56 protein-coding genes (2 of these 56 only partly in view) are annotated in these 56950 nt (G+C 55.8%); 26 read left to right on the top strand and 30 right to left on the bottom strand.

What is annotated here, in order from left to right; all coding sequences use genetic code 11:
* From ACXAE6_RS01310 to ACXAE6_RS01345, 8 genes are all read left to right on the top strand, one after another.
* Positions 1–318 carry the 3' portion of an ArsR/SmtB family transcription factor gene (locus tag ACXAE6_RS01310; protein ID WP_475143485.1) on the top strand. Its footprint begins 36 nt before the window's first position, so 318 of the gene's 354 nt are visible here — the last part of the coding sequence; its start codon lies beyond the left edge, outside the window; the stop codon is at positions 316–318.
* Positions 305–775: an SRPBCC family protein gene (locus ACXAE6_RS01315; RefSeq protein ID WP_475143487.1), complete on the top strand. Its 471-nt coding sequence runs from the start codon at positions 305–307 to the stop codon at positions 773–775. Before ACXAE6_RS01310 ends, ACXAE6_RS01315 begins: the two co-directional genes overlap by 14 nt.
* An 85-nt stretch (positions 776–860) precedes the next feature.
* On the top strand, positions 861–1157 hold the full coding sequence (locus ACXAE6_RS01320; RefSeq protein WP_475143491.1) for a DUF4180 domain-containing protein: 297 nt from the start codon (positions 861–863) through the stop codon (positions 1155–1157).
* A gap of 97 nt (positions 1158–1254) precedes the next feature.
* Positions 1255–2136: a helix-turn-helix transcriptional regulator gene (locus ACXAE6_RS01325; RefSeq protein ID WP_475143494.1), complete on the top strand. Its 882-nt coding sequence runs from the start codon at positions 1255–1257 to the stop codon at positions 2134–2136.
* A 140-nt stretch (positions 2137–2276) separates the two neighbouring features.
* Complete coding sequence (locus ACXAE6_RS01330) at positions 2277–3968, top strand: serine hydrolase domain-containing protein (protein ID WP_475143497.1); 1692 nt, start codon at positions 2277–2279, stop codon at positions 3966–3968.
* Positions 3969–4088: 120 nt separating this feature from the next.
* Positions 4089–4352, top strand: a complete 264-nt coding sequence (locus ACXAE6_RS01335) for a YHYH domain-containing protein (RefSeq protein ID WP_475143501.1) — start codon at positions 4089–4091, stop codon at positions 4350–4352.
* 156 nt (positions 4353–4508) lie between these two features.
* Positions 4509–5321 carry an oxidoreductase gene (locus tag ACXAE6_RS01340; protein WP_475143504.1) on the top strand — a complete coding sequence of 271 codons (813 nt, stop codon included), beginning with the start codon at positions 4509–4511 and terminating at the stop codon, positions 5319–5321.
* Between the two features lie 9 nt (positions 5322–5330).
* Complete coding sequence (locus ACXAE6_RS01345; RefSeq protein ID WP_475143507.1) at positions 5331–6146, top strand: helix-turn-helix domain-containing protein; 816 nt, start codon at positions 5331–5333, stop codon at positions 6144–6146.
* On the opposite strand, the gene ACXAE6_RS01350 is transcribed toward ACXAE6_RS01345, so the two are convergent.
* A complete protein-coding gene (locus ACXAE6_RS01350) occupies positions 6143–7423 on the bottom strand; it encodes an MFS transporter (protein WP_475143510.1) in 1281 nt (426 codons plus the stop codon). The two genes, ACXAE6_RS01345 and ACXAE6_RS01350, sit on opposite strands and share 4 nt — an antisense overlap.
* Before the next feature lie 254 nt (positions 7424–7677).
* Between ACXAE6_RS01350 and ACXAE6_RS01355 the strand changes: the two genes are divergently transcribed.
* Entirely contained in the window at positions 7678–7965 is a 288-nt protein-coding gene (locus ACXAE6_RS01355) for a type II toxin-antitoxin system RelE/ParE family toxin (RefSeq protein ID WP_475143513.1), read from the top strand.
* Positions 7966–7975: 10 nt separating this feature from the next.
* Complete coding sequence (locus ACXAE6_RS01360; protein ID WP_475143516.1) at positions 7976–8263, top strand: HigA family addiction module antitoxin; 288 nt, start codon at positions 7976–7978, stop codon at positions 8261–8263.
* A gap of 13 nt (positions 8264–8276) precedes the next feature.
* Here ACXAE6_RS01360 and ACXAE6_RS01365 read toward each other — a convergent pair whose 3' ends face one another.
* From ACXAE6_RS01365 to ACXAE6_RS01380, 4 genes are all read right to left on the bottom strand, one after another.
* Positions 8277–9350 carry a tRNA-queuosine alpha-mannosyltransferase domain-containing protein gene (locus ACXAE6_RS01365; protein WP_475143519.1) on the bottom strand — a complete coding sequence of 358 codons (1074 nt, stop codon included), beginning with the start codon at positions 9348–9350 and terminating at the stop codon, positions 8277–8279.
* A 151-nt stretch (positions 9351–9501) separates the two neighbouring features.
* Entirely contained in the window at positions 9502–10125 is a 624-nt protein-coding gene (locus ACXAE6_RS01370) for a flavin prenyltransferase UbiX (protein WP_475143524.1), read from the bottom strand.
* Positions 10122–10994 carry an acyl-CoA thioesterase domain-containing protein gene (locus tag ACXAE6_RS01375; protein WP_475143525.1) on the bottom strand — a complete coding sequence of 291 codons (873 nt, stop codon included), beginning with the start codon at positions 10992–10994 and terminating at the stop codon, positions 10122–10124. The genes ACXAE6_RS01370 and ACXAE6_RS01375 overlap by 4 nt, the downstream gene beginning before the upstream one ends.
* A 121-nt stretch (positions 10995–11115) precedes the next feature.
* Positions 11116–11706, bottom strand: coding sequence for an alpha-ketoglutarate-dependent dioxygenase AlkB family protein (locus tag ACXAE6_RS01380; protein WP_475143527.1), 591 nt, complete (start codon positions 11704–11706; stop codon positions 11116–11118).
* A 4-nt stretch (positions 11707–11710) separates the two neighbouring features.
* On the opposite strand from ACXAE6_RS01380, the gene ACXAE6_RS01385 reads away from it, so the two are divergent.
* A complete protein-coding gene (locus ACXAE6_RS01385) occupies positions 11711–12034 on the top strand; it encodes a hypothetical protein (RefSeq protein WP_392799846.1) in 324 nt (107 codons plus the stop codon).
* 7 nt (positions 12035–12041) lie between these two features.
* On the opposite strand, the gene ACXAE6_RS01390 is transcribed toward ACXAE6_RS01385, so the two are convergent.
* On the bottom strand, positions 12042–12662 hold the full coding sequence (locus tag ACXAE6_RS01390; RefSeq protein WP_475143532.1) for a DUF305 domain-containing protein: 621 nt from the start codon (positions 12660–12662) through the stop codon (positions 12042–12044).
* Positions 12663–12915: 253 nt separating this feature from the next.
* Here ACXAE6_RS01390 and ugpB point away from each other — a divergent pair, with 253 nt between their 5' ends.
* The 8 genes from ugpB to ACXAE6_RS01430 all read left to right on the top strand — a co-directional run bounded on the left by ugpB (position 12916) and on the right by ACXAE6_RS01430 (position 20992).
* The gene (gene ugpB / locus ACXAE6_RS01395; protein WP_475143534.1) at positions 12916–14214 is read left to right on the top strand and encodes a sn-glycerol-3-phosphate ABC transporter substrate-binding protein UgpB; all 1299 of its coding nucleotides are present in this window, start codon (positions 12916–12918) and stop codon (positions 14212–14214) included.
* Positions 14215–14313: 99 nt separating this feature from the next.
* Complete coding sequence (gene ugpA / locus ACXAE6_RS01400) at positions 14314–15195, top strand: sn-glycerol-3-phosphate ABC transporter permease UgpA (RefSeq protein ID WP_475143536.1); 882 nt, start codon at positions 14314–14316, stop codon at positions 15193–15195.
* Positions 15195–16043, top strand: a complete 849-nt coding sequence (gene ugpE, locus ACXAE6_RS01405; protein WP_475143539.1) for a sn-glycerol-3-phosphate ABC transporter permease UgpE — start codon at positions 15195–15197, stop codon at positions 16041–16043. Before ugpA ends, ugpE begins: the two co-directional genes overlap by 1 nt.
* A 9-nt stretch (positions 16044–16052) precedes the next feature.
* Positions 16053–17123 (top strand): ABC transporter ATP-binding protein, encoded by a 1071-nt coding sequence (locus ACXAE6_RS01410; protein ID WP_475143542.1) that lies wholly within the window; start codon positions 16053–16055, stop codon positions 17121–17123.
* Positions 17120–17845, top strand: coding sequence for a glycerophosphodiester phosphodiesterase family protein (locus ACXAE6_RS01415; RefSeq protein WP_475143546.1), 726 nt, complete (start codon positions 17120–17122; stop codon positions 17843–17845). Before ACXAE6_RS01410 ends, ACXAE6_RS01415 begins: the two co-directional genes overlap by 4 nt.
* Positions 17842–18597: a DeoR/GlpR family DNA-binding transcription regulator gene (locus ACXAE6_RS01420; RefSeq protein ID WP_475143548.1), complete on the top strand. Its 756-nt coding sequence runs from the start codon at positions 17842–17844 to the stop codon at positions 18595–18597. Before ACXAE6_RS01415 ends, ACXAE6_RS01420 begins: the two co-directional genes overlap by 4 nt.
* Positions 18598–18605: 8 nt before the next feature.
* Entirely contained in the window at positions 18606–19388 is a 783-nt protein-coding gene (locus ACXAE6_RS01425; RefSeq protein ID WP_475143551.1) for an HAD-IIB family hydrolase, read from the top strand.
* Positions 19385–20992, top strand: coding sequence for a Na/Pi cotransporter family protein (locus tag ACXAE6_RS01430; RefSeq protein WP_475143555.1), 1608 nt, complete (start codon positions 19385–19387; stop codon positions 20990–20992). The genes ACXAE6_RS01425 and ACXAE6_RS01430 overlap by 4 nt, the downstream gene beginning before the upstream one ends.
* A 7-nt stretch (positions 20993–20999) precedes the next feature.
* On the opposite strand, the gene ACXAE6_RS01435 is transcribed toward ACXAE6_RS01430, so the two are convergent.
* The 7 genes from ACXAE6_RS01435 to ACXAE6_RS01465 form a co-directional block, all read right to left on the bottom strand.
* Entirely contained in the window at positions 21000–22565 is a 1566-nt protein-coding gene (locus ACXAE6_RS01435) for a methyl-accepting chemotaxis protein (protein ID WP_475143557.1), read from the bottom strand.
* A gap of 225 nt (positions 22566–22790) precedes the next feature.
* A complete protein-coding gene (dkgB, locus tag ACXAE6_RS01440; protein WP_475143559.1) occupies positions 22791–23600 on the bottom strand; it encodes a 2,5-didehydrogluconate reductase DkgB in 810 nt (269 codons plus the stop codon).
* A gap of 171 nt (positions 23601–23771) precedes the next feature.
* Positions 23772–24743 (bottom strand): substrate-binding domain-containing protein, encoded by a 972-nt coding sequence (locus tag ACXAE6_RS01445; RefSeq protein ID WP_475143561.1) that lies wholly within the window; start codon positions 24741–24743, stop codon positions 23772–23774.
* 97 nt (positions 24744–24840) lie between these two features.
* Positions 24841–25827 (bottom strand): ABC transporter permease, encoded by a 987-nt coding sequence (locus ACXAE6_RS01450; RefSeq protein WP_475143565.1) that lies wholly within the window; start codon positions 25825–25827, stop codon positions 24841–24843.
* The gene (locus ACXAE6_RS01455) at positions 25824–27335 is read right to left on the bottom strand and encodes a sugar ABC transporter ATP-binding protein (protein ID WP_475143568.1); all 1512 of its coding nucleotides are present in this window, start codon (positions 27333–27335) and stop codon (positions 25824–25826) included. Before ACXAE6_RS01455 ends, ACXAE6_RS01450 begins: the two co-directional genes overlap by 4 nt.
* The gene (locus ACXAE6_RS01460) at positions 27332–28471 is read right to left on the bottom strand and encodes a Gfo/Idh/MocA family protein (RefSeq protein WP_475143571.1); all 1140 of its coding nucleotides are present in this window, start codon (positions 28469–28471) and stop codon (positions 27332–27334) included. The genes ACXAE6_RS01455 and ACXAE6_RS01460 overlap by 4 nt, the downstream gene beginning before the upstream one ends.
* A gap of 40 nt (positions 28472–28511) precedes the next feature.
* Entirely contained in the window at positions 28512–29564 is a 1053-nt protein-coding gene (locus ACXAE6_RS01465; RefSeq protein WP_475143575.1) for a sugar phosphate isomerase/epimerase family protein, read from the bottom strand.
* Positions 29565–29875: 311 nt separating this feature from the next.
* On the opposite strand from ACXAE6_RS01465, the gene ACXAE6_RS01470 reads away from it, so the two are divergent.
* Positions 29876–30886, top strand: coding sequence for a LacI family DNA-binding transcriptional regulator (locus tag ACXAE6_RS01470; RefSeq protein ID WP_475143579.1), 1011 nt, complete (start codon positions 29876–29878; stop codon positions 30884–30886).
* 125 nt (positions 30887–31011) lie between these two features.
* Positions 31012–31863, top strand: coding sequence for a hypothetical protein (locus ACXAE6_RS01475; protein ID WP_475143582.1), 852 nt, complete (start codon positions 31012–31014; stop codon positions 31861–31863).
* Position 31864: 1 nt separating this feature from the next.
* Here the strand turns inward: ACXAE6_RS01475 and ACXAE6_RS01480 are convergent, their stop codons facing one another.
* Positions 31865–32407 (bottom strand): DUF2058 domain-containing protein, encoded by a 543-nt coding sequence (locus ACXAE6_RS01480; RefSeq protein ID WP_475143584.1) that lies wholly within the window; start codon positions 32405–32407, stop codon positions 31865–31867.
* A gap of 246 nt (positions 32408–32653) precedes the next feature.
* Here ACXAE6_RS01480 and ACXAE6_RS01485 point away from each other — a divergent pair, with 246 nt between their 5' ends.
* The gene (locus ACXAE6_RS01485) at positions 32654–34285 is read left to right on the top strand and encodes a methyl-accepting chemotaxis protein (protein WP_475143586.1); all 1632 of its coding nucleotides are present in this window, start codon (positions 32654–32656) and stop codon (positions 34283–34285) included.
* A gap of 15 nt (positions 34286–34300) precedes the next feature.
* Here ACXAE6_RS01485 and ACXAE6_RS01490 read toward each other — a convergent pair whose 3' ends face one another.
* The 10 genes from ACXAE6_RS01490 to ACXAE6_RS01535 all read right to left on the bottom strand — a co-directional run bounded on the left by ACXAE6_RS01490 (position 34301) and on the right by ACXAE6_RS01535 (position 43074).
* Positions 34301–34759 (bottom strand): hypothetical protein, encoded by a 459-nt coding sequence (locus tag ACXAE6_RS01490; RefSeq protein ID WP_475143588.1) that lies wholly within the window; start codon positions 34757–34759, stop codon positions 34301–34303.
* A 211-nt stretch (positions 34760–34970) separates the two neighbouring features.
* Positions 34971–35447 (bottom strand): c-type cytochrome, encoded by a 477-nt coding sequence (locus tag ACXAE6_RS01495; RefSeq protein WP_475143590.1) that lies wholly within the window; start codon positions 35445–35447, stop codon positions 34971–34973.
* Positions 35448–35513: 66 nt separating this feature from the next.
* Complete coding sequence (locus ACXAE6_RS01500; protein WP_475143592.1) at positions 35514–35828, bottom strand: hypothetical protein; 315 nt, start codon at positions 35826–35828, stop codon at positions 35514–35516.
* A gap of 63 nt (positions 35829–35891) precedes the next feature.
* Positions 35892–37304, bottom strand: coding sequence for an FGGY-family carbohydrate kinase (locus ACXAE6_RS01505; RefSeq protein WP_475143594.1), 1413 nt, complete (start codon positions 37302–37304; stop codon positions 35892–35894).
* On the bottom strand, positions 37301–37615 hold the full coding sequence (locus ACXAE6_RS01510; protein ID WP_475143596.1) for an L-rhamnose mutarotase: 315 nt from the start codon (positions 37613–37615) through the stop codon (positions 37301–37303). Before ACXAE6_RS01510 ends, ACXAE6_RS01505 begins: the two co-directional genes overlap by 4 nt.
* Positions 37612–38607 (bottom strand): ABC transporter permease, encoded by a 996-nt coding sequence (locus tag ACXAE6_RS01515; RefSeq protein ID WP_475143598.1) that lies wholly within the window; start codon positions 38605–38607, stop codon positions 37612–37614. The genes ACXAE6_RS01510 and ACXAE6_RS01515 overlap by 4 nt, the downstream gene beginning before the upstream one ends.
* A gap of 14 nt (positions 38608–38621) precedes the next feature.
* Entirely contained in the window at positions 38622–39629 is a 1008-nt protein-coding gene (locus ACXAE6_RS01520) for an ABC transporter permease (protein ID WP_475143600.1), read from the bottom strand.
* A complete protein-coding gene (locus tag ACXAE6_RS01525) occupies positions 39626–41131 on the bottom strand; it encodes a sugar ABC transporter ATP-binding protein (RefSeq protein WP_475143602.1) in 1506 nt (501 codons plus the stop codon). Before ACXAE6_RS01525 ends, ACXAE6_RS01520 begins: the two co-directional genes overlap by 4 nt.
* A gap of 93 nt (positions 41132–41224) precedes the next feature.
* Positions 41225–42220 (bottom strand): rhamnose ABC transporter substrate-binding protein, encoded by a 996-nt coding sequence (gene rhaS / locus ACXAE6_RS01530; RefSeq protein WP_475143604.1) that lies wholly within the window; start codon positions 42218–42220, stop codon positions 41225–41227.
* Positions 42221–42276: 56 nt separating this feature from the next.
* On the bottom strand, positions 42277–43074 hold the full coding sequence (locus ACXAE6_RS01535) for a DeoR/GlpR family DNA-binding transcription regulator (protein ID WP_475143606.1): 798 nt from the start codon (positions 43072–43074) through the stop codon (positions 42277–42279).
* A gap of 243 nt (positions 43075–43317) precedes the next feature.
* Here ACXAE6_RS01535 and ACXAE6_RS01540 point away from each other — a divergent pair, with 243 nt between their 5' ends.
* The 3 genes from ACXAE6_RS01540 to ACXAE6_RS01550 all read left to right on the top strand — a co-directional run bounded on the left by ACXAE6_RS01540 (position 43318) and on the right by ACXAE6_RS01550 (position 47990).
* Complete coding sequence (locus ACXAE6_RS01540) at positions 43318–45417, top strand: bifunctional rhamnulose-1-phosphate aldolase/short-chain dehydrogenase (protein WP_475143607.1); 2100 nt, start codon at positions 43318–43320, stop codon at positions 45415–45417.
* A 63-nt stretch (positions 45418–45480) separates the two neighbouring features.
* Entirely contained in the window at positions 45481–46776 is a 1296-nt protein-coding gene (gene rhaI, locus ACXAE6_RS01545) for an L-rhamnose catabolism isomerase (protein WP_475143608.1), read from the top strand.
* A gap of 65 nt (positions 46777–46841) precedes the next feature.
* Positions 46842–47990, top strand: coding sequence for an alpha-hydroxy acid oxidase (locus tag ACXAE6_RS01550; protein WP_475143610.1), 1149 nt, complete (start codon positions 46842–46844; stop codon positions 47988–47990).
* A 74-nt stretch (positions 47991–48064) separates the two neighbouring features.
* On the opposite strand, the gene ACXAE6_RS01555 is transcribed toward ACXAE6_RS01550, so the two are convergent.
* From ACXAE6_RS01555 to ACXAE6_RS01570, 4 genes are read right to left on the bottom strand one after another with little or no spacing between them, the layout of a single operon-like run.
* Positions 48065–48892: a carbohydrate ABC transporter permease gene (locus tag ACXAE6_RS01555; protein ID WP_475143612.1), complete on the bottom strand. Its 828-nt coding sequence runs from the start codon at positions 48890–48892 to the stop codon at positions 48065–48067.
* 2 nt (positions 48893–48894) lie between these two features.
* The gene (locus ACXAE6_RS01560) at positions 48895–49797 is read right to left on the bottom strand and encodes a carbohydrate ABC transporter permease (protein ID WP_475143614.1); all 903 of its coding nucleotides are present in this window, start codon (positions 49795–49797) and stop codon (positions 48895–48897) included.
* A 59-nt stretch (positions 49798–49856) separates the two neighbouring features.
* Positions 49857–51152: an ABC transporter substrate-binding protein gene (locus ACXAE6_RS01565; protein WP_475143616.1), complete on the bottom strand. Its 1296-nt coding sequence runs from the start codon at positions 51150–51152 to the stop codon at positions 49857–49859.
* 33 nt (positions 51153–51185) lie between these two features.
* The gene (locus ACXAE6_RS01570) at positions 51186–53552 is read right to left on the bottom strand and encodes a family 78 glycoside hydrolase catalytic domain (protein ID WP_475143617.1); all 2367 of its coding nucleotides are present in this window, start codon (positions 53550–53552) and stop codon (positions 51186–51188) included.
* 189 nt (positions 53553–53741) lie between these two features.
* On the opposite strand from ACXAE6_RS01570, the gene ACXAE6_RS01575 reads away from it, so the two are divergent.
* Positions 53742–54776 carry a LacI family DNA-binding transcriptional regulator gene (locus ACXAE6_RS01575; RefSeq protein ID WP_475143619.1) on the top strand — a complete coding sequence of 345 codons (1035 nt, stop codon included), beginning with the start codon at positions 53742–53744 and terminating at the stop codon, positions 54774–54776.
* Positions 54777–54791: 15 nt separating this feature from the next.
* Here ACXAE6_RS01575 and ACXAE6_RS01580 read toward each other — a convergent pair whose 3' ends face one another.
* Positions 54792–55604 carry a LysR family transcriptional regulator gene (locus ACXAE6_RS01580; protein WP_475143621.1) on the bottom strand — a complete coding sequence of 271 codons (813 nt, stop codon included), beginning with the start codon at positions 55602–55604 and terminating at the stop codon, positions 54792–54794.
* A gap of 354 nt (positions 55605–55958) precedes the next feature.
* On the bottom strand, positions 55959–56950 hold the 3' portion of the coding sequence (locus ACXAE6_RS01585) for a hypothetical protein (RefSeq protein ID WP_475143623.1). 661 nt of this gene lie beyond the right edge of the window; only the last 992 of its 1653 coding nucleotides appear in the window; its start codon lies beyond the right edge, outside the window; its stop codon occupies positions 55959–55961.

Raw genomic sequence — 56950 nt, forward strand, 5'->3', positions numbered from 1 at the left:
CATGCCCTGGCCGATCCTACGCGGCGTTCGGTTATCCAGCGGCTGATGCGCGGGCCGGCGACGGTGTCTGAACTGTCCGAGCCCTTTGCCATTGGTCTGCCAACCCTGATGAAACATATCAAGGTGCTGGAAAACACCGGCCTGATCCGTTCGACCAAAAATGGGCGCATCCGAACCTGCCGGATTGAGCCCACTCAGCTTGCGGCAGCCGAACGTTGGCTGTCGGAGCAGCGAGCCCTGTGGGAAAGCCGCACCGACCGGCTTGCCGACTATGTTGAAGCGTTGCACGCCAAGGAGCATTCAGATGACCAACTTTAGTTCCGAACTGTCGATTTCCCGTCTGATCCAGGCGCCACGTGCGCTGGTCTGGTCGGCCTGGGCAAGCCGGGAACATTTCCAAAAATGGTGGATCCCGGAACCCTTGGTTTGCCAGGTGGTAAAAATGGACCTGAAGCCGGGTGGTGGTTTCGAAACCCGGATGAGCGAGGACGGCAACGAGTTCAAACCGCATGTCGAAGGCTGTTTTCTCGACATCGTGCCGCAATCACGCCTAGTCTTCACCACCGTGCTGACCGAGAACTGGAAACCCCATGATCCCTGGCTGGCGCTGACCGCCATCATCAGGATGGAAGATGAGGGCAACGCCACTCGTTACACTGCCCAGGTGCTGCACAAGAATGCAGAAGACAGTCGCAAACACCAGGAGATGGGCTTCGAGGAAGGCTGGGGAACCACCATTGACCAACTTGCCAAGGTGGCCGCTGGGCTGGTTTGAATCGACCACTGAGAACTCAGTCGGTTTCGGTTTTACTCAGTGGAAAAGCCCATTTATTTCGCTGGAATTATTCACGGGATTGATGATGAACAACGCCGCTTTTGATGCATCCGACATCGTTTCACGTGCCATGGAAAACAATGGCCTGCTGCTCAATGAAACGGAATTGCCAGCGGCGTTTTTCACCCTCGGCAGTGGCATCGCTGGCGATCTGCTGCAGAAGTTCGTCAACTACCAACTGCCGCTGGCGATCGTGGTACAGGACGCCGCCATTTACGGCGATCGCTTCAACGAACTGGTACACGAACACCGCGGCCATTCCAGGGTACGTTTCTTTGCCGACCAGGAGTCCGCCGCAAGCTGGTTGTCGGCACAACGCTAGGGAGCCTCTGAACAATTCCCTGAGGCTTCCCGGTCAAATTGCCCCGGCCGCCAATCCCTGCTACAAAAGCGCCTCTCCTTTTTAATCAGCCCAAACCATGCCAGTACCCTTCGATTTCCTGCTGCAGTTCTTCGCCTTCTCGGCCGGCGCCGGCATTGTGCTGGTGTACGCCTATTGGCATCGAGTTGCACCCGATGCGCGCTTGCGCTGGGCGTTACTGGTACTGGTCTGTGCGGTCGTCAATTATCTGCTCGGGCTCTATGCCTTCGTGCTCGACGATGACCTGACCGTCAATGCCGCCAGCTATGTGCATTTTGCCTTGCAGAGCCTCACGCTGATGGGGCTACTGCTGGGCACGCAGCAGCTGTTGCGTCTGCTCGGCGCGCAGCCTGCGGTATGGCTGAGCAGTGCGATCTGGCTCAGCCTGGTGGCGATGGCCGTGCTCAGTATGGTGGCGCGGGCGCTGAACAGTCTGGCGCTGCAGGCCCTGGCCAGCGCCTGTTTCGTACTGACCGGTGTGCTGTTGCTGGTGCAGTTCTGGCGGTTTGCGCCGCAGCAGCCGTCGGGAAAGCGCATTCGTCGTCTGGCGCTGTTTGGTCTGGCACTCTTATTACCCGCCTTTGTCTTGCAATTGATCTTGCCCGAGCGCTGGCTGGTGGTGCATCCGGTGGATGCGATGGCTTATCTCTACGTTATGGGTTGCGCGCTGTGGATAGCGCTTGATGGCTTGGGTGCCAACAAACACCGGGTCGATAGCCAGGGCGAACGGCTTGCCCTGAGTACGGTCCAACAGCACTTCGACCTCACCGAACGCGAGTTCCAGGTGCTGCGTTTGCTGGTGCAGGCCAAGCCCTACAAGACCATTGCCGATGAACTGTCGATCTCTGCGCACACCGTGAAAACCCACGCCTCGAACGTGTACCGCAAAACCGGCACCCAGCGAAAATCGGAACTCAAACACCGCTTCAGCGACGATTGAGCGGCCGCCTCACCCGAATCTCACCCTTTTATCACCGCTATATCGCCCGTTTACACCCTGCTTTTTAGACAAGGTCCGAGCTTCAATAGTTATCGCCTGAGCCAAGACTCAGCTTCGACTCATTGATCAAGGACATTGCTATGAAACTCTGGTTAACACTCATTATTACCCTGGCGATGGCCGTCGCTGCGGGTCTGATCAGCGGCTGCCAGCCCGATGCTGAAAAAGCCCGGGCGGTGGAAGCGCTGATCGAAGCGCGCCTGGAAGAAACCCAGATAACCGGCCTTGCCGCCGCTGTTGTCTATCAAGGGCAAACGCTCAGTGCGCGCGGTTATGGTCTTGCCGATAAGGCCAATGATACCGCTGTTAGCGCCGACACCCGTTTCCAGATCGGCTCGACCACCAAGCTGTTTACTGCCCTGGCGGTCATGCAGTTGGTCGAAAACGGGCAGATACAACTTGATGACGACATCCGCACCTATCTGCCGCAGTTCAATCCCAAGGCACTCAACAGCGATGCGCTAACGGTTACGGTTCGCGATCTGTTAACCCACCACTCCGGCATTCCCAGCGCCTACCTGCGTTCGTTCATCATGGACGAACCTGACGCTGAATTGTTTATGCAAACCTCAAGCTGGCTGTCGGACACCTACCTCGTCTGGGAACATCAGCAAGTGTTCGCCTACTGCAATGTCTGTTTCAGTCTGATGGGCGAGCTGGTGGCCACGGTGAGCCAACAAAGTTATGCCGACTATATTGAGCAGCGTATTTTTGCACCGCTGGAACTGGATGAAAGCCTCGTCTTTGGTGTGCCCGGCGTGACTGAAAACACCTCCCTGGGTTACCAGGCGGGCGAGCCGACCGATCCGTTGCTGATCAAAGACGTGCCGGCCGGCAGTTTCTTAATGTCCGCCAACGATATGGCCAAGTTTGCGCTGGCACTGGTGCGCACCCAGCACGGCTATCCAACCAATGACTGGCTGAAAACCGACACCCTCGACGCCATGCTCGAACAGCAATTCCTCGGCTTGCCGATGAATGCGGACTTTAAAATCGGCCTGGGTTTCTGGCTGAATGATCATCGGGGTCGCACTCAGGTCGGTCATGGTGGCACCGTGCCGCCGTTTTATTCCGAGTTGAAAATTCTGCCCGAATCCGGCACCGCGGTTTTTATTGCCGCCAACGACACGCTGGGCAATAACGCTGTGCTGGATGAACTGGCGGCAGACATTTTTGATCTGCTGTTACCGCCAACCCAGAACCCGGAAACTCCCACCATCAACACCGCCACCCTGAACGATGGCGACTACAACCTCGGTGGTTTTGGACTGGTATCGATTAGCCACGACGGCGCTTCGCGCCAACTGGAATTACCCGGCATGGGTCGCTTTAATCTGACTCAGATTGACAGCGGTTGGTATGCGGCGGATCTGGATATCGAACTGCGTCCCTATAGCGGTTCAGCAACCGAGACTCTCTTGCCGATTGCTTTTCACGGTTACCTCAACGGCTACCTGTTAGGACCAGCGACGGCGCTTGAAACCCACAATGCCAGCGAGCAATACCAAGCCTGGCTGGGGCAGTATGAGTCGGACGATCTGGTTGAGAGTGTGCAACTGTATTACGACGACGAACGCCGCAGCTATCGACTGGATGCCAGCCTGGGCGCGCTCGGTGATGGTCTGGCGGTCACCCTGAAGCCGATCAACGACCAGTTGATGCAGGTGCAGGGTTATGGCCGTAACGTCGGCAACGTGATTCAGCTGGATCGGGAAAATGGCGAGCCCATTCTCCGCTATTCCGGTATTACATTCCGACACAAAACCGACTGAGTAAAACGCTCAGTTTCCAACTCTGCCCGCCGCTAACCTGATGTTGTACTGACATCGGCGGCGGGTTTTCTTCTGATCCGGCTATGTCAGCACAGACAGCCGGATCAGGAGATCAAGCGGATGAAATACATTCAGCAATTGATGGCGCTGTGTTTCGCGCTGGCCATCACCAGCTTCGCCTTGGGTCATTCCGGCGGCACCAATGCTCAGGGTTGCCACACCAACCACCGCACCGGCGATTACCACTGCCACACCCCCAAAACGCCACCCGCAAACAGCGTGCTTTATTGTCACCAGATCAACGGCGAATCACGCTGCGGTTATGCGTTGAGCACCTGTAATAATCTGGTGGCTCAATATGGTGGGCACTGTGTCAGACAGTAATCCAGCTTAGACAGATCGCGCCCAAACTAAGGTGGAAACCATCATTGATCCAACCGGCATGACTTTCTGAGCAAACACCTTTGACGCTGTCACCAAACCATAAATGTTAAACCGCGCTTATGCTGTTGCCTGCAGTTAACCCAAGCGAGGCAAATGATGGAAAAAGTGGTTTTGGTTACCGGAGCATCCTCCGGCATGGGCAAGGCAACCGCTCAGTTACTTATCCAGCACGGCTACCGAGTTTATTGTGCCGCCCGACGAGTCGAGAAAATGAATGACCTCCAATCATTGGGTGGCCGCGTTGTCGCTTTGGATGTTACCGACGACGCCAGCATAAAGGAATGCATCCGGACCATTGCTGACCGGGAAGGACGACTGGATATATTGATCAATAGCGCAGGTTTTGGCAGTCATGGCGCCATTGAGGAAGTTCCAATCGAAGAAGCTCGTTATCAACTGGAGGTCAATGTCTTTGGCACCATGCGTCTGATTCAGCTGGCGCTGCCCCTTATGCGCAAAAACAGCTTTGGCAAAATCATCAACCTGTCTTCTGTTGGCGGTAAATTAGCGGGTCCATTGGGTGGCTGGTATCACGCCAGCAAGTTCGCTATCGAGGGGCTCAGCGACAGCTTACGCCTTGAAGTAAAGGCTTTTGGCATCGATGTTATTGTTATCGAGCCTGGCGCCATCCAGTCCGAATGGGGCGCCATTGCAAAAGCCAACCTACTCAAAACGTCCGGTCAGGGGCCTTACCGCCGAGTAGCGGAAAAATTCGCTGGGGTCATAGACAATAGCGAAACTAAAGCAACCCCACCGCAGACCATTGCTAAACTGATTAAAAAAGCAATCGAAACCCCGCACCCAAAAGCACGATATGCTAAAGGATACCTGGCCAGACCAATCCTTTTGGTTAAGTATCTGGCATCGGACAAACTAATGGATAAAATTCTTACCAGCCAATTAAAGTAACGAGCAACGATGACCGATTTCGATATTCAACGTCAAAATGTGTTGTTATCCGTTGCCAGCAAGCAACAGCTCAGTCATCAGCAATTCTGGGAGGAGCACTCGCTCTACATCGTTCTCTCGGGTTCTGGAAAAATTTTCAACCACAATGAGACCCATCATTATTTTCCCGGAGCCCTTGGGTTCTTAAAAAAGAATCAGATTGCCCGGGCAGAAAAAATTCCCGGGCCTGATGGCGCACCTTTTAAATCCATTGGTCTGCTTTTGGACCAGCAAACACTGCAAGCCTATGCCACTGAACACGATCATATAGTCGTGGCTCCCCATACAGGTAACGGCCTTATTAAACTGGCCCCCGACCCGTTATTGACGGGATTTTTCTCATCACTGGTTCCTTATTTTGATTATCCGGAAAAACTAACAACTGCGTTGGTTAAACTAAAAACCATCGAAGCGATTGAGTTGCTACTGGAACATGATAAAAAATTCGCCAATATCCTGTTCGATTTTCATGAACCATTTAAGATCGACTTGGAAAATTTCATGCTCAGGAACTTCAGATACAACCTACCTATGTCGACCTTTGCTAAGTTGGCTGGACGAAGCCTATCGACGTTCCGAAGAGATTTTAAGAAAACTTTTGGCCAAACACCCGAACGTTGGCTAAAAAAAATTCGCTTGGAAAAGGCGCACTTTTTAATTACTGAGAAACACCAGAAACCTTCCGACATCTATCTCAATCTGGGTTTCGAAAATCTCTCGCACTTTTCAGCATCCTTCCGTAACCACTTTGGCTACAACGCATCAGTAGCTGACAAAGATCGCTAAGATTTCCGCTGGCTATCATCTTCAGGAGGATCCGCTTCTGCTTCCCGCTCAGCTTCGGCGTGTTCCGCCGCCCAGACACCAGCTGCCTCCACCGCCACTGGCGATGCCGTTGGCACCACGCCCAGATAATGTTCGCTGTCATCGACACTGACCACTTCGCGCAACGTCATGTGGTAGAGGGCGTAAAGCATGATCAGGATGAAGGTCAGTGCCAGCGTCGGCCAAAAACCGGTCGGCCCTATCCATTGCATGGCCGAGCCGGTTAACGGCGGCCCAGCGATCGCGCCCAGACCAAAGGTAAACACCAAACCACCCGAGGCACCTGGCATATCTTCGGTCGACAGCGAATCGTTGGTATAGGCCAAAAACAGTGAATAGAGCGGCGTGGTAACACCGCCGCCAAAGAACGCCGCCAGCACCCACAGCCAGAAATAACCACTGGCCAGCCAGCCAAGCAAACAGGACACCGCCCCAAGAGCAGCGGCACCGAAAATCACCTTGCGGCGATCAATCCGATCCGACAACCAGCCGATGGGATATTGCAGCACCACCGAGCCGGCAAAGAGGCTGGCCACGAACAGCGCAATCTGACTCGTGCTGAGCCCGACCTGAGTCCCAAAGACCGCGCCCATACCCGCCTGGGTGGCGTAGACACCGCCCAATAAAAAGATACCCACGGTGCTTAACGGCGAACTGGTCAACAAATCCCACAAGCGCATCGGTCGCGACACCGTCATCGATGGCGCCTGGGTAGCCGACAGCAAAATAGGTGCAAAGGAAATGGAGACCAGAATCGAGGCCCCGATAAACAACACCGAGGTGGCCGCGTCGCCGAGCGTCAACAAACCCTGAGCGCCAATGATGCCCAGCGTCTGGGCGATCATATAGGCCGATAACACCTTGCCCCGGGTCTCATTAGTGGAGGCATCGTTCAGCCAGCTCTCAGCGGTGACATAAATGCCCGACATACAGAAGCCGACCATAATTCGCAGCGGCGACCAGGACCACGGCTCGGCCAGCAAAGGAAAGGCAATCAACCCCGCCGACATAAAACTGCCCAGCGCAGCAAACACCCGCACATGGCCGACCCGCCGAATCAGCACAGGCGTAAAGCGCGCGCCGGATAAAAAGCCCACGTAATAGCAGGAGGTCACCACCGCCAATTCAACGGCAGAGAAACCTTCGATATCACCGCGCAGACCAATCAGCGTGAAGTGCATGCCGTTGCCGAGCATGATCAGCAGGATCCCCAGCAACAATGGCCAAACACGAGTCACAACGCTGATCACCACACACCTCCGCAGCAACAGGGAACTGTCACGCAGCATGGCACAGAAAACTCAGCAATAAAGCGATGACGACGCCGGTTTTATGATGTTTTGCGACATCTTCAATGCTCTGCCGTTGTGCAGTAAGGCCAGACTGTAGCCACTAACATCAACAACAGAGGTTGGCACTTTAGCGAGGTTTGCCACCCGGGATACATTTCTTCACATCACCCCAATTGTAACCCGAGGCGTTACAGGTTACGTTGATAGCCATAATAAGAAGCTTCAAGCACAAAGGATTGGCGCGCTTCTTCAAGCATGGCAATACAGCCGGAATTCAAGCCAGCCATGCCAAGCGTTTGCGATTAATACTGGGACGCCTGCACGCGGCCAGCCATATCCAGGACATGGACTTACCCGGTCTGCGCTTACATGAACTGAGCGGAAAACGACGTGGCGATTGGGCTGTCGAGGTCAGCGGCAATTGGCGGCTAACCTTTCGTTTCGACCAGGGCGATGCTCTGGTGGTGAACTACGAAGACTATCATTGAGGTACCCAGGATGTTGATGCATAACCCACCGCACCCCGGAGAAATCATCCGCGAGCTGTGCTTAGAACCCTTAGATCTGTCGGTAACAGCGGCGGCCAAGGCGCTGGGCATCAGCCGGAAAACCTTAAGTGCGGTGATCAATGGCAGAGCCGGTATCAGCCCGGAGATGGCGGTACGCTTATCCATCGCCTTTAACACCTCCGCAGAGAGCTGGTTGATACAACAAGCGCAATATGATCTTTGGCACGCCGAACAACGCCGCAACGACTTAAACGTTAAGCCGCTGGCCGCTGCTTGAGAGACGGTTGAGTTTAACCGCCCAATTGCAGTTTTTTTCGATACAGCGTCTGTAAGTCCGACCATTGCTGGGGCCGATAATGTTGCGGCTTTGGTTGCTTAAGTTGCAACGCCAGTGTCGCCGCTAACTCCGCTGTTTCAGCGTCTGCATGTGGTTCATCGCCTTCATAAAACACCGCCTCAGGCAAACACTCCGGGTAAGCCTGACGCCTGGGCACAATGCAGGTCGCACCGGCTTGCGCCAGCTCGAGCATCGCCAGCCCCTGAAAATCGTGCAGGGCGGTCGAGACGCCAATACCAGCCCGGCCCAGCCAGTATTCGTAGTCCGACTCGCTGGCCTCACCCCAGTGCACAATTCGATCCTGCAAAAGCTGTCGTTCTTTGGCAAAAGCATCGTCGCGGCCGCCGCCACTGCCGAGCATCGCTAAGCGAAAATCAACGTTGCTCTGTTTCAGTTTTATCAGCGCATTCAAAAAACGTTGCGGCTGTTTATCCCACTCCCAACGGTGGTTCCATACAACCAAACGGGAATCTTTTTCCTGTTCGCGTAGCGCACTAAAACGTTCACTAAGCGGCACCGCTAAAACATCACAACGCCGCTTCAACTTTACTAACGGATCACCCGGAATTATTTCAGGGAATTTCTTCAACAACGTTTCAGCACCGGCAAAAAACGTATCGCGATTAAAGTGCGTATTAAAGCTGATCCAGTCGGCACAAAACGCATTTTCCAGACTCTTGAATTGCCAGGCGGTTTGATGAGCCGCTTGTTGCTGATTCGACAATGGATGGGCAAATTGATTCTCGTGAAAATACAACCACAAAGGCACATCACGCAGCGCCGGGCATTGTGCTTTTAAGGTCACGACTTGCGTTAGGCTGGTGGCAATTATGAGGTCGTAGGATTGTTGAAAAGCAGCGTCATCGCCGAGCGCCCACAACCAGCCGGAGGCTTCAATGCGCCAGCTGAAATGGCGCGCCGGCTGGCTGCGCAGAGTCCAGTTGTGCTCCGGGAAGGCTGCCATCAGGCCTTCACACCAGTAACGGTGGCTGGCCGAATGATAGGCGCTGAGCAGCAGGATGTTCATAAGGCGGTGGGCTTTTGGGTTGGTGGTTTTAGTTGATGGTTGGGTGAGATCCCGGATAGCACCTATGGCACTTCCGGGATGACAATTTTTAAAGTTGCAACACTTCTGGGATGACGTTGTTTTAGTGGCGGATTGGCCAGGATTAGTGCAGTTAGTCGGTTCCACCCTTGGCATCATCCACGCCCCAGGGCGCTAGTAAATCCTGTTTGAAACCGGCGCATTTCAGAATGCGGGCGACGACAAAATCGATCATATCGTCGAGCGTTTTCGGTTGATGATAAAAGCCCGGACTGGCCGGTAAAATGACCGCGCCGGCGCGTTTCAGGGTGAGCATATTTTGCAGGTGAATTTCGTTGTAGGGCGTTTCGCGCGGTACCAGAATCAGGGTGCCGCTTTCTTTCATGATGACATCGGCGCCACGCTCGATCAGGTTATCGCACTGACCGGTAGCAATGGCCGCCAGCGTACCGGTCGAGCAAGGGCAGACGATCATCGTATCCGGTGCGCCCGAGCCGCTGGCAACCGGGCTCATCCAGTCTTCACGACCGGCGATGATCAGCTTGCCGCCTTCGCCCAAACGCGCGCGCAAATGGTCGTGTAATTTGTCGTGATTGGCCGGCCAGGGTTCGCCAGTTTCCACCGCCGCCACCATCAGCGCGGCCTTGGACACCAACAGATGCACTTCGCAATCGGCGGCCAATAAAAACTGCAATAAGCGTTCGGCGTAAGGCGCACCCGAGGCGCCGGTAATGGCCAGCGTAATACGACGACTCATGCATCCTCTCCGTGATAGCGGATCATGCCTTCCTGGGCGGTGCTGGCGACCAGCCGACCATTGCTGTCGAAAATCTGGCCGCGCACATAACCGCGCGCGCCGCTGGCGCTGGGGCTGTCGGCGACGTACAGCAACCAGTCGTCGAGTTTGAACGGACGATGAAACCAGATGGCGTGATCGAGCGAGGCAATGGTTAACCCCGGTTTCATTAATGAAATGCCGTGCGGCATCAGCGCGGTTTCCAAAAAGCCGTAGTCGCTGGTGTAGGCGAGCATCGATTGATGCACCAGCGGGTCGTCCGGCAGCGGCCCGTTGGAGCGGATCCACATATGGCGTTTGGCAATACCCAGGCGCGGCCGGAACGGATTTTGTGCTTCAACGATGCGGCATTCAATGGGCCGCTCGGCGGTAAACAGATCGCGCACCCGCACCGGAATTTCCTCGGCATGATCGCGATAGAGTTTGGCTTCCGGTTCCAGCCCTTCCGGGCCAGGCACATTGGGCATGGCGCCCTGATGTTCCAGGCCCTCTTCTTCTTTTTGGAAAGAGGCGGTCATCGCCAGAATGGGTTTATCGAACTGGCTGGCAATCACCCGGCGCACACTGAATGAACGACCATCACGCACCGCTTCGACGGCGTATTCGATAGGCGTATTAACATCACCCGGACGCAAAAAATAGGAATGCAGGGAGTGCGGCATGCGCGCGCTGTCGAGCGTCTGAATGGCGGCCGATAATCCCTGGCCGATAACCTGACCACCAAACACCTTGGGGTAACCCAAATCCTGCGATAAGCCGCGATAGCGCTGTTCGCCAATCTGCTCCAGCTTCAACAACTCAATCAAGCCTTCAACGACCGCTTTGGCCATCTGTGGTTCTCCTCTTACTTCTGCCAGTGCTTCCGCTCGTCGGGGCGGATCGATTCTTTCAGTGGCTGAGTATATCAACTGAGCGGCCCGGGCGTGGCAACCGGGACGAAACCTCGGCTATTCATAACTTTGCAGCAAAGATAACGCGCCGGAAGGTCAAACTCAGCCTTGCCTCGGCATGGGCACGCTTGGGAACGCAGTGCTGCCAGTGATGTTGCAAGGCGCCATCCATTAACAATAAATCGCCTTCGCCGAGTGCAACGCTGAGCGTCTGGCGGTGGTCGCTGTTGCGACGCAGACGAAAATCGCGCCGGGCGCCAAGCGACAGACTGGCCACCGGCGGGTTCAGACCTAACTCCGCTTCGTTATCGGCGTGCCAGCCCATGCGGTCGTCACCGTTGCGATACCAGTTGGCGAGGACGGCGTTGAAGGCCACTTCGGTTGTGTCGCAGACCGCTGCTATCAAGGGTTTAACAACCTCCGGCCAACCCTCGGCGACCAACGTCTGGCCGCTGTAGCGGTAGCGCACGCCGGGTGCACCAAACCAGCTTTCCAACCGAGGCGTGGCGTGCTCACGGCCATAAACCCGCACCTGGCCCTGGCGCCAGCTTAATTGCTGTTGCAATCGTTGCTGCCAGGACTCGGCGTCGGCGCACCAATTCCGGTACACTTGCAGCCGTCCGCTGTCATCATCGAATAAGGTTTCACCCATCACTATGGCTACCTCCGCTGCAAGCGCTCAACAATGGCTGAACGAACAAAAACCCGATCGCGCGGCGATTGAAGACGTGGTCGGGAAACTGGAAAAACGCATCGAACAACTGTCTGAAGAAGACCCGGCGCTGGCTGGCTCGGTCGATGCGCTGGTGTTGTTGCAAGATCATCTGGAACAACTGGACGCGCCAGCGGCCGACAGCGATGCGCCAGCGGCCAATCTGGACACCTCCGAACTGATCCCCGACGCCGATCCGATACAGCTGGAAGAGGATGTGAAACGCCGCACCTTCGACGAGCTGAAAAATCGCTTCAAGGATTTATAAGCCAGCCTTACTGGCTGTTTTCCAGCTCACGCGTCTGCATCCAGTTGCGCAGCTCGGCGATGTCACGGTTGGCTTCACGCACCACATCGCCGGCCAAAATTCGCAGTTGCGCATCGACGCTGTGGTTGAGCATCACCTGGCCCAGATTCACCACCAGTTCGTGGTGCCAAACCATGGCGTGGGCGAAGACGGTTTCGGCATCGCCATCCACCTGAAATTCACCACGGTCCTCGGCGAATTCATCGAGTACCGTCTGGTAGGTTTGGCGAATAAGTTGCGCATCATCATCCGGGTCGGGTTCGTCGTAGCGCTCCAGCCAGGTGTTAAAAGCTTCGATGTCATCGCGGTGTTTTTTGACAATCAACTCCGCTACACGACCGAGTCGTTCATTGTCGGTTTTATCCAGAACCAATTCAGCCATCTGCACGCCGGCACTTTGGTGGGCCACCATCAACTGAGAGAAATCGAAATCGACATCGCCGCTTAACGACACCTCAAATACCGCACTCATCAACTCAGTGCGCGCCTGCTGCAACGACACCTCAGCTGATTCTTCTGCCCCGACGGGTGCCATCATCAAAACACAGCCCATCAGCAGCGATACCAAAGACCCCATAACTGATTTCATGCTTCTCTCCTGAACCCTTACCGCTTAAGCCGGACATTGTACCGGATGAACCACGGGGTTCCGATGCGCCACTGGTCGCAAAAATGTTCGATCGAACACATAAAAGCGCAATGGAACTGTCAACGCCCTGCAATAGAAGCCACCTAAGGTGGGCTGCGAATTCAATGAGCGACGTCCCGGCATTGCTGGCACCTCAGGCATTACCGGGATTCGTTCGAACAATAAGCAGCCAACTTAAAGGATGTAACACCTCATGAAGAAGACGCTTCTTGCACTGACTGTCGCGGCGGGCATCAGCCAGGTTCAGGCCGCCACCGAAATCAATTTCTGGCACGCCATGGGCGGCGCCCTGGGTGAAAAAGTTGACGCCATGGTTGCCGACTTTAACGCCTCCCAAGACGATGTTGTGGTCAACGCCAGCTATCGCGGCAACTACAGCGAAACCATGACCGGCGCCATCGCCGCATTCCGTTCGGGCGAACAGCCGGACATCGTTCAGGTTTACGAAGTCGGCACCGCCACCATGATGGCCGCCGAAGGCGCGGTTTATCCGGTGTACCAGTTGATGGAAGAGTACAGTGATGGTTTCGATCAAAGCGCCTATCTGAGCACCGTGACCGGCTACTACGCCGATGAAAACGGCAACATGCTGTCGATGCCGTTTAACTCTTCGACGCCAGTGCTGTACTACAACAAAGCCGCCTTCGAAGCGGCGGGTCTGCCCGACCGTGGTCCGCAAACCTGGGAAGAGATGGATGAATTTGGTCAGGCCATCCTCGATGCCGGTTACGACTGTGGTTTCACCACCGCCTGGCAATCCTGGATTCATCTGGAAAACCTGTCGGCGCGCCATAACGTACCCTTCGCCACCAACGACAATGGCTTTGGCGGCCTGGATACCGAGGTGGTGTTCAACAGCGAATTGCAGATCGCCCACATTGAGCAGATGGCGCAATGGCACGACAGCGGCATCTTCAGTTATTCCGGTCGTACCAGCGAAGGCGCTTCGCGCTTCTACAGCGGCGAGTGTGCCATGTACACCGAATCATCCGCCGGCTACGCCGGGGTACGCGCCAACACCGATTTCGAATTCGGCGTCAGCCAGTTGCCCTACTGGGAAAGCCAGATCGACCAACCGCAAAACACCATCATCGGTGGCGCCACCCTGTGGACCTTGCGCGGTCAGGACGAAAACCACTACCCGGCCGTTGCCCGCTTCTTCGAATACCTGTCACAGCCGGAAGTTCAGGCCGACTGGCACCAGTTCTCCGGTTACCTGCCCATTACTTATGCGGCGGTTGAGCTGACCAAAGAACAGGGTTTCTACGCCAACAACCCCGGCACCGATGTGGCCATCAACCAGATGACTTCGGTGGCACCGACCGCCAACTCCCGCGGTTTGCGGCTGGGCAACTTCCCGCAGATTCGCGGCATCATCGACGAAGCGCTGGAATCCGTATGGAACGGTGACGCCAGTGCCGTGCGTGCGCTGAATCGTGCCGCCCGTCGCAGCAACGAACAACTGCGTCGTTTCGAACGCGCCAACCGCTAAAAAGTGGGCTCATCAGGCGATGCCATCATCGCCTGATTTCACACACGGCCGGGCGTCCGGTCGTGTCTTTTTGATTGGGTTTCAAGCCGGGTTTTACCCATGCATGACAAGACCGTTTTCCAGCATCAGCTGCTGCCTTATTTGTTGGTCGCGCCGCAATTGATCATCACCCTGGTGTTTTTTATCTGGCCGGCTGGCCAGGCCTTGTATCAATCGTTTTTAGTCGAAGACGCCTTTGGTTTCAGTACCGAATTCGTCTGGTTCGAAAACTTTATTTATCTGCTCACCGACCCCGAATACTGGACCTCGATTCGCGTCACCGCCCTGTTCAGTTTCTGGGTGGCCTCTATCGCTATGGCAGTGGCGTTATTGCTGGCAACGATGGCCGATAAAGTCATCCGTGGCTCGCGCTTTTACCAGACTCTGCTGATCTGGCCGTACGCCGTCGCACCCGTGGTTGCCGCCGTTTTATGGTTGATGTTGTTCAGCCCCAGCATTGGCGTGTTGCCATTCTGGTTGAGCAAAATCGGTTACCACTGGAATCATCTGGCGAACTCCGTTGAGGCTAATATTCTGGTTATTGTTGCCTCGGTCTGGAAGCAGATCAGCTACAACTTTATTTTCTTTGTTGCCGGCCTGCAGGCCATTCCACGTTCCCTTATTGAAGCGGCGGCCATCGATGGAGCACGTCCGTTCCGACGCTTCTGGCAAATCGTTTTCCCGCTGTTGTCACCGACCGCTTTTTTTCTGCTGGTGGTGAATGTGGTCTACGCCTTTTTTGAAACCTTCGGGGTTATTCATGCCACCACGCAAGGTGGTCCGGGTAACTCGACTAAGACGCTGGTTTACAAAGTTTTCGAGGACGGTTTTATCGGTCTGGATCTGGGTTCCTCATCGGCGCAGTCGGTGTTGCTGATGTTGATTGTCATCACCCTGACCGTGGTGCAGTTCCGTTACGTCGAGAAGAAGGTGCAATACTGATGGTTGAAAACAGACCCTGGCTGACGCTGACGCGTCATCTGCTCCTGCTGCTCGGCATCGGTGTCATCAGTCTGCCTATCTGGGTGGCACTGGTGGCGGCCACCCATCCGAGCAGCGCCTTTGTGTCCGGTATTTTGCCGTTGTGGTTTGGTGATCAGGCCGTTACCAATTTAATGACGGTGCTGAGTAACGACGGCGGTTTGGGCGTCTCGGTATCGGCCACGCGTATGCTGTGGAACAGCTTTGTGATGGCCATGGTCATCGCCGTCGGCAAGATTGTGATTTCCATGATGTCGGCCTACGCCATCGTCTATTTCCGCTTTCCCGGTCGTCAGCTGTGTTTCTGGCTGATCTTTATTACGTTGATGTTGCCGGTCGAGGTGCGCATTCTGCCGACCTACGAAGTGGTCGCGAATTTAGGCCTGCTTAACAGCTACGCCGGCCTGACCATTCCGTTAATTGCCAGCGCCACCGCGACCTTTTTATTCCGGCAGTTTTTTATGTCGGTGCCCGACTCTTTGCTCGAAGCCGCACGCATCGATGGCGCCGGGCCGATCCGTTTTTTCAAAGACATCTTGCTGCCATTGTCGGCCAATAATATTGCTGCTTTGTTCGTGATTTTATTTATCTACGGCTGGAACCAGTATCTGTGGCCGTTGCTGATTACTACCGACGATCAGTACTACACCATCGTCATGGCCATTAAACGCCTGATGACATCCGACAACGGTTTGATTCCGTGGAACCTCATTATGACCACCACCATTCTGGCCATGCTGCCACCGGTCATCGTCGTACTGGCGATGCAAAAACTATTTGTGAAAGGCCTGATTGAACAGGAAAAGTAAGGGGATACTGTGGCCAGTTTAACGTTGACGCATTTGCATAAAACATACCCGAACGGTTTTACCGCGGTGCACGATTTGAACCTCGATATTCACGACGGTGAATTTCTGGTGTTGGTCGGGCCATCAGGCTGCGGCAAGTCGACCACCTTACGCATGGTCGCCGGACTGGAAGCCATCAGCACGGGTGATCTGCACATTGGTGAGAGCCGGGTAAACGACCTGGAACCGGCCGACCGCGACATCGCCATGGTGTTTCAGAATTACGCCCTTTATCCGCATATGACGGTGTTTAACAATATGGCGTACGGTCTGAAAAACCGCGGTGAATCGCGCGCTGACATCGACCACAAAGTGCGCACTGCAGCCCAGACGCTGGACATTGAACATCTACTCGACGCCAAGCCCGCGCGTTTATCTGGCGGCCAGCGTCAACGCGTTGCCATGGGTCGCGCCATTGTGCGTAATCCACAGGTGTTTTTATTCGACGAGCCGCTGTCGAACCTCGATGCCAAGTTGCGCGTGCAGATGCGCATCGAAATCAAACGGCTGCAACAGCGCTTTGGTACCACCGCCATCTATGTCACTCACGATCAGGTGGAAGCCATGACGCTGGCCGATCGCCTGGTGGTGATGAACGGCGGCAAGGTGGAACAGGTCGGCCCGCCGATTGAGCTTTACGAGCAACCGGCCAGCCGTTTTGTGGCGGGTTTTATCGGTTCGCCGGCAATGAATTTTTTGACCGTCAGCCTGGAAAATCCGACCACGCTGGTGCTGCCCAATGGTCAACGCTTGCAGCTGCCGCAGGCGGTTGATCACAGCGGTGAGGTTATTCTCGGGTTTCGTCCCGAACATCTGGAGAGCTGTTCGCCGGAGCAATCCGACTTTACACTGAGTGTTGAAATCATTGAGCCACTGGGCGCCGATACGCTGCTGTACGGCAGCTTTCCCGACACCGATACGTTGGTGCTGGCAGAGCAATCCGGCAAAGCGCGTTTTCACAGCGGCGAACGCATCCCCTTGCGTTTTGACCGCCAGCGGCTACACCTGTTCGACCCACAAACGGAGCTCAGAATTGCATGATTGCCAGCCCCATTATCGGCCATCGCGGTTGCGCCCGACGCGCGCCTGAAAACACTCTCGGTGCCATGACCTTCAGTCGCGATGCGGGTCTGGACTGGGTAGAGATCGACGCCAATTTGCTCGGTGACGGCACTGCTGTGATGTTTCACGACAGCACACTCGACCGCCTGACACCGGCGCAAGGTAAGCTGGCCGATCAAAATTGGGCGGCGGTAAAAGATCTCGATGTTGGCAGCCACTTCAGCTCAGATTACCGCAGTGAGCGCTTACCCAGCCTGGAAGCGGCGCTGATTCATATTCGCGATCTGGGTCTGGGGCTGAACCTGGAAATCAAGCACTATCCGGACTTCAGCATCGACGCCATTACCGAGCGCTGCATCGAACTGCTCGACGCTCATTGGCAGGATTTTAACCGCCTGCTGATCACCAGTTTTAACGGCGAAATTTTGGAGCGTCTGCATCGCGCCCGACCGCAATGGCTGCGCGGTCATTTGTGGGTAACGCTGCCGGATAACTGGCAGGAAGTGGCGCGTATTCTCGAGTTGAGCAGCATTAATCTGGACCATCATCAGCTGACCGAAGTTCAGGCTAAGGCCATCAAAGCCGCGGGTTATGATCTGTATTGTTACACCGTCAATGACGCCGCAGCCGCCGAGCGCCTGCTGCGCTGGGGCGTCGATGGCTTGATCACCGACGACCCGGCGCTGATCCAGCCGGCATGAAACTGAACCAACGGCAGAAGCGCATTCTCGATTGGGTTCGCCGTGAAGAACACGTCCAGGTTGAAGCGCTGGCCGCCAACTTTAAGCTGACACCTCAGACCATCCGCCGCGACCTGACTCCGCTGTGCGAAGCGGGATTGTTAAGGCGGCGCTATGGGGGTGTGAGCGTGCCCTCATCGAGCGTGAACCTGTCGTTCAGTTCACGCCAGGTGATGAACGCCCCGGCCAAGCGCGCCATTGCCAAAGCGCTGGCAGAGCGGCTGCCCGACGACGCCTCGCTGCATCTGGGCATCGGTACGACGATGGAGTTCGTCGCTCGCGCCTTGATGGGTCGGCCCTGTAAAGTCTTGACCAACAACCTGAAGGTGGCTTCGGTGTTGTGCGCCAGCGATAACACCGAGGTGATCGTTTCCGGCGGCCATTTACGGCACAATGATGACGACGTCGTGGGCGCGGCCACTACCGCCTTCTTTGCCGACTTTTGCGCCGACTATGGCATCATTGGCTGTGGCAGCCTGGACCCGAACCGCGGTGCCATGGATTTTGATCTACGCGAAGCCGAAGTCAGTCGCGCTATCATTGCCAATGCCAGACGCCGCGTCTTAATTGCCGATCACTCCAAGTGGCAACGCCAGGCACTGGCTCGAGTGGTCGACTTCGATCAGCTTGACCTGTTTATCACCGACCAACTCAGCAACGATTTGCGGCACCGACTGCCATCCACGCTGGATATTATCGAAACCGAGGCTTAACCGACGGCATGACCAATCTGGATTACTCGCCGCTGACACTGCTGCTGACCGATGTCGATGACACCCTGACCACCCAGGGTCGTCTGTCCGCTGAAACCTACCACGCCCTGTGCCAACTGGCCGACGCCGGTGTCTCGGTGATTCCTATTACCGGTGGCTGCGCCGGTTGGTGCGACATGATGCTGCGCACCTGGCCGGTCGCCGCTGTGATCGGTGAAGGCGGTGCCTTCTATGGCTTGCGCAGCGCCACTGGTTCGGTTGAATGGCAATTCTGGGACAGCGCGGAGCAGCATCGTGCCGATCAGGCCGCCATCTTACAAACCTTGCAAGACATGCCGCTTTCCTTCGAAGTAGCGCTGGCCAAAGACCAGTCGCTGCGCTGGGTCGATGTTGCCATTGATTACCGCCAGGACGCACACCTGACCAAAGCCCAGGCCGATCAACTGTGCACCGCCTTTATCGACGCGGGTTTCCAGGCCAAATGCAGCTCCATTCATATCAATGTCTGGCGCGGCAACTTTAATAAAGCCGCCATGGCGAAACGGCTGTTGCGCGATGTGTTTAAACTCGATGAAGCTAGTGCCCAACAACAGGTGCTGTTTATCGGCGACGCGCCCAACGACGAACCCATGTTCGAAGCCTTTCCCAACAGTGTCGGTGTTGCCAACATCGTGCCGTATCTGGAAACCATGACTCACCAACCCAAGCAGTTAACCCAGGGCAAAGCCGGGACGGGCTTTGTGGAAATGGCAACGGCCTGGCTGAGCAACCTGAGGGATCGTCAAGGATGATGGTATTAATCGAACTGGCCGGCGCGGTGGCGTTACTGCTGTGGGGCATTCGCATGGTGCAGACCGGCTTTGCCCGGCTGCTCGGCAACCGCCTGGAGCGGCTGCTGCGTCGTACCACCAGCAACCGCGGCAAGGCATTTATCACCGGCGCCCTGACCGCTTTTATGCTGCAATCCTCCACCGCCGTGGTGTTGATGGTCGCCTCCTTCAGCGCCACCGGCATGCTCACCTTGATGGCCGCCTTGGGCACGGTGCTGGGCGCGGAATTCGGTGCCAGCCTGGCGGCGGTGCTGCTGAACATGGAGCTGAACAAGCTCGCCCTGCCGATCATTCTGCTTGGCGTCATCAGTTTTAAACTCGATTATTCGCGCGCCTGGAAACACAGCGGGCGCATTCTGATCGGCCTGGGTCTGGTGTTGCTGTCGCTCAATCTGATCGGCGATGTCACCTACTTATTGCGTTCCAGTGATGTGTTTTTGCTGATCAGCAACAAGGTGGAAAGCGATGTGGCGCTGGCCATCACGCTGATGGGATTGTTCACCTGGATGATCCATTCCACCCTGGCCGCGGTGCTGATCATCGCTCAGTTTGTGCAGGACGGTACCATCACCATGGACGCCGGTTTTTACCTCCTGCTCGGGGCCAACCTTGGCGGCGCCCTGCCCGCTCTGGTCAGTGGCTGGTCGTTGCAGGACTCCGGCCGTCAGGTGGTTCTGGGTAATCTGATTTTCCGCTTTGTTGCCGTGGCCCTGGGTTTACTGGCGATAATTTCCAGCGGCGATTTAATCCAGCAACTGTTACCCGAACGCGCCCTGGGCATCGTTATTGCGCACTCCGGATTAAACCTGCTCAACGGTTTGCTGCTGGTCGCCATTCTGCCCTTGCTGCTGCCGCTGTTTATGCCCGCACGCAACTCCAATGCCACAGACAATGACTTGTCGCAGCAGCAGGATCGGCCGATTTATTTGTCCATTGATGACATCCGCAATCCCGGTCGGGCGTTGGCAAACGCGCGTAACGAAGCACTGCACATTGCCGAGCTGGTGTATCGCATGCTGAACAATGCGCTCGATGCCTTTGATGATCGCGATCTGGTGAAACAGATTTCCGACCTGGACGACGACATCGATGCGCTGCACCGCGAAGCGCTGAATTATGTGTTGTCGATTGAAGACAGCGGCCAGCAGCAACAGCACCGGGAACTGATCAGTTTTATGACCAACCTGGAGCACATCGGCGACATCATTGATGAAAGTCTGATGCATCTGGCGCGCAATAAAATCCGAGAAGGTGTGCGCTTTGATGAAGACCAGACCAAGGTGGTCAATCATCTGCACGATCAGCTGGTGGATGCGTTCCGTTTGTCACAGGCGGTATTCACCAGCGACAGCGCTGAGCTCGCGCAGGAGCTGTTGGATGTGAAGCGTCAGTATCGCAGCGACATTCTGCAGGCCCGACAAAGTCATCTGGATGAACTGGGTGGCCACCATTCGGAAAACCTCTTGTCCACCCAGATATTTATTGATGTGCTGCGTGACTTGCAGCGTATTTGCTCACACCTGACCGCGGTGGCCTATCCGGTGCTGCAACGGCGTCGTGACTGACGCCGTCTCAGATCGCGAAACGCTCCACCAACTCGTGCAGTTTGTCGGCCAACTCGCTCATGCGTACCGCGCCTTTATTCGACTGCTGACCTTTTTCCTGACTGTCACCGGCCAGCTCGGTCACCCGGGAAAGCTGTTCATTAATGTGCTCAGCGACCTGGGACTGTTCCTCGACCGAAGCGGCCATCTGGTGCGTCATGCTGTTGATGTCCTTGACCACCTCGGAAATCTTACTGAGCGATTCAGCGGCATTTTCAATACGCGTCACCGCCTCTGCGGAAGCCTGCCGACCTTCTTCTGAAACCTGCTCTGCGCGACTGGTGCGTTCGCTTAATTGCGTCATGATGTCGCGGATATCTTCGGTGGTTTGTGCCGTGCGTGACGCCAGCGCGCGCACTTCATCGGCCACCACCGAAAAGCCACGACCATGCTCACCGGCACGCGCAGCCTCAATGGCCGCGTTCAACGCCAACAAGTTAGTCTGTTCGGTAATGTTCTGAATTAAAACGGTGGCGTTGGTAATGGCCTCGGTCTGCGACACCACCTCTTTAATGGTTGAGTCCAGAGTGTCCATTGTCTTGGCCAGAGTACGAATACCGTCACGTGACAACTGTACTTCACGCGCGCCTTCTTCGGCGATCTGACGTGAACCATCGGCTTGATTAGCCGTGTCCTGAACATTGCCGGACACTTCATGAATATTGGTGCTCATCTGGTTCATGGCCGCGGCAATATTGCTGGTCTCTGCCTGCAAACCATCAATGGACACCGATGACGACTCGGCCAGCCGCAGCGCTTCTTCCGACTGCTTGCGGACCTCCTTTGCCGAATCATCGATACGCGTCAGCACCGTGCGCAGACGCGCCATCATGGCGGTAATGGCCACCTCCAATTGACTGAGTGATCCCATGGAATCGGAATAGGTCAAGGCGACTGTCGCATCCTGAAAGTTATCTTCCATGCGGTTCAATACCCGCTGCACCAAACGACTGTTACGCATCCGGCCGTCGACTTGCAAAGCGACCATAGCGGCTATCGCTACAAAGATGGCCAGATCCTCGCCAGCCAACAGCCAAGAGGCCAGCACCGCCACCATAGCCAAGACACCAAAGCCATATTGAGCCATGGCAAAACGCGCACGACGCATTAATGAGACCGGTTTTTTGCCGGTGCGCATGCGTTTGTACAAGGCTTCAGCACGCTTAACATCATCTTCTTGCGGTCGGGTCCGCACCGATTCAAAACCGACGACGGTATTGCCATCGCGAATCGGTGTGACGTAGGCGTTGACCCAGTAATGATCACCGTTTTTACGACGGTTCTTGACGACACCCATCCAGGGCTCGCCGGCTTTCAGGTAGGACCACATATTGGCGTAGATTGCCGGTGGCATATCCGGATGGCGAACAATGTTGTGCGGCTGATCAATCAACTCATCGCGCGAAAAACCACTGACTTCAACAAAGGCGTTGTTGCAGTGCTTAATGTTTCCGGAGGTATCGGTCGACGAAATCAGCCGCTGATCGTCGGGAAATTCATAACGTTCCTGGGTTACAGGCTGGTTGTCGCGCATGGATGCCTCCTAAGCTGCACTTCACCGTTCTACAAAAAACGACACATCGGTTGTTAGCGAAGTACAGCCACACCTCTTCGCACCCTAAACCTAGTCGGCCATCGATTTTTTTCAAGCTCCTGGCAAGCAGGGAAAGACTGTATCGACTGGCCTGCAGATTGTTTGAACGATGTTCATGCGAACGCTATGTTCGCACTGCTGGAGCTCTTGTCCGGCAAACAACTATCAGTCCCATCTGGGCGCAAAACTGGGGTTGGCAAGGCGCTGTTGGCGATCAAGTTGCGCAATGCGTTGCATCTGGGCATCCGTCAACACCACGGAGATGGCATCCAGATTGGCTTGCAGATGCTCGGCTTTACGCGATGCCGGGATCGGTACGATGTTGCGCTGATGCAACCAGGCAAGCGCAACCTGGGCGGGCGTCAACTGATGCGCATTGGCGATATCAATCAGTATCGGATCATCCACAACCCGACCTTCCGCCAGCGGCATATAGCCGGTTACGGTAATGCCTTGTTGCTGACAATGGTCGACTATTGAATGGTTTTGCAAAAACGGATGCACCTCAATCTGATTGGTCAGCAATTCACCTTCACCGAGGAGTTCGATGGCCTGATCAATTTGCGCAATGGTGAAATTGGAGACCCCGATATGGCGCGTTTTCCCGGTGTCGCGCGCGGCTTTCAGGGCGTTCAATGTCTCCGCCATCGGCACGCTTTGCTGCGGTGACGGCCAGTGGATCAGCAACAGATCGACATGGTTGGTGCCCAGCCGTTGCAGGCTGCCATCCAGGCTGGCGTGCAGCGCTTCAGGCTCCAGGTCGGTATGCCAAACCTTGGTGGTCAAAAACAGATCCTCCCGCACCAGACCACTGTCAGCGATGGCTTCGCCCACAGCGGTTTCGTTGTCGTACATGGTGGCGGTATCGATATGACGGTAACCCAGCTGCAAAGCGGTGCTGATGGCTTTGCGGGCTTCATCACCCTTGAGTCGGAAAGTCCCCATACCGGGTATGGGCAAGGTTGAATAGGACATCGATTGGCTCCTCGTTAATGCCTCAGTAACTGTTAATACCTCAGTAACTACACCCAATCAGATGGGGCCGACAATGACCCTAACAACCAGTGCGTCACTTTGCATTGGTTGCGCCCATAAAAAAGCCCCGACCAGGTCGGGGCTTGTGCACGAAAAGTCAGTTAACAGAACTCAGTAAGCCGCATCGGGCTCGTAGAATTCATCGGCGTTATCAACGGTAATCAGATCAGCTGCGAGGATCAGACGCGACGGCACACCGTGATACATTTCACCCAGATGTTCGCCCATCAGACCATGCAGCGCGACCGCCATACCGGAAGCGATCATGTTCGGCGGATAGGTAACCGTGCCGGAAACAATGTAGTCGCCTTCACGAATCATACCGATCACATCTTTGGAACCGCCGCCGCCAACCAGCACGCGAATGTCGTCGCGGCCGGCTTCACGGATAGCCTGATAAACACCTTTCAGAGCATCGTCATCACCGGCCCAGACACCATCGATGTGCGGGTAACGCGCCAGCATATCTTCCATCACATTCAAGGAAGTTTGCGGGTTCCACTCACCGGATTGTGAATCGAGAATCTCCATATCCGGATGGCGTGCCAATTCGTCACGGAAGGCGTTAACGCGCTGAGCGTTAATGGGAATGGACGGACCTTCGATGATCACGATCTGACCTTCTTCATCCAAGGCGTCGGCCATGTATTTGGCGGCTTCTTCGCCCATGCCCGGGTTATCACCGGCGAGGAAAACATCCTGCGTCGGCTCTTCCAGTTCACGGTCAACAACAACGGTGTAGATGCCATCGTGATAAGCCTCGGCAATGACCTGCTGCAGGGTTGCCGGGTTGGTCGGCAGAATGACCAGCGCATCGATCTGGCGCACCATCAAGTCTTCCACGTCACCGACCTGAGCCGTGCCGGAATTGGCCGCCAGCACAGTGAATGTCACGTTGGGATATTTGTCACTCAGTTCGTCGGCAGCCTTGTTTGCCCACCACAGCAGACCGGCGGTCCAGCCGTGGTCAGCTGAAGGTACGCTGACACCGATGTGATAATCGTCTTCGCCGAGCGCGAGGAACGGCACGGTAGAAAAAGCGGCTAACACCGCCAGCTGCTTGAGCCATTTTTGTAGTTTCATGGTTGTTTCCTGTCGTTCGCTTGTTGTTGTTATTCGCCTCACTTGCGCGAGGCGCCGGTCCGATGTCGGAACTGGCCGACATCCTGTTACTTAAAAATTACTGACTGCGTTTGTATTGCATTAATACAGCGATCAGGATGACCGCCCCTTTCACCAAACCCTGCAAATAGGGAGACACACCCAACAGATTGAGCATGTTGTTGATGATGCCGAGAATCAGCGCACCGATAACGGTGCCCCAGATGCTGCCACGTCCACCGGCCAGGCTGGTGCCGCCGATCACCACAGCGGCGATGGCGTCCAATTCATAAAGCACACCGGCATCGGACGGACTGATCGAATTCAAGCGCGAGCTGAGCATGATGGCAGCCAGGCCAACACAGGCACCGGCGATGACAAAGCTCAGCAACACCACGGTGCGCACCCGGATACCGGAATAACGCGCCACCTGTTCGTTAGAACCCACGGCACACAGATGGCGGCCATAAGGCGTATGAAACAGCAACACATGACCGATCAGCGCCAGCGCAAAAAATGCCCAGACCGGAATCGGAATACCGAGCCAATAACCACCACCGATATCAGGGAAAATCGCATTGTTCGACACCACTTCACCGGCGTCGGTTAAATAGAGCGCCAGAGAGCGATAAATCGACATGGTTGCCAGGGTGGCAATAAAGGCAGCGATGCGTCCGCGCGTGACCAACAAACCATTGACCAGACCAAAGAGCGCGCCGACGACCAAAGCCGCACTCATGCCGACCATCACCGCCAACACCGGATCGCCCACCGCGTTTAAGACGAACAGCAGCAACACCCCGACCAACGCGACCATGGAGCCGACCGATAGATCGATACCACCGCCAATAATCACAAAGGTGACGCCGATGGCGATGATGCCGGTGTAGGAAACCTGGCGCAGAATGTTGGTCAGGTTGCGGGTGTTAAGAAAATATTCACTGGCCAGCGACGACGCGACCAACAGAACAATCAACGCCAACAAAGGCGCGACAATGGTCAGGTCCAACGGCAGTCGTCGCAGCGCTGAAACCAGACGTTGGCTGAGAGTTTGAGTGGCAGTCATGATTGTACTCCGGCTGGTGTACGCGCGCGGGCACCGGCGGCGTACAGCATGATGTCTTCTTCGTTAATTTTTTCATCAGCAAGTTCGGCGGCAATGCGACCTTCACGCACTACCAACACGCGATCACACAGACCGATGATTTCTTCGAGTTCGGAGGAGATCACCAAAATGGCGCGACCTTCGTCAGCCAGTTGGCGAATCAGTCGATAAATTTCGCGCTTGGTACCCACATCGATACCGCGCGTGGGTTCATCGAGCAGCAGAATTTTCGGTTCGATATCGAGCAACTTGGCCAGATACACTTTCTGCTGATTACCACCGCTCAATTGGCCAACCGGCGAGTTCAAACTGGCCGCACGAATATTAAACGTCTGCTGATAATGTTCAGCGCGTTCGCGTTCACGACGATGCGAAATCAACCCTTTCACATAACGTTTCAAACTGAGCAAAGTCATGTTTTCGATCAGATTGAAATTCATCACCAGACCACGGCCCTGTCGATCTTCGGACAGATAAGCCAGACCTTGCTGATGCGCATCGCTGGGTGAGCGAATATCGCAAGCGCTACCATCGATGCGAATGTCTCCGGCCGAGCGGTTGCGCAAACCCATAATGGCTTCGGCAATTTCCGTACGCCCGGAACCAACCAGACCAGACAAACCCAGAATTTCGCCGCGATGCAATTCGAAGCTGACCTCATCGACCTGGCCGGCAACACTGAGCCCGGCAACGCTTAATGCCACTTCATTCTGAGGCTGGCCTTTATCCGGATAGACCTGCGATAACTCGCGACCAACCATCTTGCGCGCCATGGCTTCTTCATCCAGATCGGCGGTGTCGCACAATTCAACCGGTGAGCCGTCACGTAAAATCAGCAAGCGCTGACAGAGGTTTTTAACTTCTTTCAATTTGTGCGAAATAAACAACACCGCGACGCCGCGTTTTTGCAATGCGCGGACGACGTTAAACAGCACCTCGACTTCACGATCGGTCAGTACTGTTGTTGGTTCGTCGAGAATCACCAGACGGGCATCGTTTACCAGCACGCGCGCCACCTCGACCATCTGCTTTTCGGCCACACTCAAGGCGGAAATCGGCGCGCGCGGATCCAGGTCACAATCGAGTGATGCCAGCACGCGAGCTGTTTCGGCACGCATCTGTTTGTGATCCAGCCAACCTTTGCGACGCAATTCCTGACCGAGGTAGACGTTTTCGTAAACGCTCAGCGTCGGCACCAGATTGAATTCCTGCGGAATCATGGCAATACCCAGCTGGCGCGCACGAATCGGATCGAGTCGGTCGTAACGACGACCATCGATTTCCAGCTGTCCTCTGGTTGGCTGATAAACGCCACTGATCAGTTTCAGCAGTGTACTTTTACCGGCGCCGTTTTCACCGAGAATGCCGAGCACTTCACCCGGATAAATATCGAGGTTGATATCGCGCAAAACCGTAACCGCACCGAAGCGTTTGCTCAGACCGTGCAGGCGAATGGGAGCGTCTTTCATGACTTACCTCCGACCGCCGTCCAGGCGCCATCGGCCTGGCTCGATTGCAAAGTGGCAGTGATAAAACGCAAACCATCGACGCCGGTTTGAACATCGGGCAACCAGCCACCGTCGGACTGGCCGGGAACACCATCGGCCAGCGCCTGATACAGATTGGCAAACCCTTCCAGATAACCTTCCGGATGACCCGGCGGAATGCGGATGCCACGAGCCGGTTCTGTGCCTATCCAATCGGCGCGACGGGTTAAACGTTGCTGCGGTTTATTGAGTGGCGCGAACCAGAGTTCGTTAGGGTTTTCCTGGGCCCAGGCGAGCGACGCCTTTGCTCCGATGACTCGAATGCGTAACGCATTTTCAAAACCGGGCGAGGTCTGGCTGGCCCACAACATGCCTTTGGCGCCACCTTCAAAACGCAGCAGCGCATGAACGTTATCGTCCAATACCCGACCTTCGACCATGGCCGACAAGTCGGCGCTGACCGCGGCTAATTTCAAACCAGAAATAAAACCCGCCAGTTGAAAAGCGTGAGTGCCGATATCGCCCAAAGCGCCAGCGGCACCGGCACGTTTTGGATCGAGACGCCAGGCCGCCTGTTTGTTGTCGGCGTCGGGTACCTCGCTGAGCCAATCCTGAACGTACTCAACCTGGACGCTGCGAATGCGTCCCAGCTCGCCGTTTTGCACCAGTTCGCGAGCGTGCTGTACCAGCGGATAACCGCAATAGTTATGCATCAATACCAAACGCGTATTAGCGTTGCGCAAACGCTGTTGCAAATCTTCTGCTTCGGCCAGCGTTACCGTCATGGGTTTTTCACAAACCACATCCAGACCGGCATCAATGCAGGCGCTGGCAATGGCGTAATGCGAATGATTGGGTGTAGTGATGGCGACGACCCGAGCGCCGTCATCGCGCCCGGCTTCGGCTTTAATCAAACTTTGGTAATCGTCGTAGCAACGCTCACCGGCCAGCTGCAATTGCGCGGCCGTTGCCCGGTTGGAGTCGGCCTTGGTGCTGAATACGCCGGCCACCAGTTCATAGCGATCATCAAGCCGGGTGGCGAAACGGTGCACCGCACCGATCATCGACCCCGGCCCACCGCCAATCATGGCCAGGCGCAGGCGTGGTGAAATGGACATTTTGTTATCCCCTTAATTGTCGTTGTTTGGGGTTATTCTTTTATAGGCCGAGCAATTTTCGGTTAGTGGCCTCATCGGTTCCGGCTGCGGCGAAATCATCGAACGCCTTGTCGGTCACCTGAATAATGTGATCGTTAACAAAGCGCGCACCTTCGGCCGCACCTTGCTCGGGATGTTTAAGGGCGCACTCCCATTCGATAACTGCCCAACCGGCAAAGTCATACTGCGCCAGGCGCGAGAAAATCCCTTTGAAATCGACCTGACCATCGCCGAGCGAACGGAACCGGCCGGCACGTCCAACCCAACCTTCGTAGCCGCCATAAACGCCCTGCAAAGCGGTTGGATTAAATTCAGCATCTTTAACGTGAAACATCTTCACGCGATCTTTGAAGTGATCAAGAAACGCCAGATAGTCGAGTTGTTGCAGCACAAAGTGAGACGGATCGAACAAAATGCAGCAGCGCGGATGATGATCGACCGCCGCCAAAAAGCGCTCAAAAGTTGCGCCATCGTGCAGATCTTCACCGGGATGGATTTCATAACACAGATCGACACCGGCGGCGTCGAAGGCATCGAGAATCGGCTTCCAGCGCTCAGCCAGTTCGGCAAAACCGGTTTCCACCAAACCCGCCGGCCGTTGTGGCCACGGATACAAAAACGGCCACAGCAACGCACCCGAGAAGGTGGCGTGAGCCTTGAGTCCGAGGTTTTTACTGGCTTTGGCCGCCAGCATTAATTGCTCAACGGCCCAGGCCTGACGCTCAGCCGGCTTGCCGCGCAAATGTTCCGGTGCGAAACCATCAAAAAGGTCGTCGTATACCGGATGCACCGCAACCAACTGACCTTGCAGGTGCGTTGATAGCTCGGTAATGACCAGGCCGTATTTGGCCAGGCGCTTCTGGATGTCGCGGCAGTAATCAAGATCGGTCGCGGCGCGTTCCAGATCGAAAAAGCGGCTGTCGCCGGTCGGCATTTGCACGCCTTTAAAGCCCAGACTGGCCGCCCATTCGGCAATGCTGTCGAGGCCGTTAAAGGGCGCTTGGTCACTGATGTATTGAGCAAGAAAGAGGGCTGGACCCTGGATGGTCTTCATCGTACTTCGCCTTCATTTTTGTTTTTATGTAATGGATTACATTACAGCAAAGGCGAATCGGGGCGTCAATGCTTGCGATGCAAAATTAAAAATACCGCTTTATATCAATGATATAGCGCAATTTACCGTTATTCCTGGCAAGTAGAACCCGGTTTGACCGCTGCTTCCTGCTCTTCGAATTTGTAAAATGTAACGGTTTACATTAAGTTGCAAAACGTCATCGTCGGGCTCGCTGTCGGTATAAAGCGGCCGGATCTTTCGATTCATGTCATCGTGGTATCATTCGCGCGATCCAATTTGCAGACCCAACCATGCCAACCATCAAAGACGTTGCCCTCGCCGCCGGCTGTTCCACCGCCACCGTTTCAAGAGCGCTGGCGGCTCCGGAAAAAGTCACCGAAGCCACCCGTCAACGTGTTGCTGCGGCCATTGCACAGGTCGGTTATTCACCCAATGTGGCGGCGCGTAATCTGCGGCGCAGTGAATCCAAAACCATAGTGGTATTGCTGCCCGACATCGCCAATCCGTTCTTTTCGGAAATTATTGCCGGGCTGGAAGAAGTCGCGCATCGGGCGGGTTATCAGGTTTTGTTGGGGGATTGCGAAAACGACGCCAGTCGCGCCCGGGGTTATTTCGATCTGCTGCCGACCAACCAGGCCGACGGCATTATTTTGATGACCACCGAAGTGCCACGCTCACTGGTGCAGGATCGCCAGGCCAGTAATAATTTTCCGCTGGTTATGGCCTGTGAGTACTTTGACGGCCTGGCGCTGCCAACGGTGTGCATCGATAACCGTCTGGCGGCTGAAAAAGCCGTCGAATATTTACTATCCCTCGGCCACGAACGCATCGCCACCATTACCGGACCGGGCAACAATCCCATCTGCCGTGATCGTATTCTGGGTTATCGGTCCGAACTGGAACGCGCCGGTCTCAGCGCGCCTGCCGATTGGATTGCCGAAGGCGACTTCAGTTTCCTGGCGGGCTATCAACAAGGCCGCTCCCTGCTGGACCGCCCTGCGGCGACAAGGCCCACAGCAGTTTTCTGCCACAGCGATGAAATGGCCATCGGTCTGCTCAAGGCAGCGCGCGATCTGCAGGTAAAAGTACCGGCCGAACTGTCGGTCATCGGCTTCGACAACATCGGCTTCAGCGAATATTGCGAACCGGAACTGACCACCATCAGCCAGCCGCGCGATGACATCGGCCGCAGCGCCATGCGTCTGCTGTTGGATATCCTGGCTAAAAAGCAGGTGCCGTTGCAGCAGACACTGACCACCCAACTGATCGTCCGCGACAGCACCGCCCGCTGCGCCGGCTAATGGCATACCCGCCCAGCGCTCGAACGCCAACAGCCTGGTTTTGCCTATAGAACAAGCTTGCTTTCCTCGCCTTAGATCGCCCGGCTGTTAAACTGTCGCACCCAGCTTGCTGATCAGGAAAGCGGATGAAGGCGTTGTTTCTCGCTGGTTTTATGGGCCTGGTTCTGTTGTCGCCGCCGAGCCACGCAGACGGGAGTAAGACCATTATCTGGGCAGCGACTGAATTGCCTGGTGTATTCGGACTGAGCGCTCAACAGGAAAACCCTCAATTGGAGGGGCTGGTGGGCGCTGTGCAGAATTATTTGTTAGATGGGCTGCCTGACGACTTTACCCTGCAGCCGGTTTCGATGCTGATTCCACGTATTGAACGAGAGATGCAAACAGGCGATAACGTCTGCACCGGCATCCTGCTGCGCACCGCTGCACGCGAGCGTTATCTGAACTTCTCACGGCCTTATATGGTGATCCCCACGCCACAGGTTGCTATGACCGCGAACGGCTGGGAAACACTGGGTCGCCCGCAGCAGATTGAGCTGAGCGAGTTGCTGAACCATCCGGAACTGCGCGGCATGCGCGTTAACCACCGCTCCTACGGTGGTTTTATCGACCAGCAGTTGGATGCCGCCACCAACCTGAATACGACGGTCACCGGTTCCACCAATGCCATGCGCATGCTCGCCGGCGGACGCGCAGACTTCCTGATCGAATACCCTGTGGTCATTGCTCAGTTACTGGCAGATCGCGCCGATCAACTTCACTTCGTAACCATCAGCGGCACCGCTCCCTTTTTGAACCTGGCGATCAGCTGTTCGCAATCCGAACTGGGTTCTGCCTTTATTGCGGCGGTGGATGCTCGCTTGCCAAGCCTGGTGCAGGATCCGGTTTATCTGCAACTCAACCTGGAGCTTGCCCCCAGACAACTGAGGGCAGAGCTGTCTGAGGTCTATCACCGCCAGGTGATGTCTGCTGAGCCCTGAGTCACCACATCAGGTCGTCAGGGATTGGGAAGTCTTTGTAGGGATCGTCTTCATCCGGCTCGCCAGCCTGATTGTCGGCGATAAAGATCACCGCATCGGCAAAGCGCTCGGCCACTTTGTCTGCCACATTGCGTGGCACCAGATAGTAACGTTCATCGTCTGCACAGATCGCCAGACGACCTTTCGCCAACTGCGCCTGGGCCGTTTCATCGACATACAGCTGCTTGATCTTGTTCACCCTGGGGTCGGTAAAGCTGAAACGCACTTCGCCCTTGGCTGCCACTTCACTTTGCCTGAGCATCTGCCAGGCTTGAGCGCGCAACGCCTTCGCTTGCTCGGCTTGTTGCCGTTGGCGGTTCAATTCCCGGTCACGCTCGGCTTTTTCTGCCCGCTCACGCGCTAACCGTTGCTGGGTTTCATCCGGTTCCGCCTTGCCCTTTTTTTGCTGGCGCGATGCTTTGCGTTTTTGCTGCTCGGCCTTTTTGGCCTTTTGCTTATCGACCAGGCCGGCATTGAGCAACTGGTCGGCGAGGGATTTTGCCATGCTAGATTCCTGTCAAACGGACCGGCCCGTCAGGACCGGTAAATCGGGCCTGATATTCTAACCTCGACCGCCTGTCGAGCGAACCTCAAACCTGCCGATCAGGGCGATCACTGCGTCATAAATTTGACATTTTTGCCCTGACAATTTCCTACAATTTCGAACTGGCGGACGGTCAAAGTCATTCTAGTCTTGCCGTGATTAATTTGTGATCTATCTCACACTTACTTTCTCTGCGGAGCCCCTGCCATGAATAAGATTCTGCGCGCTGTTGCTATCGGAACCCGGCTGGCAATCGTGCTCGGACTGATAGTTGCGCTGATGATTGCTCTGGGCGTGGTCAGTCTGATTCGACTGATGGACATCGACCACGACCTGACGGTTATTGACGAGCAACGTATTCCCGCCCTCCATGCGGCCAACCGATTGAACAGTCAGTTTCTGATCATGCGGGTCAACACAGCCAACCTGTTGTCGGCGCAAAACGCGACCGATCAACAGCGTTTTAACACAGCCTACAACGAAGCCCTGGCCCGCTTGACGGAAGCCCAGCAGCACTATCAGCAACATATCTTGACGTCCGCTGCGCAGGCCAGTTTCGACGCCTCGCTGGCTGAATTGCAGCGTTATCAACAGCTAAGGACAGAGCTCAACCGCCTGGTGGCCAACGACGATCAGGCAGCAGCAACGCTGTTCTCGCGCAACCAACTAGCCCCCGAAGCGCAAAAACTTTCCGCACACTTCACTCAGTTGATGGAACATCAGGAAATGCGCATCCACGAGGCGGCCGAGCACGCTCACGCCACCTACCGCAGCACTCAACTGAGTATTATCGAGATCATGGCGCTGGCCACTGGCTTGGCGATCATCATTGCCTGGCTGCTGACCCGCTCCATCACCACGCCGCTGCGCTCAGCAGTCCAGATAGCGCGCAGCATTGCCGACCGGGACCTGAGCCGTGAAATCCAGGTGCAGGGCCGGGACGAGGCGACCGAACTACTCGACGCGCTGAATGATATGCAGCAGGGGCTGCGCGCAACCCTGAGTGAAATCAGCGAATCGGCCGAGCAATTGGCCGCCTCCTCGGAAGAGTTGTCTCAGGTCACCAACGACACCACCCAGGGCCTGCAGCGGCAAAGCGAAGAACTGGAATCAGCGGCCTCGGCGGTGACCGAAATGAGTGCCGCCATTGATGAGGTTGCGGCCAATGCGACCAACAATTCACAGGCCGCCAAAGATGCCGAAGCTCACAGTCAGGACGGACTGGAACAGGTACGCACAACGCTGGCGGCGATTCAGAGCCTGGCCAGCAGCATTGAGCAAAACGCCAGCAACACCGAACAACTGGCCAACCGGGTCAGCGATGTGGCGGGCATGCTGGAGGTTATTCAGGGCATCGCCGAGCAAACCAATCTGCTGGCGTTGAACGCGGCCATCGAAGCGGCCCGCGCCGGTGATCAGGGTCGCGGTTTTGCCGTGGTGGCCGATGAAGTCCGCGCCCTGGCGCAACGCACCAGTCAGTCAACAACCGAGATAGAAAGTATCATCACGGCGGTCAACGATGGCAGTATGACGGTGATGTCGTCGCTGGCGGTCAGCCAGGACAATGCCCGGAAAACCCTGACCGCGGGCAGCGCCGCTGGCGAATCCCTGGAACGCATTGCACAACTGGTGGGCGATATTTCACAACGCACCCTGTCGTCTGCCAGCGCTTCGGAGCAGCAGGCCAGCGTCGCCAAGGAAGTGGACCGCAACCTGATCAATATCAAAGATCTGGCCGCTCAGTCTGCGGTGGGTGCAGAAGAAACTCAGGCTTCCAGCGTGGCACTGGCTCAGTTAGCAACCGGGCTGAACGATATGGTGGCGCGCTTCCGTTTTTAATGGCCAGCAAACAGCTCAGATAAAGATGTCGGCCAGGCGGTGGTCGCCGTCTTTATCTGGCGTATTCATTTGCATCAGTTGATATTGCGCGACGCCATTAGTTTGAGTTCTATCCAGCTCGCGCGCTTCACGGTATTCGCGCAGGCGCTCAGTCACCAGCTCATCAATTTTAGCTTTTTCTTCGGCGGGAAGTTCGTTGTATTCCTCGATCGTCATGCCTTTTTCAGCCAGCACGCCGTAAAGCATTTTCTCGGCTGGCGACATTTCCATGTACTGCTTGAACTCTTCGATCGGGTTGCGCGCCGGCAATGCTTCCTGCAGCTGTTCAGCGGGCTGCTTTTCGGCAATCCGTTTGTCTTCAATGGCAGCGACTTCGGCAAAAGTAGTGCCTGTCGACACGGACTTATTATCGGCCGCAGCCGGTATGAGTGGTACCGGGTTTAAATTGAGAATGGCGCTACTCAGCAGGTTCATCGGTTCAGCCTCGCTCCTTAATGGCAATCAATCCATAGCACGGAACGGACCAGATTTTTCCTGCCAAAAAACGTCAAAAACCGGCAAGCCCTGACCGAAGCGGAATTGCCAGCGGTCAAAACTTGCCGGTTTTTTATCCTTGCTGATTTTCAGAAGACCACATTATTAACTGCGGGCCGGATAACGGCTGCCGTTACTGACGGCCCGTAGCTCAACGACTTTGTCGTTCTCGTTCGACCCATATCTGATAAGTCTGATCCGGCCAATAAGATTGAACACCGGCGATCAGCTGGCGAATTTCTTCTGCGCTTAACCGACCGCGCCAGGCCGGCATGGTGCCACCCATGGGCGCACCACCTTCCAAGATCACCCGCTGCAACACCTCATAGGAATGATGCCAGGCGTGGGCACTGCCATTCAGCGGCGGCGGGTATTGGCCATTGCTGTTGGGCGTGCGCCATTCCGCCGTGCCAACCGCATTGCGGCCATGACAGCTGGCGCAATTGGTGGCGAACAACTGCCGTCCAGCCGCGGCTTCGTCCTGGCTATACCAGCGGCCGGTTTGCGGTTGAGCGGTTAAATCAGGAGGGTTGGCAGCCGCCTCAGCGGTAGCCGTTTGCGGCTCGGAATTGCAACCAGTCAAGATGACCAAACCCATCAGGGCGGCCAGAATTGGGAAGACTTTCATCGATAGCTCCGTCATTGCGCCCCGGTACAGACCGGGGCAATTCATGCTGTTAATTAAGCGATGCAATCAGACGGAAAAGGATGGCGGTCGTTCGAGTAACCGCTTATAGCCAGCATCGGGCGCAATCACCTGAGCTTGTGCCAGAACAGTGTGCAAAGCAGCCGGCCAGGGTTGAACCGCTAGAGCCAGCGGTACAGTCGCTGCCAGGCACCCGGCCAGACAATCGAGATCAACGCCATCCGGACAAGGGTGCTGCATAGCCATATCCGGGCAAGGCGCTGCGGTAATTGCCGGGGTTGCCATGGAATGGCTGGAAGCGGGCACGGCCAGGCCGAGCACTAACAGGCTCAGCAACACACTTTGGCACAGGCGGCGCAACATTCCGGCTCCACTCCCAGGGGCAAGAGCCCGCATATTAACGGAGCCGCCTCAGTTACACCACGCTCAGGCGGCGGCGCGCTGCTTTACCCAACGCTGCCAGTCTGCGGCATAGGCCAGAATGGCAGCGCTCAATTCGGATGGTGCAGTGGCCCGCGCCGGTGCGCTAAACGGCCAGTGGTTCACATCCTGGCCAAGCATGGCCGTGCCCTGAGTAGTGCCGGTGCTGTCAGTGCTGCCGTAAACCGCCTGATCGCGCTGCGCACAGAGGCTGGCGAGCACCGTCATATAGACGTCGTTAGCGGCGAAAGCGCCTTCGATAACCACATCGCCGCCGTTGTTCAACAGGCGCAGGCAGTGGTCGGTCATCAGCGCGCAGTATACCGAGGCGAGCGTGGTTTTGCCGGCGCCGCTTAAGCGCTCAACCGGACCGATCAGCCGGCCGCGCAGGTGCCGGAAAGGCCCACCCTGGTCGCTGAACGACGGCAGCGCAAACACGCCAGACTGCATCAGGTTGGGCAGTTCATCCAAGTGCGCCTGACCATCGCCGCGTAAGGTTTCCCATTCACGCCCGCCCATAAAACGAATGGTCGGCACCGCCGCTCCATAGGCGCTGACATTAAGCAGCATGTCCTGTTGTTCATGCAGGTTTTCCAGCGGTGCGCCGACGCCACAAATTACCGTCCAGGTGCCGCTGGAGACCACCGAAAAGGGTTCGGCACGGCTCAATAGATGCGGCACCAGAGAGGCGTTGCTGTCGTGGATGCCGTTCAGCACCAGGCAGTCTTCGGGCAGGCCAAGCTCTGCGGCAAGCTCGGCTTTCACCGGGCCGAGTGGCGCGCCGGTCGGTTGTACCTCGGGCAATAACGAACGCCAGCCGAGCCGGTCGACCAGCGACGAAAAATCGCCCGCCGCCGGATTCCACAAATCGGTGTGGCAACCCAGAGAAGTCACTTCTCCGGCTTTGATGCCAGTCAATCGCCAGCCCCAGTATTGTGGGTAAAGCAGAATGTCAGTGACCCGGGCGAAGTCTTCTTGCTGCGTTTGTGCCAACCAATACAGCTGCCGCCCCAGGTTCAGACCCGAGGTCAAAGCGGGGCTGCCGGTTTCAGAAAACGCAGGGCGCAGCGCATCGTATGGTTCACTGACGGCGGTATAGAGATCGCTCTCATAATCGGCAATCGGCAACGCCAGTTTATCGCCAGCCAGACAGGCCGCGGTGGCACCGTGGGTGGTCATGCCGATGGACAGCACATAATAATCGCGCGCCAGCTCAGCCAACGCCTGTTTGAACCATTGCCAGATGCCGTCGGTATCGACGTGCGGATAAGGCCCATCCATCACCACCGAATTCGGCCGGCGTTTTTCCACCAGCACATCGCCGCCGTGATGACCGGCGCGCACCGCGCAGACTTTAACGTTGGTCTTGCCGATATCCAGCACCGCCAGCACCGGCTCGCGCATTTCCAGTTGGCTCATGGCAGGTAAAACACCTCGGTCAGCGGCGTGGCCTTGGGTTCGGGCGAATCGCTTTGGGTTTGCATAATGTCAGCCATGGCGTGCCACCAGCGCTGCATTACCGGATGGTTTTTCAGGGCGTCGTCGTCGAGCGGCTCGTCGGTTTCAAAACTGGCAAACAGCTGCAACGTCTCCGGGTGCAGAAAGATATGGTAGTTGCGAATACCGCAGTCTTTCAGATGCGCTTCCAGCTCCGGCCAGAGCGCATCGTGGCGTTTGCGATATTCCTCTTCGTAACCCGGATACAACTGCATCACCGAGGCATACATCATGACTTGCGCTCCTGCCTCGCACGCCAGCGGCCGAGCAATATCGGAATGCTGATCACGCTGATCAGCATGGCGCCGATGATGATGCTCATGACAATGCCGGGCACGTTCAAAAGCCCCAGACCGAAGGTCACCAGGCCCATCAGAAAGACGGCAATCACCACACCCGCAATACTGCCGGCACCGCCGAGAATGCTGACGCCACCGAGCACCACCATGGTGACGATATTCAGTTCCCAGCCGAAAGCGATGGACGGCCGGGTGGAGCCCAAGCGCGACGTCAGCAACACCGACGCCAGGCCAGATAACGCACCGACCAGCACAAACAAAATCAACTTGTGCTTGTTCACTTTAATGCCGGAATAGAGCGCCGCTGTTGGGTTATTACCGATGGCATAAGTGCGCCGGCCAAAGTTGGTGTGGTGCAGCAGAAAATAGAACACCAGCGCCAGCGCCAGGAAGAGCACAAACTCGAAGGAGAACACCCAGTAGACATAACCCTGGCCGAAATAGGCGAACTCGGACGGGTAATCGGTATAGGCACCATCGCCGAGAATCACGTAAGTAATACCGCGATACAAACTCATGGTACCGATGGTGACGACAATGGACGGAATGCCAAAACCGGTCACCACCAAACCATTAAATAAACCGCAGGCGATACCGACAGCAATTGCAATACCGACCAGCGCACCAGTACCTAAACCGGCTTCGGCGGCCAGGCCCATCGACACCGACGCCAGTGCAATAATGGATGCCACCGACAAATCAATTTCACGACAGATAATCAGCATCGCCATCGGCAAGGCGATGATGGCTTTTTCGGTAAAATTAAAAGTCGCGTCCGACAGGTTCCAGGGGTCTAGAAAATACGGCGAAGCGAAGCTGTTAAACAGAAACACCAGCGCCGCGACCAGCAGCAAAAAGGTTTCCCAGCGCAGCAAATAATGGCGCCAGTTAGCGGACAAACGATTGGGAACAGCGGATTGAGTCATGGTATTTTCCATGGTCAGGCGGCCTCTACTTTTTGCGCACCGCGTGCGGTCACTGCACTGCGCAGAATGATGCGACCTTCGCGGCGTTCAGCGCTGGAATTGGCGATCACTGCGATGATGATCACCGCCCCGGAAATGGCCATCTGCCAGAACGGCGACACACCAATCACCGGCAGCGCATTGTTGATCACACCCAAAAAGAGCGCACCTAGGGCACAGCCGATCACCGTGCCGATGCCACCCATAATGCTGATGCCACCGATCACACAAGCAGCGACCACCTGTAATTCAAAGCCATTGGCGACATCAACATAGGCGACGGCAAAACGCGACACCCATAAATAGCCACACAAACCAGCCAAAGTGCCGGACACAACAAAGGCCTTGAACTGCACCTTGCCGACGTTGACGCCGGTGTAAAAAGCCGCGGTTGGGTCACCACCGGCGGTAAAGAAATCACGCCCGCTGCGCCAGTGGCGCGTGGCAAAAAACAGCAGCGCGACAATGGCGATGGCAATCCAGCTCATCATCGGCAGGCCGAGCACAATCTGACGCGGCAAGTCGATAAAGGATTCACTCATCTGGTGAGCATTGACCCAGGCGCCGTCGGACAGCAAAAACACACTGCCGCGATAAATGCTCATAGTGCCAAGCGTCACTACGATGGCCGGCACGCCAACGATCCAGACAAAGAAGCCGTTGATGGCACCGAGCAGCGCGCCCATCGCCAACGCAAACAACATCAGCAACGGAATCGGCACGCCGGGAAAGGCGGCGTTGATCATGCCCACGGCCATGCCGGTCAAAGCAACGTTGGCGGCGACCGACAGATCGATGCAGCGCGTTAAAATAACCAGCATCTGACCCATGGCCAGAATCATCAGAATGGACGTGTCATTAAAGGTACCGACCAGGCTTTCGGCCGACAGAAAGTCCGGTGTAATCAACCCCACGGCTAACACCAGAACGACGATCACCAACGCCAAAAAGCGCTCACGGTTTTTCAAAATAACGGACATCATGCGGCCAGTCCTCCGGTTGCAGCAGCGACCACAGCTTCGGCCGTGGCGTCTTCGCGGCTGAATTCACGCACCATCAACCCTTCGTGCATCACCATGATGCGATCGGCCATGCCCAGCACTTCCGGCAACTCGGAACTGACCATGATCACCGCCAGACCGTCTTCGACGAGTTCAGACATAAAGCGATGCACCGCGGCCTTGGAACCGATGTCGATGCCCTTGGTCGGTTCATCGAGAATGATCACCTTGGGCTGCGTCGCCAGCCATTTACCGATAACGACTTTCTGTTGGTTACCACCGGAAAGATTGGCGACTTTCTGATCCCAGCTTGAGGTTTTTACTTTCAGGCGTTCGCCATAAGCGCGCGCCAGTTCGTATTCACGCCGCTCATTAAGCACGCCCTTGGGGTTCAACTTGCTTAATTGCGGCAGAGAGATGTTCTGAAAAATCGGCAGATCGAGAATGGCGCCCTGTTGTTGGCGTTCTTCCGGCACATAGACCAGGCCGTCGGCGATGGCATCGGCCGGTGAACGAATCTGAGTGGTCTTGCCGTCGATACGCACTTCGCCGGTGGCGGCTTTCGACAGGCCGTAAAGCGCCTGCATGATTTCTGTACGGCCGGAACCGACCAGGCCATAGAAACCCAATATCTCACCGGCACGCACTTCGAAATTAATATCGGCGAATTCGGTGGGATGATTCAGGTTGCTTACCGTAATTACCGGTTCACCGATGTCGACCGTCTGCTTCGGAAAGGTCTCGCTGACACTGCGCGCCACCATCATTTCCACCAGCTCCGCTTCATTGACGTTGCTGATCAACCCTTCGCCGACAAAGTTGCCGTCGCGGTAGACAACATATCGATCGGCGATGGTAAAAATTTCATCGAATTTATGACTGATAAACAGAATCGCCTTGCCGGCTTTTTTCAGCCGTTCGACGATGCCGTACAACTCTTCAATTTCGTGATGCGACAATGCCGCCGTCGGTTCATCGAGAATCACCACCTGCGCATCGACCGACAGCGCACGGGCAATGGCGACCATATGTTTCTGGCCAATGCTCAAACCTTTTAACTGGGTTTTCGGGTCCAACGGCGCATCGATATCGGCGAGAATCTCGCGGCTTCGCTGGTACATGGCCGGCCAATCGAGCCTGTGCAGCGGGCCGCGCGTTAAGTAGTTACCGGCAAAAATATTTTCCGCTACCGAGAGTTCATCGAACAACACGGTTTCCTGGTGGATGGCGGTAATACCCAGTTGCAGCGCCACTTCCGGATCGCTGATAGCAATGGGTTCTCCTTGCCAAAACAGTTCACCACCGTCCGGCTGATAGATGCCGGTCAGGGTTTTTACCAGAGTGGATTTGCCGGCGCCGTTTTCGCCCACCAGGGCGGTCACTTCGCCCGGATAGAGATCGAGCTTGACGTTGTCGAGCGCCTTGACGCCAGGAAATACCTTGCTGACATCGCGCAGCGACAATACTGCTGAGTTCGTTGTCATAGTCGTTATCTTTATTGTTGAACCGACTGTATTCGGGTGCCCGTTTAGACACCCGTTGCTTCTTTTTCCGCAGGAAAAACTTCAGCTATTCGCTTAGAAAATGTCTGCGAAATCCGCCACATTGGAGGCGTCGTAGACGAACGGATCGGACATGGCAGCGTTGCCATCTTCATCCAATTCAGCCAGGCCCATGCGACCCATCTCGACGTAGTTCTCGTTGACGTCACCTTGCACCAGATTGTAGGCAATCATGGTCGCGGCATAGCCCAAATCGATCGGGTTCCAGATGGCGAAGTTATGGATGGCGCCGCTTTCAACGTGGCCCGCCAGTTCAGACGGCAGACCCAGGCCAGTCACATAGACTTCACCGATGCGGTCTTCATCGCTTACCGCCTGAGCGGCTGCAAGAATACCCACGGTGGTCGGCGCAACGATGACATCCAGGTCCGGGTGGTTGCGCATCAAAGCCACTGCTTCGCGATAACTCTTGTCGGCCAGGTCGTCACCGTAGACGGTATCGACCAATTCCAGCTGGGAAAATTCCGGCAGCGCCTTTTCCATTTCCTCGATCCAGATGTTCTGGTTGGTTGAGGTCGGCGTTGCACTCAGAATTGCCATCTCGCCAGAACTGACGCCCTTGGCTTCCAGTGCATCAGCAGCCAGTTTCACGTTCATGCGGCCGATCAATTCATTACTGGACGGGTTCAGGTGAATGGAGCGACCTTCCGGGGCAACACCAGAATCCCAGGAAATCACTTTAATGCCGCGCTGCTGGGCGCGTCTGAGAATCGGCACCAGAGCGTCCTGATCGTTGGCAGAAACGGCAATGGCGTCGACGCGCTGGGCGATCAGCGAACTGATCACTTCGATCTGGCCTTCGGCGGTAGTAGTGGTCGGACCGGTGTAGATGATTTCCACATTACCGAGTTCTTCGGCAGCTTCCTGAGCACCTTCGTTGGCGGCCTCGAAGAAACCAATACCCAGGGCTTTTACCACCAGGGCAATGCGAACATCGTCTTCGGCGTGAGCGGGTGAAATCAGGGCAATAGACAAGACCGCAGCGGCGACTGCGAAAAGGTTCTTACACATCTTGTTCTCCAATTATTGTTGTTTTACCCCGCCCGCCTTTGCTTGGAATTCAGCGGTTAATCGGGGTCGGCCGTATCGGCATTTTTATGGACGATCGTCAGCTGGCAACCAGCGTCTTCAATCATCTTGCGACTTTTGGGGTCGATGCCGTCATCGGTGATAACGATATCCACACGTGACAGCGGGCAGACAATCAGATTGCTGCGGTTCTCAAACTTGCTGGAGTCAACCAACAAAACTCGCTTGTCGGCCTGATCCATCAATTTCATCACCGCCTGTACAATCTGAGGGTCTGCTTCCATCACCCCCTGAGGACCCACGCCCTGAGCGCCGATAAACAGCATCGAAGCGTAGAAGCGACTCGACACATCATTCGGAAACGGACTCAGAATGATGTTTTGCTCGCGGTAGACACTGCCACCGGGCAAGGTCACTACACACTTGCTGCGTTTTACCAGCTGCTCGGCCATCACGAACGAATTGGTCAGCACCTGCAATTTGCGCGAACGCATGAACTCCGCCATAAAGTTGGTCGTCGTGCCGCCACTGATGGTGACCGACGTGCCGTCTTCGAGCAGATCCACCGCTGCGCGCGCTATGGCACGCTTGGCCTTGGCGTTAATCATCTGATTAACGGAGTAAGGCCGGCCGACCAAGGCTGTGTTGGCAGGCGGATGTAATGCCTCCGCCCCGCCACGGACCTTTTTCAGCTTGTGTTGCCGGTGCAGTTCATTGATGTCCCGCCTGACGGTCGCTTCCGAAGCGCCCAGCAACTCCACCAGATAACCCAGGGTGGCGATGGGCTTTTCTTCAACTTCCGCCAGAATGATCCGGTGGCGTTCAACTTCGTGCATCGGCTGTCCTCACTCGTCACTATATTTCACAATCGCTCACGTGCAAGCTATTTTTGATGTTTTATGATCGGTATTGACAGGTTGACGGTCCGGATTGATACTTTCTGTCAAATTCGATCAGCTGTACGCGCAGTCTGAGCTATTTTAACCAAAGATGACAGCCCGAACGGGCCTGCAAGCCGCGTCACAAGCGGCTATACCCAGATAAAACAATGCTGTCGCTATAACAACAGAGGTGCCTCGATGCCCACGCAGCCTGCCAATCAGATTCCCAATAACTGGGATGATGCCAAGGCCAAAACCCTGTCAGAAGCCGAATGTTTGCAATATCGCTCAAACCTGCTCGGCGCTGACATGCGCGTTACCAATTACGGGGGTGGCAACACCTCCGCCAAGATCGTTCAGCCCGACCCGCTGACCGGCGAAGATGTCCGGGTACTCTGGGTCAAAGGCTCCGGTGGCGACATCGGCAGCATGGGTCTGGACGGTTTCTCCACGCTGTATCTGGACAAGCTGGAAACACTGAAGCAGTTCTATAAAGGTGAAGAGTTTGAAGATGAAATGGTCGGCTACCTGCCGCACTGCACCTTTAACCTGAACAGCCGCGCCGCCAGTATCGACACTCCGCTGCATGCGTATCTGCCACACGCTCATGTCGACCACCTGCACCCGGATGCGGTCATCGCTATCGCCGCCTCCAAAAACAGCCGCGAGCTGACCGAGGTGATTTACGGCCAGGACATCGGCTGGCTGCCGTGGCGCCGCCCGGGTTTTCAGCTCGGTCTGGAACTGGAAAAAATCGCCCGCGAACAGCCGCATCTGAAAGGCGTATTACTGGAAGCGCACGGCCTGTTCACCTGGGGCGACAGCGCTAAAGAATGCTATGAAACCTCGTTGGAAATGATCAACAAGGCGCAGGCCTGGCTGGATAAGAAACTGGCCGGCAAAGCGGCGTTTTCCGGTGCACGTTTTGACAGCCTGGACGAAAGTAAACGTCGTGACGTCGCCGCCAAACTGATGCCGGTGATTCGCGGTAAAACCAGCGCCAAGCAACGTCAGATCGGTCACTTCAACGACGCCCCCGAAGTGCTGGAATTCGTCAACTCCAATGACCTGGAAGCGCTGGCCGAACTGGGCACCTCCTGCCCGGACCACTTCCTGCGCACCAAGATCAAACCCTTAGTCGTCAACTTCGACCCGGCCAACGACAACCTCGATGCCGTTATCGCCGGCCTCGACGATCAACTGGCCGACTACAACCGCGACTACGCCGCCTATTACGAACGCTGCAAACGCGATAACAGCCCGGCCATGCGCGACTCCAACCCGGTGGTTTATCTGGTTCCCGGCGTCGGCATGCTGACTTTCGCCAAAGACAAAGCCACCGCACGCATCGCCGGCGAGTTCTATATCAACGCCATCAATGTCATGCGCGGCGCCTCAGGTGTCAGCGAATATATGGGTCTGCCCGAGCAGGAAGCCTTCGACATCGAATACTGGTTGCTCGAAGAAGCCAAGCTGCAACGTATGCCCAAACCGAAAGCTTTGGCCGGCCGCATTGCCATTGTCACCGGCGGTGCCGGCGGCATCGGTCAGGCCACAGCGGCCCGGTTAATGAATGAAGGCGCCTGCACGGTGTTGCTCGACATCGACGCCGAAAGTCTGCAAACCGCTCAAGCGGAACTGGCCAAACAATTTGGCAAAGACAATGTTTCCATCTGCCGTATGGACGTCACCGATGAAAGCCAGGTTGAAGCGGCGCTCGCCCACGCCTGTGTCGCCTTCGGCGGTGCCGATATACTGGTGTCGAACGCCGGCATTGCGTCCTCAGCACCGCTGGATGAAACCAGTCTGGAGCTGTGGAACCGCAACCAGGCGATTCTGTCGACCGGTTATTTTCTGGTCACCCGTGAAACCTTCAAGGTACTCAAGCAGCAAAACATGGGCGGCAATATCGTTTTCGTCGCCAGTAAAAATGGTTTGGTTGCTTCGGCCAATGCCGCGGCTTATTGCACGGCGAAAGCCGCCGAAATTCAGCTCGCGCGCAGTGTCGCATTGGAAGGCGCGCCGCTGGGCATTCGCGCCAACGTGGTCAACCCGGACGCGGTATTGCGCGGTTCGAAAATCTGGACCGGCAAGTGGAAAGAAGAACGCGCCAGCGCTTACGATCTGAGTACCGATGAACTCGAAGATCACTATCGCCAGCGCAGCTTACTGAAGCTGAATGTTCTGCCCGAAGACATCGCCGAAGCGATCTACTTCTTCGTCAGCGATGCCTCGGCCAAATCGACCGGCAATATTTTGAATGTCGATGCCGGCCACGCACCGTCCTTTACGCGCTAACGCCGTCCTTTAAGGCGTTAAAACATAGCTATAAAAGCCACAACAAAATCACAGGTAAGCAGCATGACAACAACAATGATCTCCGCTGACCAAATCCAGACCGACAACGACCAACGTTCGGCCGACCTGAACAGCGACTACCAGGCACTGGGCGAAAAACTCGCCCGCCGTGGTGTACAAATCGACGCCATCACCCAACAGGCACAGCAACTGGAAGTGGCCCTGCCCTCCTGGGGCGTGGGTACCGGCGGCACTCGTTTCGCGCGCTTCCCCGGCCTGGGCGAGCCGCGCAACATCTTCGAAAAACTCGACGACTGCGCCGTTATCCAGCAACTGGGCACGCTGACGCCGCGCGTCTCGCTGCACATTCCATGGGACAAACCCAGCGACGCCAGCGAGCTGCGCGACTACGCCATCGAGCGTGGCCTGGGTTTCGATGCGATGAACTCCAATACCTTTCAGGATCAGGCCGGCCAGCAACACTCCTACAAATACGGCAGCCTGACGCACAGCGATGACGCCACTCGCCAGCAGGCGATTGAACACAACATCGAAGTGATCGAACTGGGCAAACAGCTCGGTTCGAAAGCGCTGACGGTGTGGATCGGTGACGGCTCCAACTTCCCCGGCCAGCAGCATTTTTCCGACAGCTTTGCGCGCTACCTCGACAGCGCTAAAAAAATCTACGGCGCCCTGCCGAATGACTGGAACATGCTGATCGAACACAAGATGTTCGAGCCGGCGTTCTACTCCACCGTCATCCAAGACTGGGGTTCGAACTATTTAGCAGCCAAAGAAACCGGCGAACGTTGCCTGTGCCTGGTCGATCTCGGCCACCACGCACCCAACGTCAATATCGAAATGATCGTCGCCCGCCTGGCGCAGTTCGGCAAACTCGGCGGCTTCCATTTCAACGACAGCAAATACGGCGATGACGACCTGGATTCCGGTTCTATCGATCCGTATCAACTGTTCCTGGTGTTCAACGAATTGGTCGATATTCAACGCCAGGATAAAACCTTCGCGCCCTTCTACATGCTCGATCAGTCGCACAACGTCACCGACCCAATCGAAAGCTTGATCTACAGCGCCGGTGAAGTGCAGCGTGCTTTCGTTAAAGCATCACTGGTTGACCGCCAAGCCCTGGCCGAATATCAACGCAGCAACGATGCGCTGATGGCGCAGGCTACATTGAAGGCCGCCTTCAACCTGGACGTCGAGCCCATCCTGCAGCAAGCACGTAAAAATGCCGGTGGCGCCATCGACCCGATTGCCAGCTACCGCGCCAGTGGTTATCGCCAGACTTGTGCTGAACAACGTCCGGTGGACGCCAGCCGTTCGGGCTCTGGCATCGTTTAACGCTCCGACTTTTCGTCGCTATTCTTGGCCGCCTGCGGGCGGTCTTTTTTTGGGAGAGAATAATAATGAAGCCCTGCACGATTGATGATTATCAGCAACTCGCCCGCCGCCGCGTGCCGCGCATGTTCTACGACTACGCCGATTCCGGCTCCTGGACCGAGTCGACCTACCGCGCCAATGAAACGGATTTCGATAAGCTGAAATTCCGCCAGCGCGTCGCCGTCGATATGACCAATCGCTCCACTGCAACGACCATGATCGGCCAAAAAGTCGCCATGCCAGTCGCGCTGGCACCGACCGGTTTAACCGGCATGCAGTGGGCCGATGGCGAAATCAAAGCCGCCAAAGCTGCGGAACAATTCGGTGTGCCTTTTACGCTGTCGACCATGAGTATTTGCTCGATTGAAGATATCGCCGCCCACACTGAAAAACCTTTCTGGTTCCAGCTGTACGTAATGCGCGACCGCGACTTTATCGGTCGGTTGATCGACCGCGCCAAGGCCGCCGGTTGTTCAGCTCTGGTCATTACCCTCGACCTGCAGATTCTCGGCCAGCGCCATAAAGACCTGCGCAATGGCTTGTCGGCGCCGCCGAAATTTACGCTCAATTCAATACTGCAATTAATGAGCAAACCGGCCTGGGGTTTGCGCATGTTGGGCACGCGTCGTCATGGCTTTGGCAACATCGTCGGTCACGTTTCCGGTGTGGAGGATTTGTCGTCGTTGTCGGAATGGACGGCGAAACAGTTCGACCCCAAACTGTCTTGGGATGATTTAGCCTGGATCAAAGAACGCTGGGGCGGCCCGGTAATTCTGAAAGGCATTATGGATCCGGAAGACGCCAGGTCGGCGGTGAAAACCGGCGCCGATGCGATCATCGTCTCCAACCATGGTGGCCGGCAGTTAGACGGCGCGCCATCGAGCATCGAAGCCTTACCGGCGATTCTCGATGCGGTCGGCAATGACATTGAAGTGCACTTTGACGGCGGCATTCGCAGCGGCCAGCAGATCTTAAAAGCCATCGCCCTGGGCGCACAAAGCACTTACATCGGCCGGGCGTTTTTGTACGGTCTGGGTGCGGCGGGCGAGCGCGGTGTTACCGATGTGCTGAACATTTTGCACAAGGAACTGGATATCTCGATGGCGCTCTGTGGCGAGCGGGATATTTTGAATGTCGGTAAACACAATCTGGTGAATCCGGACGTTTATAAATAGTTTCTTACCAACATAAAAAGCCCGGAGCACTGCTCCGGGTAAGCCCTTTCTTAACTTTTAAACGCCCTTTCTGACTAGCCTTTCAACGCACCGGATGTCATGCCGGACACAATCTGTCGGTTGAATATTAAGAACACAATCAACATCGGCACGGTAATCACCAGCACGTTCATAAACAGCAGGTTGTATGAGGTATTAAACATGCTTTGGAAGTTATAGAGCGTTAACTGAATAGTAACGTTATCGTCGCCCGGCAGGTAATACAGCGGGTGCACGAAGTCGTTAAAGATAATCACCGACAGCACCACGATGTTGGTCACCGTCACTGGCTTCAACAACGGCAGCATCACTTTAAAAAATAACGTCACCGGACCAGCGCCGTCCATAATGGCGGCTTCGTCCAACTCGCGCGGTATGGTCGAGAAGAAAGCGCGGTACAACAGAATGCCGAAGGAAATATTGTAGGCGACTTCCACCAGCACCATCGAATGCAGCGTTCTGAAAATCCCCAATTGCTGCAGCAGCCAAATGGTTGGCACGATGGCCGGCGGAATCATCAGGCCGGACAGCACCAGGAACATGATCATCTTGTTCCAGGAGGTTTTGCGTCGATTCAATACAAAACCAACCATGGCGGAAAACAGCACGATCAAGGTCACGCTGCCGACGGTGATGATGGCGCTGTTAATAAACGCCTGAATCATCATAAAGTCGCGCGCTTCGATTACCGCCACCAGGTTTTGCCACAGCTGAGTTTCAGTCGGCCAGCTCAGCTGCAGCAGCGAGGCTTCCTGCTTGGTTTTAACCGCCGTTAAGGCAATAAAAACAAAAGGCACGACAAAGAAAGCCAGCGCTCCGGCAAAGGCAACAACGGAAACAATAAGCCTGCGAGTCGAGGTCATCTTCAGCGCTCCTCTCGGTTCAGGAAAGCAACGATGGGCAGTGCCACCAAGGCGATTACCATAAATAAAATCACGTTGCCCGCCGTCGATAGACCATAAAAACCGGCCTGGTATTGTTTGTAGATTACCGATGCCAACACATCCGATGAAAACCCTGGACCACCGCGCGTCATCGCCCAGACCAGATCAAAGGTCCGCAGACCATCGATCAGACTCAAGGTAATAACAGTGGCAATCGCCGGGCGCGACAACGGCACGGTAATACGCCAGAACTGACGCCAGGCCGAGGCGCCATCGAGACGGGCGGCTTCATAAAAATCGTCGGGAATCGCCATCAGACCGGCAATTAATATCAAGGTTGCCAGGCCAACACCGCGCCAGATTTCCACCAGTGCAACCGAATAGATGGCCAGCTTGGGCGAGGTCAACCAGTGCGGGCCATCGATACCCATCAAAGCCAAAGCGCCGTTAATTACGCCGTCCTGCGGATCCATCAACACATTGAAGGTAATGCCGATGCCGATGGTGCTGACCAACACCGGAAAGAACACCACCGAACGCAACAGACCGCGCATATAAATATTGGAGGTCAGCAGCACCGCCAGTCCCATACCGACAATGACTTTGCCGGCCGAGGTGCTGAAACCGAAAATAAAGGTATTAACCAGACCCTTCAGCAAAAAGGGTTCGTTAAAGAATTCGATAAAGTTATCGAGGCCGATAAATTCCTGATTGAACAGGGTCCAGCGCGTCAGACTGAAGTAGAGCGACGCAAAGGTCGGCACTAAAAACATCAGGCCGTAAATCACGCCCGCTGGAATATAGAACCACAGCGGATAAAAGGACTGCAGGTTCAGAGGGCGGCTCTGGTTTACCAGAGCAGCGCGGCGACCGAACAACGTCATAACAGCCTCCAGGAGAGTGAATCATGCCCCGGCAAAACCGGGGCAATCCGAGGGCGTACTCAGTCCCAGCCATCCAGACCCAGCTGGCGGGCCTGGCGACGAACATCACGCTGGTACAGTTCAGCACCGGATTCGGCATCGCGGATGCCCGAACCAATTTCAATCAGAATCTGTTCCAGGGATGGACCTTTCAGCGGCGACAGGAATTCCAGAGCCGGAGCGTTACGGCTGGAGTCCTGAAGATAGCCCAACATATCGGCAACCGGTTGCGGCACATCATCGGGCAAGCCACAGGTTTCGATCAGGAAGGGACCAGACGCACCGATGGTGTCGACGATCACTTCACAGCCTTCCTGGCTGGCCACGAAGTCGAGGAACACTTTGGCTGCTTCCGGCTCTTCGCTGGTCTGCGACAAATAGATGGAACCCGGCATCCAGACGGTCAGACCATTGGCGTCGGCACTGTCACCCGGCACTGAGAAGAAGCCAAGATATTCCACTGCATCCGGATAGCTTTCCAGCAAGGCGGTCACTGCAAATGTTAGCATCGGATAGTGCGCGCCCTCGCCCATGGCCAGCATGCGCAGTGCATCTTCATAGGTCGCGGAAGCGAAATCTTCGTTAAAGTAACCGGCTTCATAGACATCCTGAATACGGCCAAAACTCTTCAAAATGGCGTCATTCTCTGACATCTCGATATTGCCGGCGGTAAATTCCTCGGCAAAATCCGGGTCCTGTTGCAGCACATTGTAGAAGTCCGCCAGGAAGAAAATCTGCGACGTCCAGGTGGCGCCAAAGGAACCCAAAACCGGAGCTATATCGGTTTTGCTGATGGCTTCATTGTTGGCCATAAATTCATCCCAGGTGCGGGGAATTTCCAGGCCAAGTTGTTCATAGACTTTGCGGTTGTACAGAATACCGCCGCCCATGCCGGCTTCACCCGGAACACCATAAACCCCACCCTTGCCATCGCTGACCACTGACTGGAAGGAAGGCGATACCCGCTCCATAAAGGGTTCATCGCTGAGGTCGATCAGGGTGCGGCTCGGGTTCAGCGCCTGCAGCAGCGAACCAGAGTTGTAGAAGAACAGGTCTGGCATGGTGCCGGTTGCCAGACGGGTGCGCACAATGTTGTCGCCTTCGGTGCCACCGGCGCGGGTTTCGACGTTGATGTCGATACCGTCGTGTGTCTGTTCAAAGGCCGCTTCCAGGGCATTGAACACCGCCACCGAGTTGGGTGAATTATCGGTGAGCAGTGTCACTTCGACGCTGTCGTGGGATGCACCGACCGCGACGCTGGACGCCGCCACAGCCAAGGCTGCGCTGAGGGTACGGAGGCTCTTTGTTGTTTTCATGATGATCCTCACTTGCTCTTTGGGGTTGGGGTTTTATGCAGTGGTATCGAGTGCCTGCATGCGGTTGGCCAAACGCGTCAGCCGGAAGTTAAGGTGGTGTCGGCCCGGGGGCAGCGATGCCAGCGCCGACTCGGAAGCCGTCTCGCCGTTGAGCGTCAGCTCGGTGACGGCCTCGTCGATAACAAAGCGACCCTGCACGCCCTCGGGAATGCTCAGCCGGTAATCAACGCGATCACCATCAACCGACCACTGCGCTTCAATGTCGCCGTGCTGACAGCCGTGACGGGCCGATACCGGGCCCAGTTTGGGCAGCACCACCGGGCTGAACTCGACTACGTCGAAGCCCGGTTGATCGGCGGCGGGACGGATGCCGGCAACGGCGGCGAACAACCATTCGCATACCGCGCCGTAGGCATAGTGGTTGTAGGAATTCATGTCCGGGTCGAAGATGCGGCCGTCTTTGGCGATGGCATCCCAGCGCTCCCATATCGTGGTCGCGCCCTGCTTCACCTGGTACAGCCAACCCGGTACCGATTCCTGCAAAAAGAGTGTTTCGGCAAGCTCCGGCTCACCGATTTTAATCAGCGCCGGCAACAACGCCGGGGTGCCGATAAAGCCGGTGCCGATGGTGCCGCCGGTGCGTTTTACCGCCGCGACAAAATACTGTTTTGCCGCTTCGCGATGTTGATCGGGCACCAGGTCGTAGAGGAAACACAGCGCGTAGGTGGTCTGGTCGTTGTAACCGATGCGACCGGAGGGTGTGATGAATTCGTGCTCGAACGCTGTCTTCACCTGCTCGGCTTTGGCCTGCAAGGCGGCCTCGGTTTTAGCATCGTTCAAAATCCCAGCCACCTGAGCGGTATTGCACAGTGCGATATACAGATAGATGGTCGCAGCGGCATCATCGCCGATGGTGGCGTTGGGTTTTTCGGTCGAACCACCGGGCTGCAACCAGTCGCCAAAGCTGAAACCGCGCTCTGTCATACCGCGCGGTGGCCGCACGATGGGTCCGCCGCTGATATTCCAGACGTAGTCGACCCAGCGCCGCATGGCCGGAAACGCCAGTTCCAGTGCCTCGCGGTCGCCGTAATGACGCCACAGCGTCAACGGCAAAACATGAATTACATCACCCCAGCCGGTGCTGCCGACGAAGTTGGGCAGCTTGGAGCTATCGCGCCGGGTCGGGTCGGGCACCACATGAGGAATGGCGCCATCGTCGGCCTGTTCGGCGACCACATCGGCTAGCCATTTTTTCAGAAAGCGATGGCTGTCGTGCAGGTAGCAGGCGGTGCCAGCAAATACCTGGGCGTCGCCGGTCCAGCCGAGGCGTTCGTCACGCTGCGGGCAATCGGTCGGCGCTTCAATAAAGTTGGCGCGCTGCGACCAGCGGGTGTTGCTCACCAATTGGTTAACCAGCGGATGGCCGCATTCGAATTCGCCTTTAACGTCCTGAACCGAACTGATCGGCACCGACTCAACGTTTTCCAATCGCGCCGAACCGCCGAGCGTGATACGCGCGTAGCGATAACCGAAAAAGGTGAAATGCGGCTGGAAGGTTTCGCGGCCACCGCCACGGCAGCAGTACCGAACCGTCGCTTCGGCGGTGCGGTAATTGCGGTTATCAAACTCACCGTCGGGGCCGAGAATTTCCGAATGCTCGACGATGATTTCATCGCCCGGCTGAGCGCTGACTTCGAACGCCACATAACCGGCGAGGTTCTGACCGAAGTCGATCAGCTCGCGGCCTTGGTCATCCTGCCATTGCTTGATCGGTTTGAAAGAGTCCAGTTCGCGTACCGGTGAACCATCGTGGGCGAACAGCAATGCCTTGTTGAACGGCATTACTTCAACGCCCTGGTCGTATGCGATGTGTTCGCGGCTGGCGTCGTAATGTTCGCCCAGATAGATGCCGCTTTTACGGATCGGTGTTTCGCCTGAAGTCCAGCTGGCGTCACTTTTCAGCAGCAGTTCGCCAGAAGCAGTCTGCATCTCGGCCAGCGCGCCGAGCTGGCTGCCCCAGGTGTTATAGATTTCCACCTTGATCCACATCATCTGCGAACGCAGCCAGCCATCGGCCAGCCAGATTTCGATGCGGTTTTCACCGCTGACCAGCAGATCGGACACTTCATAGCACTGATACGGCAGGCGCAGATCGTAAGCGGTCCAGCCCGGCGTCAGCAGATCACGGCCAACGCGCTGGCCGTTAATAAAACAACGATACAAACCCAGCGCACTGAGCGTCAGGTAAACAGAATCAATCGGGGCTTGTTGCAACTGGAAACGCTTAGCGACCGCCGGTGCGGCTTCGCCGACACCCTGATCAGACAGGGGATGAATCATCTCGGCGCGTGCAAAGGCAGAAAGACCACTCGGCAAGGAGTGATCGAACACTATCGACATGAGGTGAGCCTCTTCTCTTAGCCGCCGATCTTTAATTCAGTGATGGCCGACGGCGTTTTGTTGTTTTTGTATAACGTTCTACACGCTATGCTAGCCCTCGTCCGTAAAATTGCAAGCCTAAAATTTCAAAATCCGTCATTTTTCAATCATGATGCGTCAAACTACATCAAAATTCGGAACACCTTCACCATGACCAGCCGATCGAAACGCGTCACCATTCGCACCGTGGCCGAGGACGCCGACGTCTCTGTGGCCGCGGTTTCCAAGGTGCTGCGTAATTCCTACGGCGTCAGCGAACGCATGCGCGCCAAGGTGGAAGCCTCGATCAAAAAGCTGGGTTACCGGCCGCATATGGCGGCGCGCGGCATGCGCGGGCGCAGCTACACCGTCGGCGTGCTGCAGACCGACCTGCGCAACCCCTACATTCCGGATATCTACGACGGCATTTATGAAGGTTTCGAAGGCACCGGCATTCAGCCGCTGCTGGGGGTGGGTCGGTCCATGGTGCCGCTGGAAAGTGCGCTGGTGAATTCCATGATCGACCGCCAGATGGACGGTCTGATTCTGATTTCGCCGCGGCTGTCACACACCGAGGTCGACCACATCGGCCGGCAGATTCCGACCTGCGCTGTGGCCTTTCATCCCGGTGATGACAAAAGCTACGACACCGCTAACTTCAATGATCAGAATGGCGCACGCTACGCCGTGGAGCATTTGTTGACGCAAAGCTGTTGCAATATTCAAATGCTCAGCCTGGAGCTCAACGAACCGGAATCGACCAACGTTATCCGTCAACGGGAGATAGGTTTTCTGGCTGCCCTGGCAAACTTGACCGAGATGCCACTGGACGGTCGCATTCACTATTCACAGTTTGATGTTGATGCAACCCGTGCCCGGGTTCGTGGCATGCTCACCAGTGCCAATCGACCGGACGGTCTGTTCTGCTGGAGCGACATGATTGCGGTTCACGTTTTCGCCGAAGCCCGCGAACTAGGCCTGAGAATTCCCGAAGACCTGGCCGTAGTCGGTTACGACAATACCTATGACGACCAGTTCCGCCCCTTCGGTCTGACCAGCCTCGACCAACCTGGCCAACAACTTGGTCGAGAAGCTGCGCGTTTATTGATTGAACGAATCCAAGGCCGAAGCGAATCGGTTCATAGCGTATTCGAACCACAACTGCATATTCGTGGCAGTTCGAATCGCGACAATAAAAAAGACTGAGTAGTGGCTATAAGTTCAAGCCAGCACTTCGCACAAGCGATCTATCGCCCGCCGCACCTGCGGTAATTCCCTCGCCTGCTGGTGCACAACCAGCCAGCGATCATGGCTGAGCTCGGCAACCACCTTACCGCGACGCACTAACGTCGGTTGGGCATCACCGACAAAGGTTGGCAGCAGTGCCACACCGGCGCCAGCCAAAGCCAGATCCAGGCTGTTGCGTGGAGCATTGACCTCACACACAGCATCGGCGCCGGCATGCCGGTCTACCCAGCGTGCCGAAGGGGTATTGGCCAATACCTTTATCCATTGCAACGGCGCCTCTGCCAGTCCATAGGGTGCAAACTCGACCGGTGCCAGCTTGCGACACACCAGAGTTTCTTCTGTCGGTCGCTTATTGCGAAACCCGATAACAACTTCCCGGTGCGAGATATTTAAAGGTTCTTCTGCTGCCATAAAACGCAGCAAAATATCAGCCGGCTCACCCTGTAGAAAATGGATGTTCGGCATCAGCGCCAGCGTCGTCCAGCTACCGGCCGACAACTTCACCAAAGGGCGTTCAACTTGCGAAGATAATTGACCCAGTGGCTGCAGCCGATTTTCCACTTCGGTCAGAGAGGCCAGCAGCGTCTGGCCATCCTGAGTCAGTTCGTAGCCTCTGTCGTGACGAACGAACAACTCGCACTGCAAGGCCGCTTCCAGCGCTAACATCCGCCGACTGAGGGTGGCGGCACTTCGCCCCACTCGTTTTGCTGCCGGCGATAAGCCGCCTTCACGCGCTACGGCAAGAAACAACTGCAGATCACGCCAATCCATATCCTTTTCATTCATGAAAAGACCATTCTATTTCGTTTTATTCCAGCGCAGAGCATAGACCGATAGCCTGAGGCACTGTCAAGTTACGAAACCAAAGGCTAACTATGTTTGTGATAACACCCAGAGAGCGGAAACGCACGCCCACGCCTCACACCAGTGGACACTATAACCACCGACCCTTTAACGATGCGAAACCCAGCCAGGCATTGGTCGAGGAGGACGAATATTTATCTCGCCACGCCAATGACCTGCCGGTTTTTGTAAGGAAAATCCAATACAGTTGGAAGAAACTCAGACACTTACTCAGCCGGCCGGGTCCGCTCTAGGTCGGATACTGGGTATATCCGATTGTGGACCCGGCCGTTTTATTTACTCAAATAAATTGGAAAACAAATCGCCACTGACCTCTTTACGCCAAATAGCCATTGCATGACCACTTTGCCCCATGGCAATAAGCGGTTCGGTGGAATCGCCAGCACCATCGGCCTCTATTTGCTCTGGCATTCCCCAGCCACTGGCCGGTGTATAGGTACTGGTCCATATCGTCTTGTTACCCGCGATGGACTGCCGCCAGATCACGATGACGTTACCGTCGCCATCCTGAGCGATCTGCGGCTGATCACCACTCTCAACATCTTCTTCCAACGGAATATAACTCAGCGCTACACCTCTCCACTGGCCATTTGGTTTATGCGTAATAGCCCATACCCGATTAGTACCGAAACCATCATCCTGCGACCAGACAATCATGACCTGCGTGCTTTTATAGGCCATCACCTTAATACTGTCAGAAACAACGTTGCCCGAATTTTCGACATCCACCTCCACAGCGTTACCCCAACCGTTGGCATTGGTTGACGGGCTATAGGTGTTAATCCAGACACTATTGGATGCCTTGTCGACTCCCTGCTGCACCCAGGCGACTACAATATTGCCGTTGCCATCGATGGTCAGTTCAGGGGAAAATGCTGCTTTGTCTGCTTCGTCTGATTTGAAATTTATTAAAAACGCCTCATCATTTCCATTTCCAAACCAAGCCTTTTTCTCCGAGTCATAAAATTTTCCACGGACCTGATTAACATTGTTTTCATCCGCTTCCAGCCAAACAGCAACGGCATCACCATTGGGGTTCATGGCAACCTGCACGTCTGAGGCATCGCCCAGTCCGTCGTTGACTATTTCACCATTGGAAAAACCCCAGCCGGAATCTCGATCTGCGATAGCATAAAAGACTTGGTTATTACCAGTCTCAGCATCAGCTTGTAACCAAAGCACTATGACATCGCCCTGATCATTGGATGCCACCTTGGGTTCGGAGACATCACCTGTTTTAACAATTTGAGGCGGTTGAGTAATATCCT

It is taken from the genome of Saccharospirillum sp. ABV4_185, assembly GCF_056159245.1.

Bases quoted from the DNA above. Each gene is read 5' to 3' on its own strand.
- rhaS (WP_475143604.1), bottom strand. From the start codon at position 42,220: ATGTGTAAGAACCTTTTCGCAGTCGCCGCTGCGGTCTTGTCTATTGCC.
- ACXAE6_RS01375 (WP_475143525.1), bottom strand. From the start codon at position 10,994: ATGGCCAAAGCGGTCGTTGAAGGCTTGATTGAGTTGTTGAAGCTGGAG.
- ACXAE6_RS01475 (WP_475143582.1), top strand. From the start codon at position 31,012: ATGAAGGCGTTGTTTCTCGCTGGTTTTATGGGCCTGGTTCTGTTGTCG.
- ACXAE6_RS01485 (WP_475143586.1), top strand. From the start codon at position 32,654: ATGAATAAGATTCTGCGCGCTGTTGCTATCGGAACCCGGCTGGCAATC.
- ACXAE6_RS01425 (WP_475143551.1), top strand. From the start codon at position 18,606: ATGACCAATCTGGATTACTCGCCGCTGACACTGCTGCTGACCGATGTC.
- ACXAE6_RS01555 (WP_475143612.1), bottom strand. From the start codon at position 48,892: ATGACCTCGACTCGCAGGCTTATTGTTTCCGTTGTTGCCTTTGCCGGA.
- ACXAE6_RS01445 (WP_475143561.1), bottom strand. From the start codon at position 24,743: ATGAAACTACAAAAATGGCTCAAGCAGCTGGCGGTGTTAGCCGCTTTT.
- ACXAE6_RS01525 (WP_475143602.1), bottom strand. From the start codon at position 41,131: ATGACAACGAACTCAGCAGTATTGTCGCTGCGCGATGTCAGCAAGGTA.
- ACXAE6_RS01460 (WP_475143571.1), bottom strand. From the start codon at position 28,471: ATGTCCATTTCACCACGCCTGCGCCTGGCCATGATTGGCGGTGGGCCG.
- ACXAE6_RS01360 (WP_475143516.1), top strand. From the start codon at position 7,976: ATGTTGATGCATAACCCACCGCACCCCGGAGAAATCATCCGCGAGCTG.
- ACXAE6_RS01450 (WP_475143565.1), bottom strand. From the start codon at position 25,827: ATGACTGCCACTCAAACTCTCAGCCAACGTCTGGTTTCAGCGCTGCGA.
- ACXAE6_RS01515 (WP_475143598.1), bottom strand. From the start codon at position 38,607: ATGACTCAATCCGCTGTTCCCAATCGTTTGTCCGCTAACTGGCGCCAT.
- ACXAE6_RS01535 (WP_475143606.1), bottom strand. From the start codon at position 43,074: ATGCACGAAGTTGAACGCCACCGGATCATTCTGGCGGAAGTTGAAGAA.
- ACXAE6_RS01340 (WP_475143504.1), top strand. From the start codon at position 4,509: ATGGAAAAAGTGGTTTTGGTTACCGGAGCATCCTCCGGCATGGGCAAG.
- ACXAE6_RS01465 (WP_475143575.1), bottom strand. From the start codon at position 29,564: ATGAAGACCATCCAGGGTCCAGCCCTCTTTCTTGCTCAATACATCAGT.
- ACXAE6_RS01455 (WP_475143568.1), bottom strand. From the start codon at position 27,335: ATGAAAGACGCTCCCATTCGCCTGCACGGTCTGAGCAAACGCTTCGGT.
- ACXAE6_RS01435 (WP_475143557.1), bottom strand. From the start codon at position 22,565: ATGCGCGACAACCAGCCTGTAACCCAGGAACGTTATGAATTTCCCGAC.
- ugpE (WP_475143539.1), top strand. From the start codon at position 15,195: ATGGTTGAAAACAGACCCTGGCTGACGCTGACGCGTCATCTGCTCCTG.
- ACXAE6_RS01390 (WP_475143532.1), bottom strand. From the start codon at position 12,662: ATGAAATCAGTTATGGGGTCTTTGGTATCGCTGCTGATGGGCTGTGTT.
- ACXAE6_RS01325 (WP_475143494.1), top strand. From the start codon at position 1,255: ATGCCAGTACCCTTCGATTTCCTGCTGCAGTTCTTCGCCTTCTCGGCC.
- ACXAE6_RS01385 (WP_392799846.1), top strand. From the start codon at position 11,711: ATGGCTACCTCCGCTGCAAGCGCTCAACAATGGCTGAACGAACAAAAA.
- rhaI (WP_475143608.1), top strand. From the start codon at position 45,481: ATGACAACAACAATGATCTCCGCTGACCAAATCCAGACCGACAACGAC.
- ACXAE6_RS01490 (WP_475143588.1), bottom strand. From the start codon at position 34,759: ATGAACCTGCTGAGTAGCGCCATTCTCAATTTAAACCCGGTACCACTC.
- ACXAE6_RS01575 (WP_475143619.1), top strand. From the start codon at position 53,742: ATGACCAGCCGATCGAAACGCGTCACCATTCGCACCGTGGCCGAGGAC.
- ugpB (WP_475143534.1), top strand. From the start codon at position 12,916: ATGAAGAAGACGCTTCTTGCACTGACTGTCGCGGCGGGCATCAGCCAG.
- ACXAE6_RS01540 (WP_475143607.1), top strand. From the start codon at position 43,318: ATGCCCACGCAGCCTGCCAATCAGATTCCCAATAACTGGGATGATGCC.
- ACXAE6_RS01345 (WP_475143507.1), top strand. From the start codon at position 5,331: ATGACCGATTTCGATATTCAACGTCAAAATGTGTTGTTATCCGTTGCC.
- ACXAE6_RS01415 (WP_475143546.1), top strand. From the start codon at position 17,120: ATGATTGCCAGCCCCATTATCGGCCATCGCGGTTGCGCCCGACGCGCG.
- ACXAE6_RS01420 (WP_475143548.1), top strand. From the start codon at position 17,842: ATGAAACTGAACCAACGGCAGAAGCGCATTCTCGATTGGGTTCGCCGT.
- ACXAE6_RS01510 (WP_475143596.1), bottom strand. From the start codon at position 37,615: ATGATGTATGCCTCGGTGATGCAGTTGTATCCGGGTTACGAAGAGGAA.
- ACXAE6_RS01380 (WP_475143527.1), bottom strand. From the start codon at position 11,706: ATGGGTGAAACCTTATTCGATGATGACAGCGGACGGCTGCAAGTGTAC.
- ACXAE6_RS01315 (WP_475143487.1), top strand. From the start codon at position 305: ATGACCAACTTTAGTTCCGAACTGTCGATTTCCCGTCTGATCCAGGCG.
- dkgB (WP_475143559.1), bottom strand. From the start codon at position 23,600: ATGTCCTATTCAACCTTGCCCATACCCGGTATGGGGACTTTCCGACTC.
- ACXAE6_RS01580 (WP_475143621.1), bottom strand. From the start codon at position 55,604: ATGAATGAAAAGGATATGGATTGGCGTGATCTGCAGTTGTTTCTTGCC.
- ACXAE6_RS01330 (WP_475143497.1), top strand. From the start codon at position 2,277: ATGAAACTCTGGTTAACACTCATTATTACCCTGGCGATGGCCGTCGCT.
- ACXAE6_RS01570 (WP_475143617.1), bottom strand. From the start codon at position 53,552: ATGTCGATAGTGTTCGATCACTCCTTGCCGAGTGGTCTTTCTGCCTTT.
- ACXAE6_RS01470 (WP_475143579.1), top strand. From the start codon at position 29,876: ATGCCAACCATCAAAGACGTTGCCCTCGCCGCCGGCTGTTCCACCGCC.
- ACXAE6_RS01565 (WP_475143616.1), bottom strand. From the start codon at position 51,152: ATGAAAACAACAAAGAGCCTCCGTACCCTCAGCGCAGCCTTGGCTGTG.
- ACXAE6_RS01320 (WP_475143491.1), top strand. From the start codon at position 861: ATGAACAACGCCGCTTTTGATGCATCCGACATCGTTTCACGTGCCATG.
- ACXAE6_RS01500 (WP_475143592.1), bottom strand. From the start codon at position 35,828: ATGTTGCGCCGCCTGTGCCAAAGTGTGTTGCTGAGCCTGTTAGTGCTC.
- ACXAE6_RS01335 (WP_475143501.1), top strand. From the start codon at position 4,089: ATGAAATACATTCAGCAATTGATGGCGCTGTGTTTCGCGCTGGCCATC.
- ACXAE6_RS01430 (WP_475143555.1), top strand. From the start codon at position 19,385: ATGATGGTATTAATCGAACTGGCCGGCGCGGTGGCGTTACTGCTGTGG.
- ACXAE6_RS01365 (WP_475143519.1), bottom strand. From the start codon at position 9,350: ATGAACATCCTGCTGCTCAGCGCCTATCATTCGGCCAGCCACCGTTAC.
- ugpA (WP_475143536.1), top strand. From the start codon at position 14,314: ATGCATGACAAGACCGTTTTCCAGCATCAGCTGCTGCCTTATTTGTTG.
- ACXAE6_RS01520 (WP_475143600.1), bottom strand. From the start codon at position 39,629: ATGATGTCCGTTATTTTGAAAAACCGTGAGCGCTTTTTGGCGTTGGTG.
- ACXAE6_RS01505 (WP_475143594.1), bottom strand. From the start codon at position 37,304: ATGAGCCAACTGGAAATGCGCGAGCCGGTGCTGGCGGTGCTGGATATC.
- ACXAE6_RS01495 (WP_475143590.1), bottom strand. From the start codon at position 35,447: ATGAAAGTCTTCCCAATTCTGGCCGCCCTGATGGGTTTGGTCATCTTG.
- ACXAE6_RS01370 (WP_475143524.1), bottom strand. From the start codon at position 10,125: ATGAGTCGTCGTATTACGCTGGCCATTACCGGCGCCTCGGGTGCGCCT.
- ACXAE6_RS01560 (WP_475143614.1), bottom strand. From the start codon at position 49,797: ATGACGTTGTTCGGTCGCCGCGCTGCTCTGGTAAACCAGAGCCGCCCT.
- ACXAE6_RS01480 (WP_475143584.1), bottom strand. From the start codon at position 32,407: ATGGCAAAATCCCTCGCCGACCAGTTGCTCAATGCCGGCCTGGTCGAT.
- ACXAE6_RS01550 (WP_475143610.1), top strand. From the start codon at position 46,842: ATGAAGCCCTGCACGATTGATGATTATCAGCAACTCGCCCGCCGCCGC.